A 48,239-nucleotide genomic window follows, 5' to 3' on the forward strand; every position below is an offset into this window, starting at 1 on the left:
GGTAGCGTACCCAGCACGCCCGCATCGCTGCAATTTTCGCGCAGCCCGACCTGTGGAGGCTCCGGGAATAAATCGCGATAGCTCAACGCTGGCTCTGCATTCTGGCAATAATGGAACACGGCTAATTGCCCTTCGTACTGAAAAATAGAAGCATACACTAGCGGCGTTTGTTTCTTCTCGCAAACATCATTGATGAGATATTTCGCATCAAAATTATCCGTACAATCAACTACGATATCGTACTGGCTAATAATGTCGTCAGCATTTTTTTCATCCAGAAAGACGGGATAGATTTTAACGTCAATAAAAGGATTGAGCGCCGTAATACGCCTGGCGGCATGTTCGACTTTACTTTCGCCGATGCTCTGGTAATCAAACAGCACTTGCCTTGGCAGATTACTCGCGCTTACAACATCCGAATCGACGATACCTATGTGGCCGACCCCAGCCCCTGCAAGATAGAGCAAACAGGGCGCGCCCAGACCACCGCTGCCGATAACCAGAACACGGGCATTTTTTATTTTTAGCTGCGCATTGACATCAAACCCTGGCAAAGAAAAATGCCGGAGATAGAATTCTTTTTCATTATCAGATAACGAATTCATGGTTAACCTCCCGCCACTGCAACGATGATTTGTACTCTGGAGTGCGGAGGAATCGGCTCACTCAGATCCTCTGTCATTTGTTCATTAACAAAAACATTGACGAAATTCCGCAGCGTTCTGTCACTATTAAAAAGCTGGATTTTCAAAAAAGGATAAACGTCCGTTAGCTCATCCAAAGCAGATTGCACGTTGGTTGCGCTGCTTTCATACTCACCTTTGATATCGGTATAATTCATTAATTGTCGCGGAAGCATTATTTTAAGCATAGGACACCTCATCTCCCATGATACTCACGATCTTTTTACCTGCTGGTTTGAGTTCATTCATATTTACCAGCTGACTCATACACCCCAAAAAATAGTTCTGCAGCCAGGCAAAACGCTCGTCATCCTGCTGAGTAAAATCTTTACTGACTCGTTTTCTGGTCATGTACTTCAGCACACAAGCAGCAAAGTGCGAGGCAAAAATAACACCACGTGCATCTTTGTCTTTAGTTCCCGACGGAAGCGTATAACGGCTTTGCTCCGAATGTTCGTGGAAGCTGTCAATTTCGCAAATCAGCCCCAGCCAGATATGCGCCATTTCATGAATAATGACTTCCTCAAGCCATGTGTAAGATTTAAAGGCTTTAGCACCAAGAAAAATTATCTGCGGGATATTATGGTTAGTCAGACTGACCATATTTTCATTTGCAGTGAGGCGCTTAAAGTTAATCGGGATAGAAAAATAAAGTTTCCATTCAGGCATAACCTGTAAAATATGCGAAATCGCATTATTGACTGCCTGTTGTTCAGACTCGCTTAGCTCGCCATATTCTGGATAATCCAGCCCCTGAGGTTGATTACGCTCACGATAAAAAACCTCAATTCTCTCAGGGTCCAAATATTCGGATAAATTATCGAAACATTGTAAAAGAGTATGCCGGTAATGTGCGACAAGCGTAATAAGCGTTTGCGCATCAAATTTATCAGAAATCATCGGCACGCCGTTGGATTTAGCAATAATATCAATATACTTCATTTCCATGCCCGACCTCTTTGTCATATAAGAACGGTTTTTGCTGAAAAAAATGAATCACATCCATACTTTTCAGCCGATAATCATTCATCCTGTCGAGCATGGCGTTAAATGACGCCCGCTGCGGCGCAGGCAACGTGCAGGTTTTCTCCCGCAGATACTTAAGCGTTCGATAACCAAACCACATATTTCGCATCTCATGCATCAGCTGATAATTCATTTCAGACGGGATAACCGACGAACGTACAGCCTCCTGCAAAAGATGTTCGATATGCACAAGCGGCTCACTGACCGGAAACCAGGGCGATTCCGTACCGTGTACCAGCGCGACATAATCATCAGGCAAATCCTTGTTTTGCATAAAACGCTGAAATACCGTGCCATAACCGCGCATCCCCAGAGTATGCATTTCCGCAGCGCGCAAAGCGCCCATTGAACTCATGCCCCACACATCCCAGCCCTGTTTAAGCGCATTTTTTATTTCAACGTGCGATACAGCCGGATAAGCATGATAAGTCCCATCGACAATAACGATAGTCGCCGGACTTTCTTGCTCGATAAGCGTCTGAATATCACCACGGCGAACCGGAGGCAAAATGACAGTTTCCGGGGTAATGACTTCATCCAGCGCGATACCATAGGAGGTGGGGCCAATAAACAGGAATATATTTTCTAAGCGCATACTTACTCCTTATTCGTTTTTTCCCGACGCTGGAAAGCCGCCAAAAAACGCGGACCAATCCGTTTCATCTCGCTTTCAATAAATTCTGCTTTTGGCACCACAACACGCAATACGCTAAACGGAAAACCTTCTGGATTGAGTTCATAAACAAAACAGTGATGAAAGCCAGCTGATACCATTTTTTCTTTAATGTAATGCCATAATTTTTCTACAGACTCGGGGACATAACCCTCTTCATCAGGCGTGATAAATGAGGTGATATATTCACTGTTAAGGATCTTCTCCCTGATGTTATTCATGATGATCTCTTCATCAAGGTGGGGATTTTGTTGATAGAAAAAGATGCGCTTAACAATATCATCTCTGCCGCCATGAATATGGGTCAGACGACTCTGCGCCGCCTCGGTAATTGCGCGTATTGCAGCAATTTCAGCAACAGGGTGCAGCCCATAACCATCCGCTATAGAGATAGGACTTTGATTATCAGGTTCCAGCACAAAGGCAGAAAAATAAGGCAGATTGAATTCGTTAGGTGTTTTTCGCAACGCTAACATAAGGCCCGCATCTTCAATTTTTTTTCTTAACGCCTTTATTGCTTCTGGCTCTGTATTTCTGTCAACAAGGTAAGAACAATCATTGATAATATCAAAAGACTTCACATCCCTTTCCAGCACTTCACAAACACCATGAATGGCGGCTTCCATTTTCGAATTACCGGAGCATAGACCGTTGGTGGTCGTACCGCCATAAAGCGAACGCTGCCCTGCCAGATTGACCGGATGGAAAACCAGTTCCGCAGGAATAAGCGCCTCTCCTCCTCCAATAATATCTGTCGCGTGTACACAATATATTTCTTCTTCGGGCGTGAGTGTGACACCAAGTTTTGCGCCAAAAGATGAAAAAGCAAGTCCCGCCGGTAAAGAAGCCTGAATTTCTTTAAGGGTATATTTTTTTATTTCGTGTTGATGCTTCATCCCTTCCGCTAACGAAAATTCTATTGACTCCATAAAAGCGCCAATCTTGGCCTCATTTGGGCGCATCCCTTTTCCGTTATGAACATTTAATGAGCCCTTTGCCGCAAAAGGACGGATCCCGGCATAAACCGGCATACCAATTTTATCCAGCCAGGTGATGTCTGTTACCCGTGTAACCCCCATTTTCTCTGCAATTGCGTCAGCCAGAATCAATGAATCTTCGGCCGTTCTGGTTCTTATGCTTGAGCTTAACCTGTACATTGACCCTCCCGTTTAAAGAGCTGCTCTGCGATAATTCGCAGAGCAGTTGAATCAGACCGACAGCAATGTTAATCGTCGTAAGTAATAAGATCGTTATTAGCATTATGACCCGTCGACGGGCCGCCAATGCCTACAGAAGCTTGTTGTTCGAAGAACTCTTTCAGGTCTGCTGAAATGTCTTCCGAAATATTTAGATTCAGTGTGGTTACATTCTCTTGCATAATTTTGACCTTAATGAAGATTAGATAAATATTCCCTCAACAGGAAAAACGTCCGTGTTAATTAATAAATGCCAAATGTGAAAAAAATGTCAACGAAGTAAAAATTAAGTTTTTATTAATGTCGTCAAAATCACATTTCCCATATTAGGATTTTCCTTACAAATAGCTATAAAACACACCCAACCACGATACAAAAATAACCATTAAACAGTAAGATAGAGAACAAATAGTGACGCAAAAATTATTTATAAAATGTATTTTTAATATATTTTAATTGGTTAACAATACAGAATATATTAATGTAGTTTCACCCTTGCATTATATACCTACAAATTATCACACAGCTTTCATAAAATTAATTCATGAAAATGAATAAATTCACCACTAAGTGACAAACACATTAATTTCAATTCGAAGTAAATATTAATTTGCGAAACCATGTTTTAAAAAAAGGCCCAAAAATGTAACGAAAAAAATATACCCATACTTTGTAGATGCGTATTCACTTAAATTTCAGTAGCGCTTAACTATATTTAAAGTAACAATGATTTTCCTGATTCATTTAATTGTGATACAGGCATTCATAACGTATTGGCCGCAATATCGTGCAGCCTATGATGATAGCCAGTTGCGAACCGCACCGCTTAAACGTATGTTAATAATCACTCTGCTGATTATTCATTGCGTTAGATAATGAGGGAACATGGAATCATTGTTTGTTTACGGGACGCTTCGCCCTGGCCACTCGAATGCTTATATTCTGGAAAACATCGGTGGAGAGTGGCTGCCAAGTTACGTTACGGGAATGTTTTATGAATATGGCTGGGGCGCAGCCGCCGATTTCCCTGGTATTGTGCTGGATAAAGACGGTTCCCGGGTTGATGGTTACCTGTTTTTATCTGCTAACCTGGCGGCGCACTGGTCGATGCTGGATGAATTTGAAGAGGGCTACGATCGTGTTCAGGTGGAGGTGACCACGCTCGACGGCAAACATGTGACGGCATGGATTTATCAACTGCAGCCGCAGAAAAAAGCATAGCAGCGCAGTAGTGATTAACCGCCTTCAACGCAAAACACCCCCATGCCTGAGGCAAGTACGCTGAACTTTTTTGCTTAAACCAGGCCCCCGTTTTTGAGGGGCTTGTGCCACAAATGCAGGTGGTTGACGAAACGCCGAAGCCTGTTCGAAGAAAAATAAACAGTGAATACCGGCCGTATCATCTCTCGCATGAGCCGGCCTCACGTCAGCAGAAAAACCTTATCGTTGTTAACCATGTTGAGTTGAACTCACATCAGGCCGCACAATTTTTCGTTTTTCAAACGACACACCATCAATGATACTCACCGTGTAAACCTGATTGAGCGATGCTATTTAAATATGAAACAGGAGCTGAGTAACGTTTTAAAAACGTTAATCAACAGCACCTTTCATAATCTGGCATGCCATGCGTTATTTTCGACACGGGTTTTATTAGCAGCGATAAAAAACTGCCAGCACTATTTTTATTATCGCCAACCCGGACCGCGCAAAAAATTCATAAGGCATAGTAAATGACTTTAGAAATTTTAAATTATTTAATTGAAATCGCATCAAATAATACTCAGCCTCTTACTGAAGCCCAGCGGAATACGCATTATGATCACAGCCCACCTGAGGATGAGTTATCCGCTTTTGTTACGGCGCTATCGTCACAAAAAGTGAATGACGACACTCTGTCAAGAATCAAATATCGTTTACAGCTCCTTTCAACTGCACAAAATGATCACAAAAAAGCGGAGGCGTTGTTATTAGCCAATATATCACCCGATAAAGAAGCGTTCCCGTTAATTGATTTTACAGACTGGCCAATTGTCCATTACGCCATTTCAGGCGAATTACAGACGGCGGAATCAGAAGACTATTTCAATAACATTTCTACGGCAGCGGCGACAATACGTTCCGCAATTGTCGAGGGCGAACGGGCGAAAGGGGAGCCGACATTCTCTATTCTTGAAAAAGTCCTGGCGCTGAACAGCGCGTTACCTGAACGGTACAAAGCGATGGCAAATATCCTCTACTAATTTTTTTCACGTTCAGGGATATTTGCGATGTCCGCTTCCGACGGCGAGCGGACATAAAAAATACACCTTCGCGCGTTCAGGAATCATGGCAACAGAGGTTACTCGTTACCCCACTGATTGAGAAATGTCGCAATCTCATCAATACGCAGCGCATCAATACCCGCTTCATTGGCCATCTCTTGCTGCGCCTCTTCACTGATTTCTTCGTTATTCATCAAACGGGTAATCAGCAACTGGAAATAGTGTGCCAGCACATCGCGTTCTGATTCTTTTACCGTTTTTTCGGTTTCTGTCGAATACTCATCCACGATGTCATAAAATTTAAGCGGTACTTCGTTACTCATATATTCCCCCAGAGATTGAGATCGTTTGTAGTGGTTATTACCACATCAAATCATCGGGCACTTTAAAATCCGCGTACGGATCATTTTCATCTTGCTCTTCCTGACTAAGCGCGCTGTTTAATACAATACTGTTCGCATCCCGCTGAGCAATTTTATCGGCAACGATTGCCGGAATAATCGCGTACTCACTCTCACCATTGCCATCAATAACCAGACGAGCAATAGCGAGACGACCGCTAATTAGTTGCGCCTGCGTATTTTTATCCACCACTATTTTTTTAATTAGCTTATTATCCGTGAAATTAAAATCAATCGTACCTTTGGCAATAGTGATCCTGTTCATTTCAATAAGCTGTTTCACCTGCGCTTTATATTCTTTTGATAACGCCGCTTGTTTTTGTTGCTCGCTTAATTGCTTATCGCGCTCAAGCTGCGCTTTTTTATTCTCTTCCACTGCCTCTCTTGCCTCACGCGCCTGAACGCGTGATTTCTTGGCAGTACGCTGGACTTTGGCCATTTTCTTACTGGTTACTAATCCCGCTTTGAGCATCTGCTCTTGTAACGTGAGTTTTGTCATTTTCGTCTGTAAACCGGTTGAACAATGTGTCGGATTATAGCTGTAATTGCTGTTAAGAGACCAGATTGCGGGATCGACTCATTACCCGCGAAGAGCAGACATTGCATTCGCCACCGCACATTATCCACGGGGCGAAAGTATTACTCTGGGGGCTGATTGAGAAGAAAAGTACCACAGCGAACAGTAAACGACGCCGAAACGCGGTTTATAAAACGCTGGTTTCGGCAGTAAACCAATCAGGGTGGTTAGACTTTAAGCAACTTAACTGTCGCATCCACGTCTATCTCGTCTTCGGAGAAGATCAGAGTCGTTCCCTGAAAGGTGGTGATTGCCAGTTTTTTTAGCGAGCGCATTTCGCCAGGCTTAGCCGCTGATTTAGGCCGGATACTTCCCATCAGCGCGCCAACGGACAGCACCGCATTGTCTTTATCGATGCGGATATCAGCGGGAACTTCTTCGCTGTACACCAGATAAGATTTAATCGATGTGAGCTTAATTCGTTCACCTGCGATATAGATGTATTTGCTTTCCGGGACCACTTTCACCGCATAAGCAGACAACCCTTTGTTGTTTGTCGTGGGTTCGAACGTTACCGCCGCATCTTTTTTAATCAACTCAGGGTTGGCGACCTTAATCACATGAAAGTAACGGTTTTCCCCGTTTTCATCTTTGATAAATCCAAAGCCTTTATCTTTAAACCAGGTTGTGATCTTTCCGTTCATCGCCTTACCACCTACTTAATCATTCATTTGCTCTGTTTTTGCAGCGCGCAGTGTAAAGCACAATGCCTGCGCCGACTACATCTTTGGCTTAAAGCCCGGCAAAGCGGAGTACGGCGCTTTATAGTGCGCCGTACGAGGAGGAGGTTATGCTTTCAACTGCAGTTTCCAATCAATCACGCCAGCCCATCTCCGGCGCGACATGCTTAAGAATCGACTCAATCACGTGCGCATTATAATCCACGCCTAATTGATTCGGCACGGTCAGCAGTAGCGTATCTGCTTCGGCAATGGCCTCATCCTGTTTCAGCTGTTCGATCAATTTATCCGGTTCTGCTGCATAGCTGCGGCCAAAAACAGCACGGGTTTTCTCATCAAGAAAGCCGATTTTATCGCTGTCGTCACGGCTGCCACCAAAGTAAGCCCGGTCACGATCGTCCACCAGCGCAAAAATACTGCGACTGACAGAGACGCGCGGCGTGCGCGAGTGCCCTGCTGCTTTCCAGGCTTCACGGTAGGCACGAATCTGCTGCGCCTGCTGGATATGGAACGGTTCGCCGGTTTCATCATTTTTCAGCGTGGAGCTTTGCAGATTCATCCCCAGTTTTGCCGCCCAAACCGCTGTCGCATTTGAGCCTGCGCCCCACCAGATACGTTCGCGCAAACCTTCAGACCAAGGTTCCGGGCGCAGCAAGCCTGGTGGGTTCGGGAACATTGGTTGCGGGTTCGGTTTGGCAAACCCTTCGCCGCGCAGCACATCAAGAAACGTTTGTGTATGATGGCGCGCCATATCCGCATCGGTTTCGCCTTCCACCGGCTGATAGCCAAAATAGCGCCAGCCATCAACAACCTGTTCCGGTGAACCCCGGCTGATGCCCAGTTGTAAACGCCCGCCAGAAATCAAATCCGCCGCGCCGGCATCTTCTGCCATATACAGCGGGTTTTCATAGCGCATATCGATAACGCCGGTGCCAATCTCTATTTTGTGCGTTTTGGCACCAATAGCGGCCAGTAACGGAAAAGGTGAGCTGAGCTGGCGGGCAAAGTGATGCACACGGAAATACGCGCCGTCCGCACCAAGCTCTTCAGCGGCAACCGCCAGATCGATGGATTGCAGCAGCGTGTCAGCCGCCGAACGCGTCGCCGATTGCGGCGAAGGTGTCCAGTGACCAAATGACAAAAATCCGATCTTCTTCATGGCGTCGTTGTCCTTCTGTTCAGAGAGGTAATCAGCAAACGGGGGTTGATTACCCGTCCAGGATTGCCCTTACTCTACGCACTCCATGAGAAGAATAAATACCGATTGTTTAACCTTGAGGTTCAAATTTATTGATAAACCATTCTATAGCGATTGTTTATCAATCGGATGATTCACCACAGGCGCACTAATATTTACCGGCATACCGGAACGGCGCTCCAGCGCCTGGTTTGCCCGGTTCGCATCAATGCCTTCGCCTTTCATCAGCGCATGTAGCACTGGGGTGGCAGGCAGCGGCACTTTGTTGCTGGACTCAAACTCGGCGCGATTGCGCGATAGCGGTTCGTGAACTTCCACCCAACTGCTGCCATCCGGCTCGGTGGTTATTTTGACCGGCTGGTCGATCATCTGCACCCGCGTTCCCACAGGTACATTGTCGAAGAGGTATTTAATGTCATTGCTGCGTAAACGGATACAGCCCTGACTAACGCGCAGCCCAATGCCAAAATTCGCATTCGTGCCATGAATGGCGTATAGCTTCCCGATATAAATGGCATACAGCCCCATCGGGTTATCCGGCCCGGCGGGTACAAACGCAGGTAAGGTTTTCCCCTCTTTCTCGTACGCTTTCCGCGTATTCGCCGTGGGTGTCCAGGTTGGCCCCTCCTGCTTGCGTTCCACCGCAGTCACCCAGTTGCGCGGCGTTTCGCGTCCAGCCTGGCCGATGCCAATCGGTAAGATCTCGACGGTATTAGAATCTTTCGGGTAATAGTAAAGACGCATTTCCGCAACGTTAATCACAATGCCTTCGCGGACGGTAGCGGGCAGGATCACCTGCTGCGGAATGACCAGTTGTGAACCGGCTTTAGGTAAAAAGGGATCGGCATCCGGGTTGGCTTCGAGCATATTACTCAGCCCTTGACCGTACTTCGCGGCAAACGCTTCCAGCGGTAACGTATTTCCCTGCGCAATGGTGATAGTTTGCGGGCTTCCCACCAGACGGCTGCCTTCCGGCGGCAGCGGATAGCTTACGGCCTGAGCGCCCTGGGCGCAGAGTAAAGCAACACAACAGCAAAGGAGTTTAACGCAGCGCATCATCTTTTCCTCGGGCGCAACGGGTATTTGCTAATGATAGTTTGCTTTGCGGGTTTTCTCTTTTTTACAGCATGTTATCGCTTCACAGCGCAAAGCCATAGTGCGAGCCATCCGGCAGCTCAATATCAATGCGTAGCTTGCTGCCTGTCGCTTCCACGTAGCGCTTCAGCGTGGAAAGTTTAATATCCCGCCCTTGCTTTTCCATCACGGCGACCGTGGGCTGTTTCAGCCCCAACTCCTGCGCCATTTCAATCTGCGTTTTTTGTACCCGCTCACGCAGCTCGGCAAGGTGGATATTGAGCAGCATCTCTTGCGCGAGTGACTGCGCAGCGGTGACAACCTCGGCCTTTTGTTCGGCAATTAGCTGTTCCAGCGTTTTGCTCATCGCGTTACTCCTTAATTTTTATCTTGTGCAGATGGCGCGTTAACTCCCGATCTGCAATCTGGATCATCACATCGTAAAAGCGTTTCTCATGACTCGCCTTGTTTCCAGCGCAAAGCAATATGCCCACGCGCTGCGGATCAAAGGCATAGAAGACCCGAAACGGCTCGCCCCGGCTTTGTATGCGTAGCTCCTTCATATTGTTATAACGCGAGCCTTTTACCGTATCCGCATAAGGCCTTGGTAGCTGCGGGCCTTTAACCCGAAGTACCATCAGCGCCGCCAGCACACTGGCGCGATCGTTATCACCCAGTGCATCAAACCATTTTTCAAACGTCGGCGTCATTGTTATCCGCCACACAGCACACCCCATAAATATAGATCAAAAACTATATAGATCAAATCCTATATTGAAATAATGCGGCGTTCAGACGGGGTATGCATGCACAGATGGATAGCAATGGAAGCGTGATTCCTGAATATCAGCGGCAAATTACAGCGTTGCATTGATTTTACGATCCAGCTTCACACAAGAAAAAACCCCGCCGGGGCGGGGTTTTTGTTTTAACACTTTCAGGTTAGCCTTTGCTGCGGCTAGCGATGATATCATCCGCCACGTTGCGCGGCGCTTCCGCATAGTGGTGGAATTCCATGCTGTAGGTCGCGCGGCCTTGCGACATGGATCGCAGCGTGGTGGAGTAGCCGAACATCTCGGCCAGCGGCACATCGGCGCGGATAATCTGGCTACCGAAACGCTCTTCCATGCCTTGCACCATCCCGCGACGGGAAGAGAGATCGCCCATAATGTTCCCGGCGTACTCTTCCGGCGTTTCCACTTCCACATGCATGATCGGCTCCAGGATTGCCGGATCCGCTTTGCGCGCGCCCTCTTTGAAACCAAAGATCGCCGCCATGCGGAAGGCCATTTCCGAGGAGTCCACATCGTGATAGGAACCAAATGTCAGGGTTGCCTTCACATCGACCACCGGATAACCCGCCAGCACGCCGTTATTCATGGCTTCGCGCAAGCCTTTCTCCACAGAAGGAATATACTCGCGCGGCACCACGCCGCCTTTGGTGGCGTCTTCAAATACAAAGCCGCTACCCGGCTCCAGCGGCTCAAGCATCAGCACCACATGACCATACTGACCTTTACCGCCGGACTGGCGTACAAATTTACCTTCGATATCCTTCACGGTTTTACGCAAGGTTTCGCGGTATGTGACCTGCGGGCGACCGATATTCGCCTCCACGCCAAACTCACGTTTCATGCGGTCGACAATAATTTCCAGGTGCAACTCACCCATCCCGGAAATAATCGTCTGCCCGGATTCCTCATCAGTATGCAGGCGGAATGAGGGATCTTCCGACGCCAGCCGCTGTAACGCGATACCCATCTTCTCCTGATCCGCTTTGGTTTTCGGCTCAATAGCGAGCGAAATCACCGGCTCAGGAAACTCCATGCGCTCCAGGGTGATCACTTTATCCGGGTCGCTTAACGTGTCGCCAGTGGTGACATCTTTCAAGCCAACGCAGGCGGCGATATCGCCGGCGCGCAGCTCATCCACTTCATGGCGATCGTTGGCATGCATCTGCACAATACGTCCGATGCGCTCTTTTTTACCTTTCACCGGGTTGTATACCGCATCCCCTTTTTTCAGCACGCCGGAATAGACGCGGATAAAGGTAAGCTGGCCCACATACGGGTCGGTCATCAGTTTGAATGCCAGCGCCGAAAACGGTTCGTCGTCATTAGCATGGCGCTCTGCCGGTTGGCCTTTTTCATCCACGCCCTGAATGGCAGGGATATCCAGCGGCGACGGCATCAGCTCCACCACCGCGTCGAGCATGCGCTGGACGCCTTTATTTTTAAAGGCGCTGCCGCATAACATCGGCTGAATTTCCCCGGCGACAGTGCGTTTGCGCAGGCCGGCAATAATTTCCGCTTCATCCAGCGAGCCGGTTTCCAGATATTTATCCATCAGCTCGTCACTGGCTTCTGCCGCCGCAGAGATCATTTTCTCGCGCCACTCCAGCGCGGTTGCCATCAGATCATCCGGTACCGGGCCATAGCTGAAAGTCATGCCTTGCGTCGCGTCATCCCAGATGATTTCGCGCATTTTGATCAAATCCACCACACCGGTGAAGTGCTCTTCCGCGCCAATCGGGATCACAATCGGCACCGGGTTGGCTTTCAGGCGGTCGATCATCATCTGCACCACGCGGAAAAAATCCGCGCCGGGTCTGTCCATCTTGTTGACGAACGCGAGACGCGGCACATGGTATTTATTAGCCTGACGCCACACGGTTTCGGACTGCGGCTGCACGCCACCGACGGAGTCATACACCATTACCGCGCCGTCGAGCACACGCATGGAACGCTCCACCTCAATGGTGAAATCCACATGCCCGGGGGTGTCGATGATATTGATGCGGTGCGGCTCAAACCCTCTGTCCATACCAGGCCAGAAGCAGCTTACCGCCGCAGACGTAATGGTAATGCCGCGCTCTTGCTCCTGCGCCATCCAGTCGGTTGTTGCCGCGCCATCGTGTACTTCACCCAGTTTGTGGCTCATCCCGGTGTAAAACAGAATGCGCTCAGTGGTGGTTGTTTTACCGGCATCGATATGCGCGGAGATACCGATGTTGCGATAACGTTCGAGGGGGATGGGTCGGGGCATGATGCGTCCTTAGTCATTTGACGGTTAGTTCGCGGCCGGAATTGGCCGCTATGTATTCACGGCATCTATGATAGTACAACTGTACGAGTATATTCGAACTATTTTTGCTATTCTTACGATTGGTTGGGCCGCGATTGACTTCGTGGCTTTCGCAAAGCAGTTTGCGTATAGTACCGGCCCAGCCGCCGATACGGGCTGCGGCTTTTCCAGCACAGCCACCGCCGACACAGGAAGATTATGATCGCTAACCACCCCGAACGTGAGCAATTTCGCCTTGAAAATGTGCTCTTTGCCCTTGGCAATCCCCTGCGCCTGGCGATGATCAAGCGGCTTGCCGATGGCAGCGAATTAAGTTGTAACGCCCTGCGCCCGGAAGATGTGGCGAAATCGACCATGACACATCACTGGCGCGTACTGCGCGATAGCGGCGTGGTCTGGCAGCGCCCGCAGGGGCGGGAAAATATGATCTCCCTGCGCCGCGAAGATCTCGACGCCTGCTTTCCAGGTTTGCTGGATACGCTGCTGCAGGCGATGCAAAAAGAAGGGTAATGCCGGGCAAGGCAGAGCGCCACCCGGCAAAGGAGATCGTTATTTCGTTTCCGGCAACACAATATTGCTCGCCGCCAGCGTGCCCATGTTGTTGTAGACAGCACAAGCCGCATCCACCAGTTGCATCGCCAGTGCCGCGCCGCTGCCTTCGCCTAAACGCATACCCATATTGAGATACGGTTCCAGCCCCAAGTGTTCCAGCGCCAGGCGCGCCCCTTTTTCCGCCGACAGATGTGAAGGGATCAGATACGGTTTTACCTGTGGCGCAATGCGACACGCCGCCAGCGCGGAAGCGTAAGAAAGAAAACCATCCAGCACCACCGGCAAACCACACGACGCCGCACCAAGCATCACGCCGGTCATTCCCAGCAGATCGTACCCCCCCACTTTTGCCAGCACCGCAAGGCCATCACCAGGATTGGGCTGGTTAACGGCAATCGCTTTACGCACCACCTGTGCTTTATGTCCGAGCAGGCTTTCCGGCAGGTTTGCGCCAATGCCAACCACCTGTTCAGGCTCTTCGCCGGTCAACACGCTGACAATCGCCGCCGCCGGCGTGGTGTTCGCCATACCGAGTTCACCGACACCGAACAGTTGCACGCCTTGCGCCGCCAGCGCTCGGGTGTAGCGCATCGTTTCCAGCAGCAACGCTTCGGCTTGCTGCGGGCTCATTGCCGGGCCGGTGGCGATATTGCCGCTGCCGCGCGTGACTTTCATATTCACCAGACCCGGGATCGGATCGGCATCAATGCCGACATCCAGTACATGCACTTTCGCACCAGCCTTCGCTGCCAGCACGCAAACGCCCGTCGTCGCCTGCATCATGTTCGCCGCCTGAATCGCGGTGACCACCTGCGGAGATACCGCCACGCCTTCATGCCAGACACCATGATCGGCGCACAGCACCACAATGGCTTTCTCACCGCTAAACGGTTTGCCGTTTAACCCCGGCATTCCCGCCATTTGCACCGCTAATGCTTCCAGCCGTCCAAGGCTGCCAACCGGCTTCAGTAAACCATCCAGATGTTGCTGCGCCTTTGCCATCGCTACATTATCGGGAGACGGGATACTTGCCAGTAGTGTCGTCAATGTCTGCATGTTGTTTCTCGTTATGTTGCGGGCTGTTCAGAGCAGCGCCAGAAGAAAGACCAGTTCGCCAAGTTCAATCGCGGTGCCCAGCGTGTCGCCGGTTTGCCCACCCAGCGTACGTTTAAGCATGTGCCCCAACAGGAAGATCGCCGCCAGCGTCACCAGCAGCGCAATAATTCCTTTCAAACCTAATATGACAATCGCCAGCAACCCGGTGATCGTCAGCGTAACCAGCGTGTCTCTGCCGGAAACCTTGCCGATAAACAGGTTGCCCAGCCCCTCTTCGCGAGCATAGCGATGGCCGAACATCAGTAACACTGAGCAACCACGTCCGGCGGCGCAGGCCATCGCCAGTGCGGCAACCATGCTGACACCGCGAAGTTGCAGCTCGCTGATCACCAGGATTTTGGCAACCAGCACAAACACCAGCGCCAGGCCGCCGTGGGTGCCAAGCCGGCTATCACGCATGATCTCCAGCATCCGTTCGCGCCGCCGCGCGGAAAAGACGCCGTCACAGGTATCCGCCAGACCATCCAGATGAAAACCGCCGGTTAACAAAGCCAGCGCCAGCACGCCAAAAAACGCCGCCAGCGGCACGCCGCACCAGGGTTGCAGCACCAGCACGACGATACCGCTGAGCGCCCCAAGCAGTAGCCCTACCAGAGGAAACGTCACAATACCGCGCACATAGTCCGCGACATCCAGCCCCTGAACACAACGGCCAGGCACTGGCAACCGGCTGATAAACGAGAGCGTGGCGAAGAATAATTTGATCATTTGATTTTGACTCCAATCCCGGACACCACCAGCCAGACGTGATCCGCCGCCTGCGCCAGCCGCTGGTTGACGCGCCCGGCGATATCGCGAAAATGCCGCGCCAGGCGGTTTTCCGGCACAATACCCATGCCCACTTCATTGGTCACCAGCACCACCGGTGACGGGCACGCCGCACAGGCGGCAATCAGTTGCTCAATCTCGTGCTGAACCTGCGCTTCCAGCGCGGCGTAATCCCAGTTCTCCGGGTTGTCGCCCGCGCCAGAAGCAAACAGCAGATTGGTGACAAGCGTCGTGATGCATTCCAGCAATACGGCTTCATTGGGATCGTTATGCGGAGTAATGACGTCTGATAACTGTTGCCAGCGCTCTTCGGTACGCCAGTGTCGGGGGCGTCCCTGCCGATGGTGCTCAATACGCGCCGCCATTTCGTCATCAAAGATTTGCGACGTGGCGATATAGAGCACCGTTTTTGCATTCGCGACCAGCGATTCAGCATGGCGGCTTTTGCCGCTGCGCGCACCGCCGGTAACAAGGGTTAACATGCTTGCTCCTGATGTTGCTGCATAATCTGATAAATACGATCAATGTCCACATGCTGACGCATGGCGTCGGCGAGGATATCAAACTGCTGCGCTTTGTACCGCGCATAATCAACGCGCGCATCCAGCGGTGGTAGCCCTTTGCGCTGGCGCAGCTCGTTAAGCAATGTGCGGGTGAAAGTATCGCTATCGAACAAGCCATGCAGATAGGTGCCAAACACCAGACCGTCGCGGCTGATCGCGCCGTCTGCCACGCGCTGCCCCGCTTTTTGTAGCCACAACGCCGGCTGGCAACCATTGCTGCGCGTGGTTTCACCCAGATGAATTTCATACCCGCGCAGCGATAGCCCGGCGCAGGGTGCCAGCCAGCCGGGCAGCGTCTCCGGCAAACTCGCCTCGACCCGCGTGGTGGTCTTGTCACGGGCAAACCGCGTCACCGTCTCCAGCAGCCCCAGCCCTGGCTGTTGACCCAGCCCGGATTCCACCTCATCAATAATGGTTTCGCCAAGCATTTGATACCCGCCGCAGACGCCAATAATCGGTACATCCGCACGATGGCGTTCCAGCATCGCTTTCGCCAGCCCGCTTTCGCGCAGCCAGTTGAGATCGCCGAGCGTGTTTTTACTGCCGGGGAGGATCAGCAGATCGGCGTTTTGCAGCTCATCTGGCGTACGCACGTAATGAACACGCACATCCGGCTGAGCGGCGAGCGCGTTGAAATCGGTGAAGTTAGAGATATGCGGGAGTTGCACCACGGCGATATCCAGCGCCCGCTCGCCGGTGCGCACGTATTTTCCGCGCTGTAACGCCACGCCGTCTTCATCTTCAAGGTCGACCTCCAGCCACGGCATGACGCCAATCACCGGTACGCCGGTCAAGTCTTCTATCTGCTTAATTCCCGGGGTGAGCAGCGCGACATCGCCGCGAAACTTATTGATGATCACCCCTTTCACCCGCCAGCGTTCGTGTTCCTGCAGCAGCGCTAGCGTGCCGTAAATCGCGGCAAAAACGCCGCCTCTGTCGATATCGGCCACCAGAATGACCGGGCAAGCGGCCATCTCCGCCATGCCCATATTGACGATATCCCGGTCGCGCAGGTTGATCTCCGCCGGGCTGCCCGCTCCTTCCAGCACCAGCGCGTCATACTCCTGCGCCAGGCTCTGGTAAACGCGGATAATCTGCTCGCGCAGGCGCGGTTTATAGTCGTGATAACTCACGGCGTCCATATCGGTCGCGACTTTACCCATCAGCACCACTTGCGCTTTGCGATCGCTGGTTGGTTTGAGCAGCACCGGGTTCATACGCACATCCGGCTGGATACCCGCGGCTTCAGCCTGAAATATCTGCGCCCGCCCCATCTCGTGGCCGTCCGCAGTGATACCGGAGTTAAGCGCCATATTCTGCGACTTAAACGGCGCGGTTTTTAGCCCGTCCTGATGAAAAATACGGCACAGCCCCGCCACCAGCACGCTTTTGCCCACGTCCGATGCGGTGCCTTGCAGCATAATGGCCTGCGTCATGGCGCCTCCTTAACCTGCCTCGCCCGCATGCGGGCTGGTTTATATAGCGGCACTGCTGCTCGCCGTGCCGTTTTACTCGTCACAAGCCATGCAGAATAAAGCAATCTCACGGCTGACGATAACGCAATAATTACCCCATGCCCGGCCCCCTCCGCTCAACCTCGCGGTTGAACACAGGTTGCCCTCGCACATCAGGGGCTGTTAGGCCTTCTCCCACTGTTTATTCACCAGAATGGTCGAAAAATAGGGCAGCGGCTGATCGTCGCTCACCCCGGCAAGCTGTCGCCAGCACTGCTCTCCCGGCAGCGTGGCTTCCGCCATCAGCAGCGCATGGTCGAGCAACCCAGCCTGGGCCAGCAGCGCTTTGATCCGCGCGAAACGGCCATAGACTTTCATCAACACCAGGCTGTCGTGTTGCGCCAGCGCCTGGCGGATATCGCTTTCCGGCGCGGTGCAGGACACTACCGCCAGCGATTGCTGCTCCATCGCCAGCGGTGTTTGCGCCCGCGCGGCGATGGCGGCAAACGAGGTGACGCCGGGAACAATTTCCACCGTTTCCGGGTGTTGCAGGCGTTGCAGCAAAAACACCCAGGTGCTGAACAGCATGGCGTCGCCAAGCGTAATAAAACCAACCTGCTTACCGGCCTGCACTTCAGCCTCCAGCGCGGCGGCAACCTCATCCCACACCGCCTCTTTTTCCGCGCTGTCGGCGCTCATCGGGAAGTGACAACAGCGCACCTCCGTCCGTTCACCGAGATACTCGCGCACAATCGACAGCGCCAGGCTATCGCCGCCTTTGCGCCCGGCCGGGGCATACAGCACATCCAGCGTTCCGAGAATGCGCGCCGCGCGCACAGTGATAAGATCCGCAGCCCCCGGCCCGGTACTCAGTGCGTAGAGTTTTCCGTTCATGCCGCCACCTCCAGCGATTGCTCAAGCGCCTGCTGTAAATGCTGAACAAACATCGCGCGGATATCAGCGTTTTCACCTAACCCTTGCAGCCACGGCGTGGCTGCAATACCGACGCGTTCAAACTGCGTTTTCCATGAATCCTCATCATCCGATGCCATGTCATTAATCGCATGATCGCCGGCCACCAGCATCAGCGGCATCAGGTGCACGGCTTTCACCCCTTCGTGGCGCAAACTGTCGATCACCACGTCGATTTCCGGGTAGCTTTCCACCGCGCCAACGCGCGCCGGGAAGCGATGCGCCGCCATCATATGGTCAAGGCAGGCATACGCGGCAAAAGCATGATGACTAGCTCCGTGGCCCATAAACACCACGCGTTCATCGGGGGCGACCAGCGGCATCTGGCGTGAAAGCGCCTGCATCAAATGCAGGTAATCTTCATGGCTGCTAAGCAGCGGCGCACCAATCACCAGCCGTTTAAAGAGAGGGCGCATCGTTTGTACTTCACGGACAATTTTTTCGTACTCATCACCGTTGATAATGTGCAACGACTGGATTGCCACATCCTGATAACCCTGTTCCGCCAGCTTTTGCAGCGCGGCCAGCGGGGTATCGATATGCAGGTTATCGCGCTGCCTGAGCTTGCGAATGATCATGCCGGAAGTGAACGCGCGAAACAGGGTGCGATCCGGGCAACTGGCCGCCAGCGCGCGTTCGCAGGCAACGATATTTTTTTCACAGGTGTCGTGATAGCTGGTGCCGAAGCTCACCACCAGAAGGGCTTTTTTCATGCTGTTCTCCTCACTGTGCCGCCAGCCAGCGCCGCAACCGCCCGGCAAAGGCATCCTGACTGTTAAGTAACTCTTCCCCGCTCACCGCAGATTGCGGGCGGGCAATAACAATGCACGGGATGCCGGCATCCAGCGCGGGCTGTACTTTTTCCAGATAACCGCCTTCTGCGCCGGAGGCTTTGGTGATCATCACCTCCACTTGATACTGGCGATAAAATGCGGCGTTAAACTCGGCGCTGAACGGACCGCAGAGGGCGAAAATATCGCCGACACCAAAACCCAGCGCCGCGCACTGCGCCACCACCTCCGGCACAGGGAGCACGCGTGCCAGCAAGGTTTTATCCGGTAAGCCTTCGCGCCAGCGCGCCAGATCTTTACTGCCGGTGGTCAGCAAAATACGTTCGCCCAGTTCGCGGGCTTTGGCGCAGGCCTCTTCCAGCGTGGCGACATAAAACAGCAACGGATGGGTTAAATCCGGTAACTGCTCCGGGCGTTGATAACGGCTGAGCAACACCTGCGCCTGCTCACAGGCCGCGGCGATATTGCGACTCACCACATCGGCATACGGGTGCGAAGCATCAATGACCCAGCGCGTACCGTGGTGTTGCAGCCATGCGACCATGTCGTCCATCTCCAGTCGCCCGCAGCGCACCTGGCCGCGAATGTTTCCCGCCAGCTGTTGCCCGGTCGGCGTCGCCACCGACAGCGTATAGCGCACATTAGCGTCGTCCAGCTGCTGGCAAATTTGCCGCGCATCACTGGTGCCGCCGATAACCAATACTTGCCCGGCGGTCACAGGGTGTAGCCCCGGGGTGTGATCATCAGGCCGTTTTGCACATAAGTGGCGCGGTTGCCGACAATCACCAGGCTGGTCATATCGACGGGTTCAAAATCCATCTCGCCGAGCGTGGTCAGCCATTTTTCCTCTTTCTTACGCCCGGCGGATTTCACCACGCCCACCGGCGTGTCGGCGCGTTTGCTGGCCGCGAGCAGTTCAAACGCGCGTGCCAGATGGCCTTCGCGCCCCCGGCTGCGCGGGTTGTAGAAGCAAATCACGAAATCCGCTTCACCCGCCGCGACAATGCGCTTTTCAATCACCGGCCACGGCGTCATCAGGTCGCTTAAGCTGATATGGCAAAAGTCATGCATCAGCGGCGCGCCGAGCAGCGCGGCGGCGGCAATGCTGGCGGTCATGCCCGGCACCAGACGGACGTCCACATCCAGTTGCTGCTTGTTCACCAGCTCAAGCACCAGCCCGGCCATGCCGTAGATCCCGGCGTCACCGCTGCTGATCAGCGCCACGTTATGTCCATCCTGCGCCAGCTCAATCGCCGCCTGGCAGCGCTCGATCTCTTTGCACATGCCGGTTTTGATCACCTGTTTATCGCCGGTAAAGGCTTTCACCAGATGGGTATAGGTTTTGTAACCGACCACAATTTCCGCCGCCTGCAGCGCTTCAACGGCTTCCATGGTCATCATTGCCTGTGAGCCGGGGCCAATCCCGATTACCGTCAACATCAGTGTGAAACTCCCAAAGTAATAGTCACGCCCTGCTCGCGCAGGGTTTCGCCAGTCAGTTGCCCGTGGCTCATCAGCCATGCCACCGGGCCGGAGACGCTCCCGACCCCGGCGGTGTGGCGGACAAATTCTGAGACGGGAAAATGGTGTTCGTGCTGCCGCAATGCCTCAGCCGTGAAAACGTCAAACGGCACGCCCAGGCGTTGTGCTAGTTGGATCAGCCCTTTTTCATCCTGCTTTAAGGTGATGCTGCCAATCGCGCGCAGCGCCAGCGGGTCGATGTCGTTCGCCTGCAACTGGCGTTGCAACAGCGCCAGCAGCCGCGTAAACGGCGTATCGCGGCGACAGCCGATCCCCGCCACGATGCGCTTCGGCACCAGTTTGAAAACCGGCAACGGCAACACCGGCAGCGCGGCTTGCGTGGTCACGCACACGAGGCCATCCAGTTGCGGTAACGCATCGAGGCGATCCACTGCGATAAAACCACGCGTATCGCAGCGCGCCACGTCCTCACGCATCGCCACTTCACACCACAGACCAACGCGTTTACCGCTGACCAGCATCTGATTGATGGTCTTTACCGCCGCGCGAAAATCCTGCATTCGCGCATCCAGTTGAATGGCCAGCATGTCGAGCGCCGCCAGATCGTTCACGTCTGTCGCAGTGGTGATCACCGGATCAGCGTCCAGCACCGCCGCCAGGTAGCGCGTCAGCGCGTTCGCGCCGCCGCAATGCCCGGAAAGCAGGCTGATGACATGCTGCCCGCGTTCATCAATGACGATCACCGCCGGATCGTTAAATTTGTCATTAACCAGCGGGGCGATAACGCGCACGGCAATGCCAGTTGCGCCGATAAAAATCACCGCGGAAAAGTGGCAAAACGCCTCGCGCAGACTCTGTGCAAAACTCCCTTCAAAGGGCAAAAACCCCGCCGTGAGCAGTTTCTCGCTGGTATAACAGGTCATCGGCAGCACAGCTTGCAGACGCGCCGCCAGCGCCACGCCACCCGGTGTCAGACAAAACAGCGCTATCGCGTCAGGCTTTGCGGTATTCATGGCTAAAATCCGCCGCGTAAAGCCGCGAGTAGTGGAACTCTTCGCCCAGAAATGCGCCAACGAGGATCAGCGCGGTTTTGCGGATCCCGGCATCGCGCACTTTGTCAGCAATATCTGCCAGCGTGCCACGCACCGTCTGGCTTTCCGGCCAGGTCGCTTTGTAAATCACCGCGACTGGCGTCGTGTGCGGGTAACCGCCTTCGATTAAGCGCTCCGCCACGCGATGAATGCGTTGTACCGAGAGGTAAATCGCCATCGAGGTCTGGTGGCTGGCGAATGCCTCCAGTTGTTCGCGCTCCGGCACCGGCGTGCGTCCTTCGAGGCGGGTGATGATCAGGCTTTGCGACACGTCCGGCACGGTGTACTCCACACCCAGCTCCGCCGCCGCCCCCAGAAAAGCGCTGACGCCGGGTACAACCTGCCAGCGAATACCCCGGCGGGTTAACACTTCTCCCTGTTCGCGCACCGAGCCATACAGAGAGACATCGCCGGTTTGCAGGCGCACCACCACTTTTCCGGCCTTCACCCCGGCTTCCATCAGGTCGATGATTTGCTCAAGGTGCAACCCGGCGCTGTCGTGGCATTGCGCGTCTGGCGGGCAGTATTCCAGCAGTTCGGTATTAATCAGCGAACCGGCGTAAATCACCACCTGCGCCTGTTGTAACAGCCGATACCCCTTCAGGGTGATGAGATCCTTATCGCCCGGTCCAGCGCCCACAAACCAGACAGTTTGTGCATCCGTGTGGTCAGCCATAGTGTTGCTCCTTTTCACAGGAAATCAAAAAAACGGGATTGTGCGCTTTGAAGTAGTGACCGCTGCCAAGCGGGGTCAGTTGGGAAACCTGAAGTTGCTGGCAATCCAGCGCAGTGACGGGGCAATCGACCAGGTGCGCCAGTGCGGTACTGAGGTTTTCCTGCAGAATAAAGGTCATCACCAGCCGCCCGCCGGGGTGAAGCTGCGCCAGCGACCAGTCGATAAGTTTCGTCAGATTGCCACCGCTGCCGCCCATAAACACCGCGTCCGCAGGCTGCCCGATAAACAGCGGCGCAACGCCGGGAACCAGGGTGATATTGCGGCAAGCAAAGCGCTGACAATTCTCTTCCAGCAGCCCGAGCGCTGCCGGGTTGCGTTCAATCGCCGTGACCTGCAATTGCGGGTGCGCCAGCGCCGCTTCGATGCTCACACTGCCGGTGCCCGCGCCGATATCGATCAGGTGGCGGGCATCGTGCAGCGCCAGCTTCGACAGCGCCACTGCGCGCACGGCCTCTTTGGTCATCGGCACCTTTTCACCGCGAATAAACCGCTCATCTTTCATTGAGGATCACCACCACATTCATTTCGTAATGCGCCTGCACCTCCGCAGGGCGCAGCCTGTGGATACGTTCATTGTCCATACCGAGATTTTCGCCAATCACCAGCCAGCGCTTTTCTGCCCCGCGCGCCAGTAGCGCGTCAGCAATGACTTTTGGCCCGCAGCGGGCATCGGTCACCATCGCGACTTTGCTGGCGCGCGCCAGCGCATCGAAATCGACATCGCGCCCGTGGCTGCTGGTCAGCCAGATATCGTTCATATCAATGCCCGTACGCGAGCAGAGGTACTGCGTGGCGCTGATGCCGGGAATAATGCGCAACTGTTCAATGCCGAAGTGCGCCACCAGCCGCGTGCCGATGCCGTATAACAACGGGTCGCCGGAGGCCAGCACCACGATATTGCGCGCCATGTTTTTTTCCAGCCACGCCAGCAACGCGGGAATATCCGCATCCAGCGCCCGCCGTTGCCCGGCAAAATCGGGGAACTGCGCCAGGTGGCGTTTACCGCCGACCAGCACCTCCGCCTGCGCCACCGCCTCCTGCGCCTGCGGCGTCATCAGCGCCAGATTGCCCGGCCCCATCCCGGCGACCGTCAACATCTGAGATCCCTCGCAATTGCCTCAACGGAACGGTTCGCGCCAAGCACATTGTTATCAAAGGAGAACATCACGGCATCACACTGCGGCGGGTTGTGCGTAAAGCGCAGCAGCTGTTCGATACGCAGGCAGATGCGGGCTGCGAGGTGATCGTAAAGGTGGCTGAACCCGGCGGCGTCGATGAATTCCATCGCCGCCTCAGTGGTGTCGCATTCGCTCACCGCCAGCAGCAGGGCGTGTGGCGCACCGAGCAGCGCCAGGTGTGCGACCAGCGTTTCCATACGCGCATCAGCGATATGGCTGTGGGTGTGAAAGATGCCGGCGGCGATTTTCACCAGCTTGCCGGGGTGACCGACCAGCACGATATGCCGGAAACCGAGGCGCACTGCCTCTTCGATCATGTAGCCGACGAAGTTACTCATGGTGACGACCTGTTCGCCGGAGACGCCCAGATGTTCGCGAACAAACCGCTCGCCGTGGTTGCCGGGCACCAGGATCACGCGATCCATCCCGGCGGCGCGTTTTAACTCCAGCTCCAGCGCCAGCGAGCGTTTCCAGCTCTCTTCCGACATCGGCGTCACAATACCGGTAGTGCCAATAATTGAAATGCCGCCAACAATACCGAGCCTGCCGTTGTAGGTTTTTTTGGCCCGTTCTTCCCCTTCCGGGGCAAAAATTTCCACCACTGCGCCGCGCGTCGGACCAATCACGTCGCGCACGGCGGCTTCGATAGTCTGGCGCGGCGTGCGGTTGATGGCCGCGTCTCCCACCGCCAGGCCAATGCCTTTGCGGGTCACCGTGCCAACGCCTTCGCCGCCGCGCAGGGTTATTTCGCCACCCTCGTTAAGCGTGACGCGGGCAAAAATCAGCATGCCATGGGTGGCATCGACGTCATCGCCGCCGTCCTTGCGAATGGCGGCGACAGCCCGAAGCCCCTCCACATGCGGGCATTCGACGTTCAGGCGCAGCGTGACACCCGATGGCGTGACAATCGACACCTGATGAATAAGGTGCTGGCGCAGCACCATCAGCGCCGCCACTTTCGCGGCCGCCGTCGCGCAGGAGCCCGTGGTATAGCCTTTGCGCAGCGCTTTTCCGTTGTGCCACACCGGCTCGTCGAACGCCTGTTCGCTCATTGCGCCTCCCGCAGGCTGTAAAGCAGTGCATTGACGATCGCCGCCGCCACATTGCTGCCGCCTTTGCGCCCGTGTGCGGCAATAGCCGGTAAACCGCTCGCCACCAGCGCCGCTTTCGATTCTGCCGCGCCGACAAACCCGACCGGCACGCCGACCACACCATCTACCGGCGTGTTATGTTCCAGCAGGCGAAACAGCGCAGTGGGTGCATTGCCGAAGACAAACACTTTGCCGCCCTCTTCCCCCAGCGCCAGGTCAACCGCCGCCATCGAACGGGTGATGCCGTCAGCTTTGGCGCGACGCACCACGCGCGGGTCGGAGATATAGCACCGCACTTCACCGCCGAACTGCGCCAGTAGCGTTTTGTTAATGCCGGAAAGCGCCATGGTGGTATCGGTGTAGAGCGTGCAGCCCTGTTTAATCGCAGCACACAGGCTTTCCAGCGCGTCAGCGGAGAACCATAAGATATCGAGCCAGTCAAAATCTGCGGTGGTATGAATGACCCGTTTGATCACCGCTTCATGCAGCGCGCTGGCAAAGCGGTAATCGGGACGCGTCTCGTTGATGATGTCGCCGATAATGACAAAACTTTTGGCTTCAATAGCCTGCGGTTGCTGCAAATAATCCATCTTTTCCATCCTCAGGCTCCCATCCACACAAAACGCACCAGCGCAAACAACGCCAGCGCCAGCGTCGAAGCCAGCCACATCATCTGAATGGCTCGTCCAATGTCATTAACCTCAATGGCGCGCGTATCATCGCCAATCCACGGTTTGTCGACGCGTTCGCCGAAGTAGTCGTTTGGCCCGCCAAGGCGCACGCCGAGCGCACCGGCCACCGTACCTTCCGGCCAGGCACAGTTCGGGCTGCTGTGATTCTTCCGGTCACGAAAACCGATACGCAGCGCGGCGCAGGCATCCTGGCGGCAACACCAGGCGGCGATGCTCAGCAACAGCCAGCTCAGGCGTGCCGGGATAAAATTGGCGACATCATCGAGCCGGGCACTGGCCATGCCGATGGCGCGGTACTTTTCATGTTTGTAACCGACCATTGAATCCAGCGTGTTGACTGCCTTGTAGGCCATCGCCAGTGGCGCACCGCCGAGCAGCAAAAAGAACAGCGGCGCAATTACCCCATCGACGGTGTTCTCGGCGACCGTTTCCACCACCGCGCGGGTAATTTGCGGCGGCTGCAACTGGCGGGTATCGCGCCCGACAATCCATGAGAGTTTTTCGCGGCTTTGAACCACCAGCCCTTCGCGCAGCGGCTTTTCAACTTCCCGCGCCATATCCGCCAGACAGCGGGTGGCGAGCGTGGTGAAGATCATCCACACCTCGATGCACCAGCCGAACCACGGGTGAATGGCGTTCGCCAGCGCCAGTACACCCCATGCCAGGCTCCAGCTCCCCCCGACCACCACCAGCCACATCACGCCGCCGCCAGTGCGCAGCGCGTTATCGCTATGGCAATAACGCCGCACGATGTTTTGCAGTAAGTTAATCAGTGCGCCGATCCAGCGCACCGGATGCGGCCAGTGCGGCGGGTCGCCCAGCAATCGATCGAGTAAAAAAGCGACAGCCCAGGCAAGCAGTGTCATGGCGCGCTCCTTGCGGCGGCAAACCAGTGGTTGAGCATTTGCGGGCGCTGGCCGAAGTGCAGATGCAGGTAACTGGCGAACGTGTTGCCAACCTGCCAGCCGCCCTGCCAGCGTTTGAGCACTTCTCCGTCGCGGGTTTTATGGCAGTCCAGCACCGCCGCCGTTTGCGCGGTGAAATCCGAGTAGTGAAATTCATGACCGCGCAAGGTTTCACCCGCTGCCGCCAGTAAGGTCTGTTGCGTCGAGCGGGCTTCGCAGTAGCCAAAGCGGGTCAGTTTGCTGCCCATCACGCTAAGACCGGGGATCACATTCGCCATCGGCCACTCCTCGCCGCCCGCGTCACGCAGCGCGGTGCCGAGAAACATCAGCCCGCCGCACTCGGCATAGATCGCCACGCCGCGCCGATGCGCCGCGCGAATAGCCTCCAGCATTGGGGTATTTTCTGATAACGCCCGCGCATGCAGCTCCGGGTAACCGCCACCCAGCCACAGCATCTGGCAATCCGGCAACTGGCGATCCCGCAGCGGGCTAAAGCGCACAATGCGCACGCCCGCACGCTCCAGTAAGTCGAGGTTATCGGGATAGTAAAAGTTAAAGGCTTCATCAAAAGCGACTGCCAGCGTCAGCCCTGTGCCTGCAACCGCATCCGGCAATGGCGGCATTTGCCCTGCGGGCAGGGTGGTGAGCTGGCTGAGTGTGAGCAGTTGCTCAATATCAAGGGTTTGCTCCAGACGCCCGGCAAAATCATGCCACGACGACGCTTCCACCATCGATTCACGCGCGGTCACCAGGCCGAGGTGGCGCTCCGGTAGCGCAACACCTGGCGTGGTCGGGACATAACCCAGCACCGGGAGCGCGCAATAGCGTTCAATGGCGTGTTTGAGTAGCTGAAAATGGCTGTCGCTGTTGACGCGGTTGACGATAACGCCGGCAATCGGCAGTTGCGGATCAAAATGCTGAAACCCCATCACCGTGGCGGCAATGGAGGTCGACACCGCTTTGCCATCAACGAGCAAAATCACCGGGATGCCAAGCTGTTTTGCCAGCGCGGCGCTGCTGCAATAATCGGGGTCGGTGCCGTAGCCGTCGTACAAGCCCATCACGCCTTCAATCACGGCGATATCGCAGGCAGCAACATGCTGGCTAAAGAGCGCGTTTAGCGTGGGTTCCGGCAGCATAAAGCTATCGAGATTGCGGGACGCAACGCCAGAAACGGCGCTGTGCCAGGCGGTGTCGAGGTAATCAGGTCCGACTTTGAACGGCAGAACACGTAAGCCACGGCGTTTAAAAACAGTGAGCAGCCCCAGCGTGACGGTGGTTTTCCCACAACCGCTGCCGGTTCCGGCAAGGAGAAAGGCGCTGCGCCTGTTTGACATTACTGACACCCCATTACGGGCGGAAAGCTGAAGTCAGGCGCGCGTTTGCCCGGTCTTGCGACCGTACGCTACTGAGCAACCCACTTCCCACCGAAGTTGTTGATAATGGCCCATCAGGTCGGTCTTCTGGCTTAGCGTCATCCTCACCCGTCCTTCCCGATCTGGCGATCAGTGGCGTTTTCGGGGTTGTCAGCATCACAGCAGCGGGGGCTGCGGGGGATTTTCACCCCCTTCCCAGCCGCGCAAAAAGCGGCGGCAAAACCTGTTGGCTTAGTGCGTCACGGCGCGAAAACAGGGTTCGCGTTCTCATGACATTTCCCCAAAGCGCACTGAATAGCTGCAGGGAAATAAAACTGAAGCAGTTTATCGTCGCGTAAACGCGAGGTTGTTGCGCTATGACAATGTATTGCGCACCCGTTTTTATCAACACCTGATTTATTCAGCTTTCGCCAACCGATCTTCAGCGCCGGAATTTACTCAACGCTACATGCGTAATTTGCACGCCTACCCGGACGGTAAACGACATACCGGCGAAGCCACGTGATAGTGCTGACGAAAAACGTTGTGCGGTAGTGAGCTTGCGAAAATCCTTAACTGGTGACGGTAAAAGCCATCGGCGAATAGCATTAACAAAGCATGCTTCGTGCCCGGGTGGCTATAAGCCAGAGTGGCGGTAATGCTGGCATTCGAGAGGATGAAGTGACACTATCCGGTTTTATTTTCAGGGAGAAGCACCGTGGCGCAGGCAGCCTGTCCCGCATCCTGCGGCGAAATCATTCAGGGCTGGATCCTCGGCGGCGAAAAGCTGGTCTCCTGCCCGGTGGCGTGGTACAGCCACGTGGAAGTTACCACCGCTACGCCGCTTGCTAACGAACGTCCGCTCACCCGCGCGATGCTCAGGCAACTGCTGGCGCACTGGCAACTTCCCGCATCACTCTCATCGACCCTGCGTATCGACTGCCGCTCGACGATTCCGGTAGCGAAAGGTATGGCCAGCAGCACCGCTGATATCGCGGCGACAGCCGTGGCAGCGGCCCGGCATCTTAATCAAAGGCTTGATGAAGAGACGCTGGCGCAGCTTTGCGTGGCGCTGGAGCCGACCGACAGCACCCTGTTTTCAGGCCTGACGCTGTTTGACCACAACACGGCCGCAACGCGCATACCCTGCGGCGCGCTTCCGCATACCGAGATCCTGCTGCTGGAAAGCCCGCTGACGCTGACGACCGCAGATTATCACCGGATGGTGCGCCAGCAGGCGCTGCTCGACAATGCAGGTATCCTGGACAACGCGTGGCAAATGTTACAGCGCGCCTGCGCGCAAAATGATGCCGCACTGCTCGGCGAAGCCGCAACGCTCAGCGCGATAGCCAGCCAGTCACTGTTGCCGAAACCCGCATTCAATACTCTGCTCAATCTGGTGGAGCAGTTCGATTTATACGGTCTGAACGTGGCGCACAGTGGAAGCGTGGTGGGGTTGTTTCTTGATTCGACACGTCATGATGTGGAAGCGGTTTGTCGGGTGTTAGCGAAGAGAGAGCTGGCGGCGCACTGGCCGAAAAATTATTTGTTGAAGGTGGTGGCAGGTGGCTTGAAATAAGGGTGAGAGGCGAACCTCTCACCGCGAGGCATTATTCGCTTTTCGCTTCAACCGACTTCAGTTCGCCCATGGTTTTCAGCTTTTTGGAGATGTCGCGACGCTCTTTCGACAGCTCGGCGTTTTTGATGATGTAATCATCCACGCGATCTTCGTAGTCGGTTTTCATGCTGGCGATAATGCCCTGAATGGCTTCAACGCTCATGCCCGGTTTGATGTAATCGCTGAGGTTATCCAGCAGCAGTACGCGCTTCTGGTTATCACGGATCTTCTTCTCAACGTCCTGAATTTCACGCTGCAATTTGTTTTTGCGGCGGAACAGACGCACAAACTCCAGAACGTCCTGGAACGAAGGCTTGGTTGTTTCCATTTTTACACCCCTGATAATGTGAGATTCGGATTCGTTAACGCAACAAGCTTAGAGGCAAACCTACCCAAAGCGGTTGCATATGACAATAATTTTTCCTTTTCCCTATCATAACCACAAATCCAGCTGAATCGAAACAACCAGACTGCGTACTGCGGCTATCTGTCGCTTATTTGCGCAATGCCCGGCAGATCAAATGCGATAACAATTCCAGCTGACGCGCCAGCTCGAGGCTTAACCAGACATAACCATGAATCGACGTTTCTGCCAGCGCATCACCCTCATGCTCGCGGCTTAACTGGCGTAGCTCTGTGACAATCTCATTGAGCTTTTCCGTGTTCGCCAGAATCGGCTGCGGATTGCCTTCATACAGTGCGTGGGCAATGGTCAGCAACGTCTGCTGCGTCATCTGCTGCGTTTCACGCAACGTATTGGCATTGATCATGACAAAATGGCTGGCGCGCGAGCTCCAGTGGGCGTTGATCTGCAACTCCAGCATGCATACCAAATTACGGCTGACGGTCTGAATAGCTTCAAAAATCGCTTTCTGGATATGGGTCTCTTTACTGGCCGGCGTGATTAAGCCGCGCATTTTTACCACGTCGGTGAGAATTTTTTGCAGGTGCTTTTCCAGACGCGGCCGCTCCACCAGATTGCGTGATAAACCCGCCTGATAGACACGGTTAAACGCCGTGACATAATTCGCCATCAAAATGCGCCAGTGCAAGAAAGCACGCTGCGGCCAGATGCCGGTAAACAACATGGCCAGTAGCGAACCAATAATGACGTCGCCGCTGCGCCACAACGCGGTTTGCATATCCCCCGTCGGCGCGCCGACCACCACGCAAAGGGTCACGCCGATAATGATCGCCTGATAGGGTTTTTTACCAAGCGCCAGCCAGCCGCATAAAAATATCGCAACGGCACACCACACCAGCATCACCGGCAAAGAAATCAGCTCCAGCCTTAACGCCACCAGCCCCAGTGCGGCCCCGAAGATAGTGCCACCAATACGCTCAAAAGCGCGCGGAACAACATTCCCCCAAAAGGAAATTGGTCCCATTAATACCACCAGCGTGATTAATGGCCAGGTGCCTTCCGGCACGTCCAGCAGGCGGATCAGCAGGAAAGTCAGAACAAAGGCCAGGGCAATGCGCACGCCGTGCACGACGCGATAATGGCGGTAAAGACGAATTTCAAAAGGGCTGAGTGATTTGTCGCGGCGCACGGCCGTTCTCCGGGTTAGAAATAAAAGAGGCGCAATTGTAGGATTTTTCAGTAGCTGATATCACCTTTTAAAACAAAAAAGAGACGCCAGTTTGATCCTGGCGTCCCTTTACGTGCGTTTACGGCTTACAGCGTTTTCGGCTCGATCGGAATATACATCTCAATCTCCCAGTAACCGTCGCGCTGCCCGTCGTTGCGATAGATTTCAAAACAGGGTCCGGTGGAAATTTGTAATGCCTGATCGGTGAGCAATTCATCGAAAAAGCGATCCCAGCTGGCACCGAACTCTTCGTTATAAACCCGCGCCGCCGCAACCGCATACTGGCCGGCTGGCACTTCGGTGGTCATCACCCCTTCGCTGTTAGGCGGTACCTGAAATGCCTCACCCACGGTCACTGCCACATCCGCCCGCGTTTTTTCCGCTGGCACTTCATCCGGGTTGTCGTAATAGACGCAAATCCACTCCAGCGGCTGAATTTTCTTGTTATCAACCCACATCGACAGCTGCGCAAATCCCTGTTTAACTTTCTCTTCCCACGGCCCGACCAGATGAAACCCGGCGATACGGCGTTTTTCACACTGCTTGACTGTGTAGCTCATACTAACTCCCTTAGTGTTACTGTTCGAACATACAGTATAACGGGCAGACCTGCGCCTGCCATCTGCAACAGCTCAATTATGCGAGCAAACTCGCATGCCTTCCTGCCGACGCTTGACGGTGTCAGCTTTTGTGGTGGAGGTAATCGCTCAGGCGCGAGAACAAGCCGCCTTTACCGACGCTATCCAGCGTGACCAACGGCCAGTGCGCGATCGCTTTATCGCGGTCATAAAGCGCGATTTCACCCACGCGCTGATGCGCTGCCAGCGGTGCATCCAGCTCTTTGTTGTCCAGCACATATTTGGCTTTTATGTTTTGCAGTTCCGCTTTGGGCAGCACCAGCCAGTAATCCTGATCGGTGCCGACATCCACCTGCGCTTTATCGCCATACCACACCCGTTCGCTGCCGACTTTTTTACCGTTACGCAAAATTTCTACCGTATCGAAATTCTGCTGCCCCCAGAGCAGCAGCTTACGCGCCTGGTCTTCACGCCCTTTCGGGCTGTCTGCGCCCATTACCACCGCAATCAGGCGACGTTCTCCGTCCACGCTTGAGGCGATCAGGTTAAAGCCCGCGCCAGAAGTGTGGCCTGTTTTCAGCCCGTCAACGTTCAGCGTCTTATCCCACAGCAAACCGTTACGGTTTTGCTGGGTAATGCCGTTCCACGTCAGGCTTTTTTCACTGTACATATGGTAGAAATCCGGTTCGCCATGAATGATGGCGCGGGAGAGCACCGCCAGATCATACGCAGAGCTGTGCTGACCCGGCGCATCCAGCCCGTGCACAGTTTCAAAATGGGTATCGCGCAGATTCAGCTTCTGGACGTAATCATTCATCATGGCGACAAACTGCGGCTGACCGCCCGCCACATGATCCGCCAGCGCCACGCAGGCATCGTTACCGGAATCAACAATCAAACCACGGCTTAAGTCGCGCACCGTCAGGCGATCGCCCGGTTTGAGAAACATCAGTGAAGAACCATCGAACACCGGGTTTCCTTTTGCCCAGGCGTCTTTCCCGACAGTGACAACATCATCAGCGCGGATGCGGTGGCTATCGATGGCGCGATCAACCACGTAGCCGGTCATCAGTTTGGTCAGGCTCGCCGGGTTACGTTGCTGATGTTCATTGCCCGCCGTTAAGATTTGCCCGGTGGTGTAGTCCATCAATACCCAGGAGCCAGCCTGAATTGCCGGGGGTTGAGGGGCAAAAGGTAAGTCGTCGGCGTAAGCGTTGTGCACGCAAACCGCCAGCAAAGAAGCAACAAACAAACGGCGTTTCAATGAAATATCCTCTATAGCATCTAAAATCGTCGTTCTTTGTACGGAACTTCGTGTGTCGTTACCTGTTTTAATTGCAATAAAATGTGACACAGATCGATTTTAACCATCTGTTTTTGCGAAGATCTGCGGAAGAATGACCGGTTTTCCTTCGGCACACGCGCCGGGATGGTTTACCATAGAGGGCATATTTACTGACAGGATGAGCATCTGGTGTCTGATTCCGCCGCAACGCCCACTTTTCTCTTTCACGATTATGAAACTTTCGGTACCAGCCCGGCGCTGGATCGCCCGGCGCAGTTCGCCGCGATTCGCACCGACGCGGATTTCAACATTATTGGCGAACCGGAAGTCTTTTATTGCCAACCGGCTGACGACTATCTGCCGCAGCCGGAAGCGGTGCTGATAACCGGCATCACCCCGCAAATCGCACGCGCCAAAGGCGAGAACGAAGCGGCGTTCGCCACACGCATTCACGATTTGTTCACCGTGCCGAACACCTGCGTGCTCGGTTACAACAATGTGCGTTTTGACGACGAAGTGACGCGCAATATTTTCTACCGCAACTTCTACGATCCTTATGCCTGGAGCTGGCAAAACCATAACTCACGCTGGGATCTGCTGGACGTTATGCGCGCCTGCTACGCTCTGCGCCCGGACGGGATTAACTGGCCGGAAAACGAGGATGGTCTGCCCAGTTTCCGTCTTGAGCACCTGACAAAAGCCAACGGCATTGAACATGCCAACGCCCACGATGCAATGGCGGATGTTTACGCCACAATCGCCATGGCGCAACTGGTGAAAGCAAAGCAGCCGAAGTTGTTCGACTACCTGTTCAGCCATCGCCATAAGCAGAAGCTGGCGACGCTGATTGATGTGCCGCAAATGAAACCGCTGGTGCATGTCTCCGGGATGTTTGGCGCCTGGCGCGGGAACACCAGTTGGGTGGCACCTCTGGCCTGGCACCCGGAAAACCGCAACGCGGTGATTATGGTGGATCTGGCGGGCGACATGTCACCGCTGCTGGAACTGGATACCGATGCGCTGCGCGAAAGACTGTATACACCGAAAGCGGAACTCGGCGACAACGCAGCGGTGCCGGTCAAACTGGTACATCTGAATAAATGCCCTGTTCTGGCGCAGGCCAATACGCTGCGTCCGCAGGACGCCGAGCGGCTGGGCATTAACCTTCAGCATTACCATGATAATTTGCAAATCCTGCGCGATAACCCGCAGGTGCGCGAGAAAGTGCTGACAATTTTCGCCGAGGCGGAACCGTTTGTCCCTTCTGATAACGTGGACGCACAAATCTATAACGGCTTTTTCAGCGATGCTGACCGCGCCGCGATGAAAATTTTGCTGGAAACCGAGCCGCGCAACCTGCCCGCGCTGGACATCACTTTTGCCGATGCGCGTATTGAAAAACTGCTGTTTAACTACCGGGCGCGGAACTTCCCCGGCACGCTGGATGAGCAGGAACAGCAGCGCTGGCTGACGCACCGCCGCAATGTCTTTACGCCGGAGTTTCTGCAACAGTACGCCGAAACACTCCAGGCGTTGTTCCAGCAGTATGAAGGGGACAGTGAAAAGCAGGCGCTGTTGAAAGCGCTGTGGCAGTACGCCGAAGAGATAGTCTGAGAGTGCCCTCCCGGTAACGGGAGGGCATCGGCTTACGCCTTCTGCACGGTAATACTCCAGGCGGCGTCGCCAACCTGTTGGTAATCCGTAATGGTGTGGCCCTCTTCCGCCGCCCATTGCGGAATAGCTTCCGTCGCCTGGGTGCAGTCGAACTCAATAATCAGTTCATCGCCGCGGGCCATTTCCGCCAGCGCCGCTTTCGCTTCTATCAGAGGAAACGGGCAAACCTGTGTTACCACATCCAGTTTTTTTACAGCCATAACAGCTCCTGTCAGTTAAGCCGCAGCCGCCGCCAGTTTCGCTTTGCGCTGCGGACGGACATATAAAAACCATGACGCCGTCCATACGCCAAGGATCATAAACACCAGCCCCACCCAACCCTGCCAGGTCATCATCGCGGTCATCACCAGACCATTACCTATTGAACAGCCGCCAGCCATACTGGCTCCCGTGCCCATTAGCAGGCCGCCAAATCCGCTACGCAGCGTGGTTTGTGCATCCGCCGCGCGTACGCGAAACTCACGGCTGGCTTTCGCGGCAATAAACGACCCCAGAAAAATACCCAGCACCAGGAAGACGCCCCAGTTGAGGAATTTATTCTGCCCCGCCACCAGGAACTGCAAAATGTTGGCGGTGGGTGAGGTAATGCCCAGACCAAACATACGGCCAGTGGCTTCACTGAGCGGCCAGGCCAGCAGCGCGATAAGACCGATAAGTACCGCAGTGACAAAAGGGTGCCAGCGCTTTTCAAACAGCAGATGCGCAAGCCCGGTGCGACGCGGCGGCAACGAAGCAATCTTCAGCTTCGGCTTGCGCAGCTCTCTGGCGACCGCCCACAGCGTGACGGCAAGGAGCAGTGCGATAAAAGGCCAGACAGAAACACCGAAGGTTTCGGCAATCGAGTTATGTTCCGTGCTGTAGGTTTTCAGCAAGCCATTAATGCCGTCAGCATGCGGAGATCGCATAACCGCGCTCATTACCATATAGGTAAACAGCGCAATCCAGCTTCCTATCAGCCCTTCCCCCGCGCGGTACCAGGTGCCTGTCGCGCAACCACCAGCATAGACAATCCCCAGCCCGAAAATGTAACCGCCAACCACCGTACCCAGCCACGGGAAAGCGCCGGCATTGTATTGCAGCACCCCGGTCTGAATAAGCGCGAAGACGCCAACGCTCTGGATAGCGATGGCTATCAACAGGGCATAAAACATACGATTATTTTTAGCGAGATACATATCGCGAAAGCCGCCGGTCAGGCAGAAGCGTCCGCGCTGCATCACAAACCCCAACAGTGCGCCGCAAATCAATCCACTTAACATCATTGAAAACATAACGGTAGCTACGTCAGAAAAAACAGATCGTGAATTTTCCACGCGCAGCATAACCAGAACCAATAATGAAATTATCTAACTTAGTTCGCCTGGTTATTAATAGGGAGGTAACCGATATAAAAAAGCCGGAGACAAGGCTCCGGCTTAGTAGATATACAGAAGAAAATTTACTGCGCAATATCTTCGTACTGCGGCACTGGATTGCGGAAGCTGCGGGTTACGCAGGCCAGATAAACCAGGCCGATACCGCCCCAGATAAGGCCCAGGATCATCGAGCTTTGCTCAAGGTTAATCCACAGGGCGCCAACCGTCAGCGCGCCGCACACCGGCAGCACCAGATAGTTGAAATGATCTTTCAGCGTCTTGTTACGTTTTTCACGGATCCAGAACTGGGAAATCACCGACAGGTTAACAAAGGTGAACGCCACCAGCGCACCAAAGTTAATCAGCGCCGTAGCCGTTACCAGGTCAAAACGGATCGCCAGCAGCGCAATGGCACCGACCAGCAACACGTTCCACGCCGGCGTACGCCATTTCGGATGGATATAACCGAAGAAACGGGTCGGGAATACGCCATCGCGTCCCATCACATACATCAGACGGGAAACGCCCGCATGCGCGGCCATACCGGACGCCAGCACGGTCACGCTGGAGAAAATCAGCACGCCCCACTGGAAGGTTTTACCCGCAACATACAGCATGATTTCCGGCTGAGACGCATCCGGCTCTTTAAAGCGGGAGATGTCCGGGAAATAAAGTTGCAGGAAGTAAGAGGCCCCGATAAATACCATGCCGCCGATCAGCGCAGTCAGGAAGATAGCGCGCGGGATCACACGCTCAGCATCTTTGGTCTCTTCAGAAAGAGAAGAGATACCGTCAAAGCCGAGGAACGAGAAGCACAGGATAGTCGCGCCAGTGATCATCGGCACGACATGGGCGCCTTCAGACCAGAACGGGCGGGAACTTACCAGCGTGCCAGCGCCTTCGCCGTGGGAAACACCGTAGATGATCAAACCAACGATAACGGCCACAATCCCCATTTGCAGGATAACGATCAGGGTGTTGAAGTTCGCCACGGTTTTGATACTGCGCAGGTTGGAGACCGTCATAAAGGCCACCAGCGCCACCACGAAAATCCACGACGGCACCGAAGGCACCAACGCTTCAAAGTAAATTTTCGCCAGCAGAATATTGATCATCGGCATGAACAGATAGTCCAGCAGCGATGACCAGCCCACCATAAAGCCAACGGCCGGAGAGATGGATTTCTGCGCGTAGGTATACGCAGAGCCAGCAGACGGGAAGCGGCGTACCAGCTTGCCATAGCTCAGCGCAGTAAAGAGGATAGCGACCAACGCAAAGGCATACGCGGTTGCCACATGGCCATCGGTCAGGCCAGAGACGATACCAAACGTATCGAACAGCGTCATTGGCTGCATATAGGCCAGGCCCATCATTACAACCGGAATCAGCGTAAGCGTCTTACGTAATTCCACGCGAGAGGTTTTTGGAGTAACGTTATGCGTCATGGCGATTCTCCTGTACGGCGAGTGCCGGCGCAAAAGCAAAAAATTGCCCCATTTGTGTTATTTCCTCAGCGACAACGACTGTCGGTTTTTAAATGTGTATCTATCCGGTACGAAGCCCGGCCTCTTTTATTGAATGACGTTTGTGCTTGCAAAAAAAATAACCGACGGATTAACGTCGGCTAGTCTCTTCATTTTTTTGCAGCGGCGTATTTTGCACCATCCTGAAGCACGATGACAATACGGTATGGCCTCTCCTGCACTGTTTATGCAACTAAGTGCCTGAATTTTAGGCTATCGCTGAATTATTAAACATTTTAATAGCACTAATTGCTAAAGAAATCACGTCAGCGGCATCTGAGCCGGATCCGGATAAAGATAGTCAAACCCCAGCTCATTGCAAATACGGCTGCCGTCTATGATTTTTCCCTTCTCATCCTCGCTGCGGGATGCAGTAAAGGTGGGCGGTGCCAGGCCAAGCTGTCGCGCCATTGCCGGGTAGAAACTTTCACGCGAAGGATGCCCCGGCGCGCAGAGATTATAGATGTGTCCGCCTTTCGGTGCCTGCAGTAACAAAGTAATCGCGGCGATGACATCTTCAAGATGCACGAGGTTTACGCCATGCTGGCCGTTAGGCGCGGTTTTTCCGGCGAGGAAACGTCCCGGATGGCGCGCCGGTCCCACCAGCCCAGCCAGACGTAAAATATCCACCGATGTGCCGGGCAAATTGTGCAGCCAGTCTTCCAGTTCTTTCAGCACCCGTCCGCTTGCGGTGACGGGCTGGCGCGGCGTGTTTTCTTTGATGATGCCGGGTGCATCACCATAAACAGAAGTGGAACTGGTAAAAATAATACGCGGTATGCGATAAGCCAGCGCGCTGTCGACAATCTCCTGCATAGCCTGTAGATAGAACTCTTCGCCAGGGCCGCTGCGGCGCGCCGGGAGGGTGATAACTAACGCATCTACCTGCATCAGCGCATCCAGATCATCCGATTCGCAGACTAATTCTGGTTCAAGGTTGAGCACATAACTTTCGATGCCGCACATGCGCGCCGCCTCGACGCCATCCTGGCTGGTTTTACTGCCGATAACTTGCCAGCCTCGCGCGGTTAATGACAGTGCCAGCGGCATTCCCAGCCATCCTAATCCGATAATCGCGACCTTTTTCATGCCTCTCCCCTGCACTCTCGCTTCCACCTGTTTAAGGCTACGCCAGCCAGTGATAACTGACAATTCATAGAACGAATATGAAATGATTTAATGATAAAAAAAAGCCCTTGCCTTCGGCGACCAAAGTGGTTTACGTTAACCGACAACTTATGAATAACCATTCATCGAGAATTTTATGACCCGCGTTCAATTTAAACACCACCATCATCACCATCATCCTGACTAGTCTTTCAGGCGATGTGTGCTGGAAGACGTTTGGATCTTCCAGTGGTGCATGAACGCAGAGAAAGCCCCCGGAAGATCTTCTTCCGGGGGCTTTTTTTTGAACCAAATTCAGCAGGATAAAAGAGGACAACAGAATGTTAGACAACTCGCGTTTACGCATAGCTATTCAGAAATCCGGCCGCCTGAGCGAAGATTCACGCGAACTACTGGCCCGCTGCGGGATTAAAATTAACCTGCACACCCAGCGCCTGATCGCCCTGGCGGAAAATATGCCGATTGATATTCTGCGCGTACGCGATGATGACATTCCAGGCCTTGTGATGGACGGTGTCGTTGATTTGGGCATCATCGGCGAAAACGTACTGGAAGAAGAGCTGCTGACCCGCCGTGCGCAGGGTGAAGATCCGCGCTATTTCACCCTCCGTCGCCTCGATTTTGGCGGTTGCCGCCTGTCGCTGGCAACCCCGGTCGATGAAAGCTGGAACGGGCCGCAAGCGCTGGACGGCAAACGGATCGCCACCTCTTACCCGCACCTGTTAAAACGTTATCTCGATCAGAAAGGCGTCTCTTTTAAATCGTGTCTGTTAAATGGTTCTGTTGAGGTCGCCCCGCGTGCGGGCCTGGCGGATGCGATTTGCGATCTGGTTTCGACCGGCGCGACGCTCGAAGCTAATGGCCTGCGCGAAGTGGAAGTGATTTACCGCTCTAAAGCCTGCCTGATTCAGCGCGATGGTGAAATGACCGACGCCAAGCAGCAACTTATCGATAAACTGCTGACCCGTATTCAGGGTGTTATTCAGGCGCGCGAATCGAAATACATCATGATGCACGCGCCAAGCGAGCGTCTGGAAGAGGTCATCGCCCTGCTGCCTGGCGCTGAACGCCCCACGATCCTGCCGCTGGCGGGCGATCAGCAGCGTGTGGCAATGCACATGGTCAGCAGCGAAACCCTGTTCTGGGAAACCATGGAAAAACTGAAGGCGCTGGGGGCAAGTTCCATTCTGGTGCTGCCGATTGAGAAGATGATGGAGTAAAGCCATGAGCTTCAATACCGTAATCGACTGGAACCGCTGTAGCGAAGCGGAGCAACGCGACTTGCTGATGCGCCCGGCGATCTCTGCTTCTGATAGCATCACGCGTACCGTGGTTGAGATCCTCGACACTGTCAAAGCGCGCGGCGATGACGCCCTGCGTGAATACAACGCCAGGTTTGACAAAACTCAGGTCGACGCGCTGAAAGTCACCGAACAGGAAATCGCAGATGCCAGCGCACGTCTGGGTGACGACATCAAGCAAGCGATGGCCGTGGCGGTGAAAAATATCGACACCTTCCACACCGCGCAAAAGCTGCAAACGGTAGATGTTGAAACCCTGCCAGGCGTGCGTTGCCAGCAGGTTACCCGCCCTATCGCCTCGGTCGGTCTGTATATTCCCGGCGGCTCCGCGCCGCTGTTTTCAACAGTATTAATGCTGGCCACACCGGCGCGTATTGCCGGTTGCCAGAAAGTGGTGCTCTGCTCACCGCCGCCAATTGCCGATGAAATTCTCTATGCCGCGAAGCTTTGTGGCGTGCAGGCGATCTTCAAAGTCGGTGGCGCGCAGGCCATTGCCGCGCTGGCATTTGGCACCGAATCGATCGCGAAGGTCGACAAAATTTTTGGTCCAGGAAATGCCTTTGTGACCGAAGCCAAACGCCAGGTCAGCCAGCGTCTGGACGGCGCGGCAATCGATATGCCCGCCGGCCCTTCCGAAGTGCTGGTGATTGCTGATAGCGGCGCAACGCCGGATTTTGTTGCCTCTGATCTGCTTTCGCAGGCGGAACACGGCCCGGACTCACAGGTGATCCTGCTGACGCCGGACAGCGAAATGGCGACCCGTGTGGCCGAGGCGGTTGAACGCCAGCTCGCGGAATTACCGCGCGCGGAAACCGCTCGCCAGGCACTCTCTGCCAGCCGCCTGATTGTGGCGCGCGATTTAGCGCAATGCGTGGCGATTTCCAACCAATACGGTCCGGAGCACCTGATTATTCAGACTCGTGACGCCCGTTCGCTGGTGGAGAGCATCACCAGCGCGGGCTCGGTGTTTCTCGGTGACTGGTCACCGGAATCCGCAGGCGACTATGCCTCCGGCACCAACCATGTGCTGCCAACTTACGGTTACACCGCCACCTGTTCCAGCCTGGGTCTGGCAGATTTCCAGAAACGTATGACGGTGCAGGAACTCTCCCGCGACGGTTTCGCGCGGCTTGCAAGCACCATCGAAACGCTGGCGGCGGCAGAACGCCTGACCGCGCACAAAAACGCTGTCACGTTGCGCGTTAACGCACTAAAGGAGCAAGCATGAGCATTGAAGAACTGGCGCGTAAAAACGTGCGCGAACTGACGCCCTATCAGTCGGCTCGCCGCCTTGGCGGTAAAGGCGACGTCTGGCTGAATGCCAATGAATTCCCGACAGCGGTTCCTTTTGAACTGACGCAGCAAACGTTAAATCGTTACCCGGAGTGCCAGCCGAAAGCGGTGATCGAAAATTATGCACAATATGCGGACGTAAAACCGGAGCAGGTGCTGGTCAGCCGTGGCGCAGATGAAGGGATTGAACTGCTAATCCGCGCGTTTTGTGAACCAGGTAAAGACGCGGTGCTGTTTTGCCCGCCGACCTACGGCATGTATAGCGTCAGCGCCGAGACGCTGGGCGTGGAGTACCGTACGGTGCCCGCGCTGGCTGACTGGCAACTGGATCTGCAAGGCATCGCCGACAAACTCGATGGTGTCAAAATTATTTATGTTTGCAGCCCGAATAACCCCACCGGGCAGATTATCAATTCGCAAGATTTTCGCGTCTTGCTCGAAATGACGCGCGGCAAAGCCATTGTTGTGGCGGATGAGGCTTATATTGAGTTTTGCCCGCAGGCCACGCTGGCGGGCTGGCTCAGTGAATACCCGAATCTGGTGATACTGCGCACACTCTCCAAAGCGTTTGCGCTGGCAGGCCTGCGTTGCGGCTTTACGCTTGCAAATGAAGACGTTATCGCGCTGTTGTTAAAAGTGATTGCCCCCTATCCGCTCTCTACACCGGTGGCGGATATTGCCGCGCAAGCGCTCAGCCCGCAGGGTATTGTCGCGATGCGCGAGCGGGTGGCGCAAATTCTGGTTGAACGTCGGTATCTGGTTACCGCACTGCAGGATATTCCCTGTGTGGAGCAGGTGTTCGACTCGGAGACTAACTATATTCTCGTGCGCCTGACTGCCTCCAGCGCAGTATTTAAATCATTGTGGGATCAAGGCATTATCCTGAGAGACCAGAACAAACAACCTTCTTTAAGCGGCTGCCTGCGCATCACCATTGGCACCCGTGCAGAGAGCCAGCGCGTCATTGACGCCTTACGTGCGGAGCCAGTATGAGCCAGAAGTACCTGTTTATTGACCGTGACGGAACCCTGATTTCCGAGCCGCCTTCCGATTATCAGGTGGATAAATTCGAAAAACTGGAATTCGAGCCAGACGTCATCCCGGTATTGCTGAAACTGCAAAAAGCCGGTTACAAGCTGGTGATGATCACCAACCAGGACGGTCTGGGCACCAGTAGTTTCCCGCAGGCGGATTTCGATGGCCCGCACAACTTGATGATGCAGGTTTTCACCTCGCAAGGCATTGAATTTGAAGAGGTACTGATTTGCCCGCATTTTCCTGGCGATGAGTGCGATTGCCGTAAGCCAAAAGTGAAGCTGGTGGAACGCTGGCTGGCAGAAGGCGCGCTTGATCGCGCCGCCAGTTATGTTATTGGCGACCGCGCTACCGATATTGAGCTGGCAAATAATATGTCGATTGGCGGCCTGCGTTATCACCCTGAAACGTTGAACTGGGCAATGATTGGTGAGCAACTGACGCGCCGTGACCGGTATGCGCACGTTGAGCGCAATACCAAAGAGACGCAGATTGATGTCAAAGTTTGGCTGGATCGCGAAGGCGGCAGCAAGATCCACACCGGCGTCGGTTTCTTCGACCATATGCTTGATCAAATCGCCACTCATGGAGGTTTCCGCATGGAAATCACCGTTAAGGGCGATCTCTATATTGACGATCACCACACGGTAGAAGATACCGGGCTGGCGCTGGGTGAAGCGCTAAAACTGGCGCTTGGCGATAAGCGTGGTATCAACCGTTTTGGCTTTGTGTTACCGATGGATGAGTGCCTGGCTCGCTGTGCGCTGGACATTTCCGGCCGTCCACACCTCGAATATAAAGCCGAGTTCGCCTACCAGCGCGTAGGTGATTTGAGCACCGAAATGGTCGAGCATTTCTTCCGCTCGCTCTCTTACACCATGGCCGTGACGCTGCATCTCAAAACCAAAGGCAAAAACGACCACCACCGCGTGGAAAGTTTATTTAAAGCATTTGGCCGCACACTGCGCCAGGCGATCCGCGTGGAAGGCGATACGCTCCCCTCATCAAAAGGAGTGCTGTGATGAATGTGGTGATCCTCGATACCGGCTGCGCCAACCTGAATTCGGTGAAATCCGCCGTCTCGCGCCACGGTTACGAGCCGCAAGTCAGTCGCGACCCGGATGTGGTGCTGCGCGCGGACAAACTGTTTTTACCCGGTGTCGGAACGGCGCAGGCAGCCATGGATCAGCTGCGCGAGCGCGAGCTGATCGAACTGGTGAAAGCCTGCACGCAGCCGGTACTTGGCATCTGCCTGGGAATGCAACTGCTTGGGCGTTTTAGCGAAGAGACCCACGGCGTCGATTTGTTGGGCATCATCGAACAGGATGTGCCGAAGATGAAAGACGTTGGCCTGCCGCTGCCGCATATGGGCTGGAACCAGGTTTACGCAAAAGCCGGGAACCGCCTGTTCCAGGGCATCGAGGACGGCGCTTACTTCTACTTTGTGCACAGCTACGCCATGCCGGTGAATGAGTACACCATTGCCCGCTGTGATTACGGCGAACCGTTTACCGCCGCCGTGCAGAAAGAGAACTTCTACGGCGTGCAGTTTCACCCGGAACGCTCCGGCCGCGCGGGTGCGCAACTGCTGAAAAACTTCCTGGAGATGTGATGATTATTCCGGCTTTAGACTTAATTGACGGCACCGTCGTACGTCTTCATCAGGGCGACTACGCTCAGCAGCGCGATTATGGCAACGACCCACTGCCGCGCTTGCGGGATTATGCCGCGCAGGGCGCGCAAGTGTTGCACCTCGTCGATTTAACCGGCGCGAAAGATCCGGCGAAACGCCAGATCCCATTGCTGAAAACGCTGGTTGCCGGGGTTAAGGTTCCGGTACAGGTTGGCGGCGGAGTGCGCACGGAAGAGGATGTCGCCGCCCTGCTCGCTGCCGGTGTTGCCCGCGTGGTCATCGGCTCAACGGCGGTAAAATCGCCTGAGATAGTGAAAGGCTGGTTTGCACGCTTTGGCGCAGACAAACTGGTGCTGGCGCTGGATGTGCGTATTGATGAACAGGGCACCAAGCAGGTCGCGGTGAGCGGCTGGCAGGAGAACTCCGGTGTGACGCTGGAAGCGCTGGTGGAAACCTATCTGGCCGTTGGGCTGAAACATGTGCTGTGTACCGATATTTCCCGCGACGGTACGCTCGCGGGCTCGAACGTTTCCCTGTATGAAGAGATTTGTGCCCGCTGGCCGCAGGTGGCGTTTCAGTCTTCCGGCGGCATCGGCGGTTTAAATGATATAGCCGCGCTGCGCGGTACGGGCGTGCGCGGCGTGATTGTCGGACGGGCGCTGCTGGAAGGTAAATTCACGGTGAAGGAGGCCATTCAATGCTGGCAAAACGGATAATCCCTTGTCTTGACGTGCGTGATGGCCAGGTGGTGAAAGGCGTGCAGTTTCGTAATCACGAAATTATTGGCGACATTGTACCGCTGGCAAAACGCTACGCCGCAGAAGGCGCGGACGAGCTGGTGTTCTACGATATCACCGCCTCAAGCGATGGCCGCGTGGTGGATAAGAGCTGGGTGTCACGCGTGGCTGAAGTAATTGATATTCCTTTCTGTGTAGCGGGTGGGATTAAGTCTGCTGACGATGCGGCGAAAATTCTCTCGTTCGGCGCAGATAAAATTTCGATTAACTCCCCGGCGCTGGCTGATCCTGAGCTCATCACACGGCTGGCCGATCGCTTTGGCGTGCAGTGCATTGTTGTCGGTATCGACACCTGGTTTGACGCTGAAACGGGCAAATATCACGTTAATCAATACACCGGTGATGAGAGCCGTACCCGGGTCACGCAATGGGAAACGCTGGACTGGGTGCAGGAAGTGCAAAAGCGCGGCGCCGGGGAAATCGTGCTCAACATGATGAACCAGGATGGCGTGCGCAATGGCTACGATCTTGAACAACTGAAGAAAGTGCGCGCGGTATGCCACGTACCGCTAATTGCTTCTGGTGGCGCGGGCACTATGGAACATTTCCTGGAAGCCTTCCGCGATGCGAACGTTGATGGCGCGCTGGCGGCTTCCGTGTTTCACAAGCAGATTATCAATATTGGTGAATTAAAAACGTACCTGGCAGACCAGGGCGTGGAGATCAGGGTATGTTAACAGAGCAACAACTGGCCCAACTGGACTGGGAAAAAACCGACGGACTGCTGCCCGCCGTGGTGCAACATGCGGTTTCCGGCGAAGTGCTGATGCTGGGTTACATGAACAAAGAAGCGCTGGCAAAAACACAGGAAAGCGGCAAAGTCACTTTTTTCTCCCGCACTAAGAGGCGTCTGTGGACCAAAGGTGAAACTTCAGGTCACTTCCTTAATGTGGTGAAAATAGCCCCAGATTGCGACAACGACACGTTGTTGGTCCTTGTTAATCCTATCGGCCCAACCTGCCACACGGGAACCTCCAGTTGCTTTGGCGATACCAGTCACCAATGGTTGTTCCTCTACCAGTTAGAAGAGCTGCTCGCCGCGCGTAAAACCGCCGACCCGGCAAGTTCTTACACCGCCAAACTCTACGCCAGCGGTACTAAACGTATTGCGCAGAAAGTGGGGGAAGAAGGTGTAGAAACCGCGCTGGCGGCAACCGTAAACGACCGAGAAGAGTTGACTAACGAGGCCTCTGACCTGATGTATCACCTGCTGGTGCTGTTGCAGGATCAGCAGCTTGATTTAACGACCGTGATTGAGAATTTACGCACGCGGCATAAATAGTAGACGTAAAAAAACCGGGCGCTGCCCGGTTTTTTTGTGCTTATGCTTTCGATTGATAATTTCGGAAGGCGTTACGCATCAGCACAAAACCTGTCCCCAGGATACCGCCGAGTAAAATTGCCAGTACCAGAGTAATTACCTTACGCGGACTATCGCGGCGGATAGGCAAAGTTGGTTTCATTACATAGCGATACGCATGAATATTCTGAGGCTTTACGACTATACTCTGGATATCTAATAGATTTTGCCGAGTTTTATAGTAATCATCAGAGAAAATCAGCGGACGGGAAGATTCATTTTTCACCATTGATTCCAGTGCCGTACTGCCGAGCAGAAACATAGTGTCCTGAGACACGTTTTCTGTTTGTTGCACTTGTGGCGACTTGACACCAGACTCTTTAGCCACCGAGAGCGCCTGAATAATCTGTTTGATGCGCAAATTCTTTTGTTCCTGCGCCACTTTTTCCTGTGTGGACAATGAGTTAACCAAATTTGTCGTTTGAGATTTAACATTGTTCTTTAAATCATCTACCAATTCTCTGGCGATTTGCTGGTCGACTTTTTCAATATATTCTGCCAGCTTCCTCTGTGCATCTTGAGCACTTGATCCGACATAGGCTAGCTTAAGGGGTAATGGTTGCCCTCGCACCGCAGCACCAATTGTCAGCTCTTCAGGTTTTTCCTGATTCTTAAGAGCTTCCGCAAGAGCAGAAAAAGCCGAATTGAAACGCACAATCACGCGTTGTTGGATATCCGTGATATCAAACTCTGGATCACTGATTATTACACTCATCGCATTTGAGTAACCAGCAATCTGCCCGACATCCGGAGCACTGATCACGGCGATCGATGTCCATTTTTCTTTGGCGATGCTTAGATAGATGCCAGCAACAATTACAGCGACAAGAATAAATAAGGCTACAATCCACTTACCGCGCCAGACTTGAGATAAAACATCTAACAAATCAATCTGTTCTGAATCATTGTTCTGTCTGGCTGGCAAACTTTGTTTTTCGTATGTCATAGCAACCCTAAATAAGAAGCGCAAAGAGAATTATAAAGCGCGAGTTTAGCGGTTCGTTATTTTTTTTCTATAGGACTACGTGTAATTAAGATTTACCAGACACTATTTAAGAATTATGACCGCGTTTATAACTGATAGCGATTGCCGGTCTGGGATCATACAATAGACAGATTGTACGTTTTTGATGTTAGAAAGGATGAGCTATGAATTTTCTGGTTACCGGCGCCGCCGGGTTTATCGGCTATCACGTTAGTGAACGTTTGTTGAAAGCGGGCCACCAGGTTGTGGGTATTGATAACCTGAATGATTACTACGATGTCAACCTGAAACAGGCGCGCCTGGATCTCCTGGCCTCTCCCGATTTTCATTTTCATAAAATCGATCTCGCCGACCGCGAAGAGATGGCGCAGTTGTTTGCGCATGAGAAATTTGATCGCGTGATTCATCTCGCTGCACAAGCAGGTGTCCGCTACTCGCTGGAAAACCCGCACGTGTACGCAGAATCCAATCTGATTGGTCATCTGAACATTCTTGAAGGCTGCCGCCATCATAAAGTGCAGCACCTGCTGTATGCATCCTCCAGCTCCGTTTACGGGTTAAACCGTAAGATGCCGTTCTCAACCGACGATTCGGTTGATCACCCGGTATCACTCTACGCGGCAACGAAAAAAGCCAATGAACTGATGTCACATACCTATTCCCATCTCTATGGTCTGCCAACGACCGGCCTGCGTTTCTTTACGGTTTACGGCCCCTGGGGACGCCCGGATATGGCGCTGTTCAAGTTCACCAAAGCGATGCTGGAAGGCAAGAGCATAGATGTGTACAACTACGGCAAGATGAAGCGCGACTTCACCTATATTGACGATATCGTGGAAGCGATTATCCGTATGCAAGATGTGATCCCGCAACCGGATGCAAACTGGACCGTCGAAAGCGGCTCACCGGCGACCAGTTCCGCTCCTTACCATGTTTATAACATTGGAAACAGTTCGCCAGTTGAGTTGATGGATTACATCACGGCACTGGAAGAAGCATTAGGGATTGAAGCGCAGAAAAACATGATGCCGATCCAGCCTGGCGACGTTCTGGAGACGAGCGCAGATACCCGGCCACTGTATGCTGTAACAGGCTTTAAGCCTCAGACATCGGTCAAAGACGGCGTGAAGCGTTTTGTTGACTGGTACAGAAATTTTTATAAGGTGTAAAAAATCACCTGCTTAGCAGGTGGCATTGATTTCGCCCCAGAGGGGCGTACTAAAAGCCCTACAATTAGTCTCTGCCTGTTCTGAACGATTTAAATCCAAAGACAATAAGGCAAAGCCAAAACCTCTTGCTGACCACCTCCATAGGAGGGGGTGTTCAGGCAGGGATAAAAAAAACGGCCCTGACGGGCTGACGGTTCCCCATAAATAAAGACAGGCATAGAAGGTTGTGATCTACTTAGTGTTCCACCAAAAAGTAAGGTCACACCTCTATGCCTGCTTCACAAGTTTGCCATAAATTTTTCAGCCAGTCC

At 54.1% G+C, this 48,239-nt stretch carries 54 protein-coding genes, 1 riboswitch and 1 other annotated feature (1 of these 56 cut by a window edge); of the genes, 15 read left to right on the top strand and 39 right to left on the bottom strand.

Annotation, left to right across the window (positions count from 1 at the left end):
• The 6 genes from BN2591_RS16810 to BN2591_RS24490 all read right to left on the bottom strand — a co-directional run.
• Positions 1–605 carry the 5' portion of a HesA/MoeB/ThiF family protein gene (locus tag BN2591_RS16810; protein ID WP_086873072.1) on the bottom strand. Its footprint begins 508 nt before the window's first position, so the window shows 605 of its 1,113 coding nt (coding positions 1–605); the start codon lies at positions 603–605; its stop codon lies beyond the left edge, outside the window.
• A 2-nt stretch (positions 606–607) separates the two neighbouring features.
• Positions 608–871, bottom strand: coding sequence for a MoaD/ThiS family protein (locus tag BN2591_RS16815; protein ID WP_159457498.1), 264 nt, complete (start codon positions 869–871; stop codon positions 608–610).
• Positions 864–1,631, bottom strand: coding sequence for a hypothetical protein (locus BN2591_RS16820; protein ID WP_086873074.1), 768 nt, complete (start codon positions 1,629–1,631; stop codon positions 864–866). The genes BN2591_RS16815 and BN2591_RS16820 overlap by 8 nt, the downstream gene beginning before the upstream one ends.
• Positions 1,612–2,304: a TfuA-like protein gene (locus tag BN2591_RS16825; RefSeq protein ID WP_086873075.1), complete on the bottom strand. Its 693-nt coding sequence runs from the start codon at positions 2,302–2,304 to the stop codon at positions 1,612–1,614. Before BN2591_RS16825 ends, BN2591_RS16820 begins: the two co-directional genes overlap by 20 nt.
• A 2-nt stretch (positions 2,305–2,306) precedes the next feature.
• Positions 2,307–3,539: a YcaO-like family protein gene (locus BN2591_RS16830; protein WP_086873076.1), complete on the bottom strand. Its 1,233-nt coding sequence runs from the start codon at positions 3,537–3,539 to the stop codon at positions 2,307–2,309.
• Between the two features lie 68 nt (positions 3,540–3,607).
• Positions 3,608–3,760, bottom strand: a complete 153-nt coding sequence (locus BN2591_RS24490) for a hypothetical protein (protein ID WP_159457499.1) — start codon at positions 3,758–3,760, stop codon at positions 3,608–3,610.
• A 703-nt stretch (positions 3,761–4,463) separates the two neighbouring features.
• Between BN2591_RS24490 and BN2591_RS16835 the strand changes: the two genes are divergently transcribed.
• Together BN2591_RS16835 and BN2591_RS16840 are read left to right on the top strand one after the other, a co-directional pair.
• Positions 4,464–4,799: a gamma-glutamylcyclotransferase family protein gene (locus BN2591_RS16835; protein ID WP_086873077.1), complete on the top strand. Its 336-nt coding sequence runs from the start codon at positions 4,464–4,466 to the stop codon at positions 4,797–4,799.
• A gap of 512 nt (positions 4,800–5,311) precedes the next feature.
• Entirely contained in the window at positions 5,312–5,821 is a 510-nt protein-coding gene (locus BN2591_RS16840) for a hypothetical protein (RefSeq protein ID WP_086873078.1), read from the top strand.
• A gap of 98 nt (positions 5,822–5,919) precedes the next feature.
• Here BN2591_RS16840 and BN2591_RS16845 read toward each other — a convergent pair whose 3' ends face one another.
• The 8 genes from BN2591_RS16845 to fusA all read right to left on the bottom strand — a co-directional run bounded on the left by BN2591_RS16845 (position 5,920) and on the right by fusA (position 12,817).
• Positions 5,920–6,165 (bottom strand): DUF2543 family protein, encoded by a 246-nt coding sequence (locus tag BN2591_RS16845; protein WP_086873079.1) that lies wholly within the window; start codon positions 6,163–6,165, stop codon positions 5,920–5,922.
• Positions 6,166–6,202: 37 nt separating this feature from the next.
• Positions 6,203–6,742 (bottom strand): DUF2058 domain-containing protein, encoded by a 540-nt coding sequence (locus tag BN2591_RS16850; protein WP_086873080.1) that lies wholly within the window; start codon positions 6,740–6,742, stop codon positions 6,203–6,205.
• Between the two features lie 245 nt (positions 6,743–6,987).
• On the bottom strand, positions 6,988–7,464 hold the full coding sequence (locus tag BN2591_RS16855) for a cold-shock protein (RefSeq protein WP_086873081.1): 477 nt from the start codon (positions 7,462–7,464) through the stop codon (positions 6,988–6,990).
• A 169-nt stretch (positions 7,465–7,633) separates the two neighbouring features.
• Complete coding sequence (locus BN2591_RS16860; RefSeq protein ID WP_086873082.1) at positions 7,634–8,659, bottom strand: LLM class flavin-dependent oxidoreductase; 1,026 nt, start codon at positions 8,657–8,659, stop codon at positions 7,634–7,636.
• 144 nt (positions 8,660–8,803) lie between these two features.
• Entirely contained in the window at positions 8,804–9,754 is a 951-nt protein-coding gene (ldtA, locus tag BN2591_RS16865) for a L,D-transpeptidase (RefSeq protein ID WP_086873083.1), read from the bottom strand.
• 82 nt (positions 9,755–9,836) lie between these two features.
• Positions 9,837–10,139 (bottom strand): helix-turn-helix domain-containing protein, encoded by a 303-nt coding sequence (locus BN2591_RS16870; RefSeq protein WP_086873084.1) that lies wholly within the window; start codon positions 10,137–10,139, stop codon positions 9,837–9,839.
• Positions 10,140–10,143: 4 nt separating this feature from the next.
• A complete protein-coding gene (locus tag BN2591_RS16875; RefSeq protein WP_425268958.1) occupies positions 10,144–10,497 on the bottom strand; it encodes a type II toxin-antitoxin system RelE/ParE family toxin in 354 nt (117 codons plus the stop codon).
• A 217-nt stretch (positions 10,498–10,714) separates the two neighbouring features.
• Entirely contained in the window at positions 10,715–12,817 is a 2,103-nt protein-coding gene (gene fusA, locus BN2591_RS16880) for an elongation factor G (RefSeq protein WP_086873086.1), read from the bottom strand.
• A gap of 237 nt (positions 12,818–13,054) precedes the next feature.
• Between fusA and BN2591_RS16885 the strand changes: the two genes are divergently transcribed.
• The gene (locus BN2591_RS16885) at positions 13,055–13,366 is read left to right on the top strand and encodes an ArsR/SmtB family transcription factor (protein WP_017458424.1); all 312 of its coding nucleotides are present in this window, start codon (positions 13,055–13,057) and stop codon (positions 13,364–13,366) included.
• Positions 13,367–13,405: 39 nt separating this feature from the next.
• Here BN2591_RS16885 and cobT read toward each other — a convergent pair whose 3' ends face one another.
• The 16 genes from cobT to BN2591_RS16965 all read right to left on the bottom strand — a co-directional run bounded on the left by cobT (position 13,406) and on the right by BN2591_RS16965 (position 27,584).
• Positions 13,406–14,464: a nicotinate-nucleotide--dimethylbenzimidazole phosphoribosyltransferase gene (gene cobT / locus BN2591_RS16890; protein ID WP_086873087.1), complete on the bottom strand. Its 1,059-nt coding sequence runs from the start codon at positions 14,462–14,464 to the stop codon at positions 13,406–13,408.
• A 27-nt stretch (positions 14,465–14,491) separates the two neighbouring features.
• A complete protein-coding gene (gene cobS / locus BN2591_RS16895) occupies positions 14,492–15,232 on the bottom strand; it encodes an adenosylcobinamide-GDP ribazoletransferase (protein ID WP_086873088.1) in 741 nt (246 codons plus the stop codon).
• Positions 15,229–15,774 (bottom strand): bifunctional adenosylcobinamide kinase/adenosylcobinamide-phosphate guanylyltransferase, encoded by a 546-nt coding sequence (cobU, locus tag BN2591_RS16900; protein WP_086873089.1) that lies wholly within the window; start codon positions 15,772–15,774, stop codon positions 15,229–15,231. The genes cobS and cobU overlap by 4 nt, the downstream gene beginning before the upstream one ends.
• Positions 15,768–17,291, bottom strand: coding sequence for a cobyric acid synthase (locus BN2591_RS16905; protein WP_086873090.1), 1,524 nt, complete (start codon positions 17,289–17,291; stop codon positions 15,768–15,770). The genes cobU and BN2591_RS16905 overlap by 7 nt, the downstream gene beginning before the upstream one ends.
• A 201-nt stretch (positions 17,292–17,492) precedes the next feature.
• The gene (locus BN2591_RS16910) at positions 17,493–18,203 is read right to left on the bottom strand and encodes a cobalt-factor II C(20)-methyltransferase (protein WP_086873091.1); all 711 of its coding nucleotides are present in this window, start codon (positions 18,201–18,203) and stop codon (positions 17,493–17,495) included.
• Positions 18,200–18,994, bottom strand: a complete 795-nt coding sequence (cbiK, locus tag BN2591_RS16915) for a sirohydrochlorin cobaltochelatase (protein WP_086873092.1) — start codon at positions 18,992–18,994, stop codon at positions 18,200–18,202. The genes BN2591_RS16910 and cbiK overlap by 4 nt, the downstream gene beginning before the upstream one ends.
• Positions 18,995–19,004: 10 nt before the next feature.
• Positions 19,005–19,790, bottom strand: coding sequence for a cobalt-precorrin-6A reductase (locus tag BN2591_RS16920; protein ID WP_086873093.1), 786 nt, complete (start codon positions 19,788–19,790; stop codon positions 19,005–19,007).
• On the bottom strand, positions 19,787–20,512 hold the full coding sequence (locus tag BN2591_RS16925) for a precorrin-3B C(17)-methyltransferase (protein ID WP_086873094.1): 726 nt from the start codon (positions 20,510–20,512) through the stop codon (positions 19,787–19,789). The genes BN2591_RS16920 and BN2591_RS16925 overlap by 4 nt, the downstream gene beginning before the upstream one ends.
• Entirely contained in the window at positions 20,512–21,567 is a 1,056-nt protein-coding gene (cbiG, locus tag BN2591_RS16930; protein WP_086873095.1) for a cobalt-precorrin 5A hydrolase, read from the bottom strand. Before cbiG ends, BN2591_RS16925 begins: the two co-directional genes overlap by 1 nt.
• Entirely contained in the window at positions 21,548–22,321 is a 774-nt protein-coding gene (locus BN2591_RS16935; protein ID WP_086873096.1) for a cobalt-precorrin-4 methyltransferase, read from the bottom strand. The genes cbiG and BN2591_RS16935 overlap by 20 nt, the downstream gene beginning before the upstream one ends.
• Positions 22,314–22,883 carry a decarboxylating cobalt-precorrin-6B (C(15))-methyltransferase gene (locus tag BN2591_RS16940; protein ID WP_086873097.1) on the bottom strand — a complete coding sequence of 190 codons (570 nt, stop codon included), beginning with the start codon at positions 22,881–22,883 and terminating at the stop codon, positions 22,314–22,316. Before BN2591_RS16940 ends, BN2591_RS16935 begins: the two co-directional genes overlap by 8 nt.
• Positions 22,873–23,478, bottom strand: coding sequence for a cobalt-precorrin-7 (C(5))-methyltransferase (locus BN2591_RS16945; RefSeq protein WP_086873098.1), 606 nt, complete (start codon positions 23,476–23,478; stop codon positions 22,873–22,875). Before BN2591_RS16945 ends, BN2591_RS16940 begins: the two co-directional genes overlap by 11 nt.
• Positions 23,472–24,611, bottom strand: a complete 1,140-nt coding sequence (gene cbiD / locus BN2591_RS16950; RefSeq protein ID WP_086873099.1) for a cobalt-precorrin-5B (C(1))-methyltransferase CbiD — start codon at positions 24,609–24,611, stop codon at positions 23,472–23,474. Before cbiD ends, BN2591_RS16945 begins: the two co-directional genes overlap by 7 nt.
• The gene (locus tag BN2591_RS16955) at positions 24,608–25,240 is read right to left on the bottom strand and encodes a cobalt-precorrin-8 methylmutase (RefSeq protein WP_086873119.1); all 633 of its coding nucleotides are present in this window, start codon (positions 25,238–25,240) and stop codon (positions 24,608–24,610) included. Before BN2591_RS16955 ends, cbiD begins: the two co-directional genes overlap by 4 nt.
• Positions 25,241–25,251: 11 nt before the next feature.
• The gene (cbiB, locus tag BN2591_RS16960; protein ID WP_086873100.1) at positions 25,252–26,208 is read right to left on the bottom strand and encodes an adenosylcobinamide-phosphate synthase CbiB; all 957 of its coding nucleotides are present in this window, start codon (positions 26,206–26,208) and stop codon (positions 25,252–25,254) included.
• The gene (locus tag BN2591_RS16965; RefSeq protein ID WP_086873101.1) at positions 26,205–27,584 is read right to left on the bottom strand and encodes a cobyrinic acid a,c-diamide synthase CobB; all 1,380 of its coding nucleotides are present in this window, start codon (positions 27,582–27,584) and stop codon (positions 26,205–26,207) included. The genes cbiB and BN2591_RS16965 overlap by 4 nt, the downstream gene beginning before the upstream one ends.
• A gap of 99 nt (positions 27,585–27,683) precedes the next feature.
• Positions 27,684–27,865, bottom strand: a riboswitch (cobalamin riboswitch).
• Between the two features lie 455 nt (positions 27,866–28,320).
• Between BN2591_RS16965 and BN2591_RS16970 the strand changes: the two genes are divergently transcribed.
• Positions 28,321–29,181, top strand: a complete 861-nt coding sequence (locus tag BN2591_RS16970) for a GHMP family kinase ATP-binding protein (RefSeq protein ID WP_086873102.1) — start codon at positions 28,321–28,323, stop codon at positions 29,179–29,181.
• 31 nt (positions 29,182–29,212) lie between these two features.
• Here the strand turns inward: BN2591_RS16970 and BN2591_RS16975 are convergent, their stop codons facing one another.
• The 4 genes from BN2591_RS16975 to dacD form a co-directional block, all read right to left on the bottom strand.
• The gene (locus BN2591_RS16975) at positions 29,213–29,548 is read right to left on the bottom strand and encodes a DUF496 family protein (RefSeq protein ID WP_143468263.1); all 336 of its coding nucleotides are present in this window, start codon (positions 29,546–29,548) and stop codon (positions 29,213–29,215) included.
• Between the two features lie 166 nt (positions 29,549–29,714).
• The gene (locus BN2591_RS16980) at positions 29,715–30,773 is read right to left on the bottom strand and encodes an FUSC family protein (protein WP_086873104.1); all 1,059 of its coding nucleotides are present in this window, start codon (positions 30,771–30,773) and stop codon (positions 29,715–29,717) included.
• 125 nt (positions 30,774–30,898) lie between these two features.
• A complete protein-coding gene (sbmC, locus tag BN2591_RS16985) occupies positions 30,899–31,372 on the bottom strand; it encodes a DNA gyrase inhibitor SbmC (protein ID WP_086873105.1) in 474 nt (157 codons plus the stop codon).
• 121 nt (positions 31,373–31,493) lie between these two features.
• Positions 31,494–32,654 carry a serine-type D-Ala-D-Ala carboxypeptidase DacD gene (gene dacD / locus BN2591_RS16990; protein ID WP_086873106.1) on the bottom strand — a complete coding sequence of 387 codons (1,161 nt, stop codon included), beginning with the start codon at positions 32,652–32,654 and terminating at the stop codon, positions 31,494–31,496.
• Positions 32,655–32,864: 210 nt separating this feature from the next.
• On the opposite strand from dacD, the gene sbcB reads away from it, so the two are divergent.
• The gene (gene sbcB, locus BN2591_RS16995; protein WP_086873107.1) at positions 32,865–34,289 is read left to right on the top strand and encodes an exodeoxyribonuclease I; all 1,425 of its coding nucleotides are present in this window, start codon (positions 32,865–32,867) and stop codon (positions 34,287–34,289) included.
• Positions 34,290–34,321: 32 nt separating this feature from the next.
• Here sbcB and tsuB read toward each other — a convergent pair whose 3' ends face one another.
• The 4 genes from tsuB to BN2591_RS17015 all read right to left on the bottom strand — a co-directional run bounded on the left by tsuB (position 34,322) and on the right by BN2591_RS17015 (position 38,316).
• Positions 34,322–34,549: a thiosulfate utilization sulfurtransferase TsuB/YeeD gene (tsuB, locus tag BN2591_RS17000; protein WP_020454267.1), complete on the bottom strand. Its 228-nt coding sequence runs from the start codon at positions 34,547–34,549 to the stop codon at positions 34,322–34,324.
• A 15-nt stretch (positions 34,550–34,564) separates the two neighbouring features.
• Positions 34,565–35,620, bottom strand: coding sequence for a thiosulfate utilization transporter TsuA/YeeE (gene tsuA, locus BN2591_RS17005; protein WP_086873120.1), 1,056 nt, complete (start codon positions 35,618–35,620; stop codon positions 34,565–34,567).
• 167 nt (positions 35,621–35,787) lie between these two features.
• Positions 35,788–37,149: an APC family permease gene (locus BN2591_RS17010; protein WP_020454269.1), complete on the bottom strand. Its 1,362-nt coding sequence runs from the start codon at positions 37,147–37,149 to the stop codon at positions 35,788–35,790.
• Positions 37,150–37,488: 339 nt separating this feature from the next.
• Entirely contained in the window at positions 37,489–38,316 is an 828-nt protein-coding gene (locus tag BN2591_RS17015) for an SDR family oxidoreductase (RefSeq protein ID WP_086873108.1), read from the bottom strand.
• 175 nt (positions 38,317–38,491) lie between these two features.
• On the opposite strand from BN2591_RS17015, the gene hisL reads away from it, so the two are divergent.
• The 9 genes from hisL to hisIE all read left to right on the top strand — a co-directional run bounded on the left by hisL (position 38,492) and on the right by hisIE (position 45,696).
• Positions 38,492–38,542, top strand: coding sequence for a his operon leader peptide (hisL, locus tag BN2591_RS24345; RefSeq protein ID WP_001364200.1), 51 nt, complete (start codon positions 38,492–38,494; stop codon positions 38,540–38,542).
• Positions 38,518–38,640, top strand: a sequence feature (His leader region). Its footprint overlaps the gene before it by 25 nt.
• A gap of 35 nt (positions 38,641–38,675) precedes the next feature.
• Positions 38,676–39,575, top strand: coding sequence for an ATP phosphoribosyltransferase (hisG, locus tag BN2591_RS17020; protein ID WP_086873109.1), 900 nt, complete (start codon positions 38,676–38,678; stop codon positions 39,573–39,575).
• Between the two features lie 4 nt (positions 39,576–39,579).
• Positions 39,580–40,884: a histidinol dehydrogenase gene (gene hisD / locus BN2591_RS17025; RefSeq protein ID WP_086873110.1), complete on the top strand. Its 1,305-nt coding sequence runs from the start codon at positions 39,580–39,582 to the stop codon at positions 40,882–40,884.
• Positions 40,881–41,942, top strand: coding sequence for a histidinol-phosphate transaminase (gene hisC / locus BN2591_RS17030; RefSeq protein WP_086873111.1), 1,062 nt, complete (start codon positions 40,881–40,883; stop codon positions 41,940–41,942). Before hisD ends, hisC begins: the two co-directional genes overlap by 4 nt.
• Positions 41,939–43,006, top strand: a complete 1,068-nt coding sequence (gene hisB / locus BN2591_RS17035) for a bifunctional histidinol-phosphatase/imidazoleglycerol-phosphate dehydratase HisB (protein WP_086873112.1) — start codon at positions 41,939–41,941, stop codon at positions 43,004–43,006. The genes hisC and hisB overlap by 4 nt, the downstream gene beginning before the upstream one ends.
• Complete coding sequence (gene hisH / locus BN2591_RS17040) at positions 43,006–43,596, top strand: imidazole glycerol phosphate synthase subunit HisH (RefSeq protein WP_086873113.1); 591 nt, start codon at positions 43,006–43,008, stop codon at positions 43,594–43,596. The genes hisB and hisH overlap by 1 nt, the downstream gene beginning before the upstream one ends.
• Positions 43,596–44,333, top strand: coding sequence for a 1-(5-phosphoribosyl)-5-[(5-phosphoribosylamino)methylideneamino]imidazole-4-carboxamide isomerase (gene hisA / locus BN2591_RS17045; protein ID WP_086873114.1), 738 nt, complete (start codon positions 43,596–43,598; stop codon positions 44,331–44,333). The genes hisH and hisA overlap by 1 nt, the downstream gene beginning before the upstream one ends.
• On the top strand, positions 44,315–45,091 hold the full coding sequence (gene hisF, locus BN2591_RS17050) for an imidazole glycerol phosphate synthase subunit HisF (RefSeq protein WP_086873115.1): 777 nt from the start codon (positions 44,315–44,317) through the stop codon (positions 45,089–45,091). The genes hisA and hisF overlap by 19 nt, the downstream gene beginning before the upstream one ends.
• Positions 45,085–45,696 (top strand): bifunctional phosphoribosyl-AMP cyclohydrolase/phosphoribosyl-ATP diphosphatase HisIE, encoded by a 612-nt coding sequence (hisIE, locus tag BN2591_RS17055; protein ID WP_086873116.1) that lies wholly within the window; start codon positions 45,085–45,087, stop codon positions 45,694–45,696. Before hisF ends, hisIE begins: the two co-directional genes overlap by 7 nt.
• A 40-nt stretch (positions 45,697–45,736) precedes the next feature.
• Here the strand turns inward: hisIE and wzzB are convergent, their stop codons facing one another.
• Complete coding sequence (wzzB, locus tag BN2591_RS17060) at positions 45,737–46,720, bottom strand: LPS O-antigen chain length determinant protein WzzB (RefSeq protein ID WP_086873117.1); 984 nt, start codon at positions 46,718–46,720, stop codon at positions 45,737–45,739.
• 203 nt (positions 46,721–46,923) lie between these two features.
• Here wzzB and BN2591_RS17065 point away from each other — a divergent pair, with 203 nt between their 5' ends.
• Positions 46,924–47,928, top strand: a complete 1,005-nt coding sequence (locus BN2591_RS17065; protein WP_086873118.1) for an NAD-dependent epimerase — start codon at positions 46,924–46,926, stop codon at positions 47,926–47,928.
• Positions 47,929–48,239: the final 311 nt, after the last annotated feature.

Source organism: Kosakonia pseudosacchari (genome assembly GCF_900184035.1).
In the GTDB taxonomy this organism is placed as follows: domain Bacteria; phylum Pseudomonadota; class Gammaproteobacteria; order Enterobacterales; family Enterobacteriaceae; genus Kosakonia; species Kosakonia pseudosacchari.

What these genes read in the sequence shown, in the direction of transcription:
- BN2591_RS16945 (WP_086873098.1), bottom strand. Translation starts at nt 23,478, where the DNA reads ATGTTGACGGTCGCCGGGATGGGGCCGGGCAATCTGGCGCTGATGACG.
- sbmC (WP_086873105.1), bottom strand. Translation starts at nt 31,372, where the DNA reads ATGAGCTACACAGTCAAGCAGTGTGAAAAACGCCGTATCGCCGGGTTT.
- tsuA (WP_086873120.1), bottom strand. Translation starts at nt 35,620, where the DNA reads ATGTTTTCAATGATGTTAAGTGGATTGATTTGCGGCGCACTGTTGGGG.
- BN2591_RS16860 (WP_086873082.1), bottom strand. Translation starts at nt 8,659, where the DNA reads ATGAAGAAGATCGGATTTTTGTCATTTGGTCACTGGACACCTTCGCCG.
- hisH (WP_086873113.1), top strand. Translation starts at nt 43,006, where the DNA reads ATGAATGTGGTGATCCTCGATACCGGCTGCGCCAACCTGAATTCGGTG.
- BN2591_RS16975 (WP_143468263.1), bottom strand. Translation starts at nt 29,548, where the DNA reads ATGGAAACAACCAAGCCTTCGTTCCAGGACGTTCTGGAGTTTGTGCGT.
- wzzB (WP_086873117.1), bottom strand. Translation starts at nt 46,720, where the DNA reads ATGACATACGAAAAACAAAGTTTGCCAGCCAGACAGAACAATGATTCA.
- tsuB (WP_020454267.1), bottom strand. Translation starts at nt 34,549, where the DNA reads ATGGCTGTAAAAAAACTGGATGTGGTAACACAGGTTTGCCCGTTTCCT.
- cbiG (WP_086873095.1), bottom strand. Translation starts at nt 21,567, where the DNA reads ATGAATACCGCAAAGCCTGACGCGATAGCGCTGTTTTGTCTGACACCG.
- cbiD (WP_086873099.1), bottom strand. Translation starts at nt 24,611, where the DNA reads ATGAGCGAACAGGCGTTCGACGAGCCGGTGTGGCACAACGGAAAAGCG.
- fusA (WP_086873086.1), bottom strand. Translation starts at nt 12,817, where the DNA reads ATGCCCCGACCCATCCCCCTCGAACGTTATCGCAACATCGGTATCTCC.
- BN2591_RS16885 (WP_017458424.1), top strand. Translation starts at nt 13,055, where the DNA reads ATGATCGCTAACCACCCCGAACGTGAGCAATTTCGCCTTGAAAATGTG.
- hisD (WP_086873110.1), top strand. Translation starts at nt 39,580, where the DNA reads ATGAGCTTCAATACCGTAATCGACTGGAACCGCTGTAGCGAAGCGGAG.
- BN2591_RS16820 (WP_086873074.1), bottom strand. Translation starts at nt 1,631, where the DNA reads ATGGAAATGAAGTATATTGATATTATTGCTAAATCCAACGGCGTGCCG.
- hisC (WP_086873111.1), top strand. Translation starts at nt 40,881, where the DNA reads ATGAGCATTGAAGAACTGGCGCGTAAAAACGTGCGCGAACTGACGCCC.
- BN2591_RS16935 (WP_086873096.1), bottom strand. Translation starts at nt 22,321, where the DNA reads ATGGCTGACCACACGGATGCACAAACTGTCTGGTTTGTGGGCGCTGGA.
- BN2591_RS16855 (WP_086873081.1), bottom strand. Translation starts at nt 7,464, where the DNA reads ATGAACGGAAAGATCACAACCTGGTTTAAAGATAAAGGCTTTGGATTT.
- BN2591_RS17010 (WP_020454269.1), bottom strand. Translation starts at nt 37,149, where the DNA reads ATGACGCATAACGTTACTCCAAAAACCTCTCGCGTGGAATTACGTAAG.
- hisG (WP_086873109.1), top strand. Translation starts at nt 38,676, where the DNA reads ATGTTAGACAACTCGCGTTTACGCATAGCTATTCAGAAATCCGGCCGC.
- BN2591_RS16925 (WP_086873094.1), bottom strand. Translation starts at nt 20,512, where the DNA reads ATGTTGACGGTAATCGGGATTGGCCCCGGCTCACAGGCAATGATGACC.
- BN2591_RS16905 (WP_086873090.1), bottom strand. Translation starts at nt 17,291, where the DNA reads ATGACGCAGGCCATTATGCTGCAAGGCACCGCATCGGACGTGGGCAAA.
- BN2591_RS16870 (WP_086873084.1), bottom strand. Translation starts at nt 10,139, where the DNA reads ATGAGCAAAACGCTGGAACAGCTAATTGCCGAACAAAAGGCCGAGGTT.
- cobT (WP_086873087.1), bottom strand. Translation starts at nt 14,464, where the DNA reads ATGCAGACATTGACGACACTACTGGCAAGTATCCCGTCTCCCGATAAT.
- BN2591_RS24490 (WP_159457499.1), bottom strand. Translation starts at nt 3,760, where the DNA reads ATGCAAGAGAATGTAACCACACTGAATCTAAATATTTCGGAAGACATT.
- hisF (WP_086873115.1), top strand. Translation starts at nt 44,315, where the DNA reads ATGCTGGCAAAACGGATAATCCCTTGTCTTGACGTGCGTGATGGCCAG.
- hisB (WP_086873112.1), top strand. Translation starts at nt 41,939, where the DNA reads ATGAGCCAGAAGTACCTGTTTATTGACCGTGACGGAACCCTGATTTCC.
- hisA (WP_086873114.1), top strand. Translation starts at nt 43,596, where the DNA reads ATGATTATTCCGGCTTTAGACTTAATTGACGGCACCGTCGTACGTCTT.
- BN2591_RS16845 (WP_086873079.1), bottom strand. Translation starts at nt 6,165, where the DNA reads ATGAGTAACGAAGTACCGCTTAAATTTTATGACATCGTGGATGAGTAT.
- BN2591_RS16835 (WP_086873077.1), top strand. Translation starts at nt 4,464, where the DNA reads ATGGAATCATTGTTTGTTTACGGGACGCTTCGCCCTGGCCACTCGAAT.
- BN2591_RS16825 (WP_086873075.1), bottom strand. Translation starts at nt 2,304, where the DNA reads ATGCGCTTAGAAAATATATTCCTGTTTATTGGCCCCACCTCCTATGGT.
- BN2591_RS16910 (WP_086873091.1), bottom strand. Translation starts at nt 18,203, where the DNA reads ATGAACGGAAAACTCTACGCACTGAGTACCGGGCCGGGGGCTGCGGAT.
- cobU (WP_086873089.1), bottom strand. Translation starts at nt 15,774, where the DNA reads ATGTTAACCCTTGTTACCGGCGGTGCGCGCAGCGGCAAAAGCCGCCAT.
- BN2591_RS16830 (WP_086873076.1), bottom strand. Translation starts at nt 3,539, where the DNA reads ATGTACAGGTTAAGCTCAAGCATAAGAACCAGAACGGCCGAAGATTCA.
- cbiB (WP_086873100.1), bottom strand. Translation starts at nt 26,208, where the DNA reads ATGACACTGCTTGCCTGGGCTGTCGCTTTTTTACTCGATCGATTGCTG.
- BN2591_RS17065 (WP_086873118.1), top strand. Translation starts at nt 46,924, where the DNA reads ATGAATTTTCTGGTTACCGGCGCCGCCGGGTTTATCGGCTATCACGTT.
- ldtA (WP_086873083.1), bottom strand. Translation starts at nt 9,754, where the DNA reads ATGCGCTGCGTTAAACTCCTTTGCTGTTGTGTTGCTTTACTCTGCGCC.
- cbiK (WP_086873092.1), bottom strand. Translation starts at nt 18,994, where the DNA reads ATGAAAAAAGCCCTTCTGGTGGTGAGCTTCGGCACCAGCTATCACGAC.
- BN2591_RS16955 (WP_086873119.1), bottom strand. Translation starts at nt 25,240, where the DNA reads ATGGATTATTTGCAGCAACCGCAGGCTATTGAAGCCAAAAGTTTTGTC.
- BN2591_RS16940 (WP_086873097.1), bottom strand. Translation starts at nt 22,883, where the DNA reads ATGAAAGATGAGCGGTTTATTCGCGGTGAAAAGGTGCCGATGACCAAA.
- hisIE (WP_086873116.1), top strand. Translation starts at nt 45,085, where the DNA reads ATGTTAACAGAGCAACAACTGGCCCAACTGGACTGGGAAAAAACCGAC.
- BN2591_RS16965 (WP_086873101.1), bottom strand. Translation starts at nt 27,584, where the DNA reads ATGTCAAACAGGCGCAGCGCCTTTCTCCTTGCCGGAACCGGCAGCGGT.
- BN2591_RS16815 (WP_159457498.1), bottom strand. Translation starts at nt 871, where the DNA reads ATGCTTAAAATAATGCTTCCGCGACAATTAATGAATTATACCGATATC.
- BN2591_RS17015 (WP_086873108.1), bottom strand. Translation starts at nt 38,316, where the DNA reads ATGAAAAAGGTCGCGATTATCGGATTAGGATGGCTGGGAATGCCGCTG.
- BN2591_RS16840 (WP_086873078.1), top strand. Translation starts at nt 5,312, where the DNA reads ATGACTTTAGAAATTTTAAATTATTTAATTGAAATCGCATCAAATAAT.
- BN2591_RS16850 (WP_086873080.1), bottom strand. Translation starts at nt 6,742, where the DNA reads ATGACAAAACTCACGTTACAAGAGCAGATGCTCAAAGCGGGATTAGTA.
- cobS (WP_086873088.1), bottom strand. Translation starts at nt 15,232, where the DNA reads ATGATCAAATTATTCTTCGCCACGCTCTCGTTTATCAGCCGGTTGCCA.